Consider the following 56089-nt stretch of genomic DNA (forward strand, 5'->3'; position numbering starts at 1 on the left):
GCGTCTGGCGGCAGGTGGCGGAGGGCGGCGTGCGCGTCGTCGCCGGGGCGCGTTCGGCGCTGTTTTTGCCGTTCAAGGAGCTAGGCCTGATCGTCGTCGACGAGGAGCATGACCCGGCCTACAAGCAGGAAGACCGCGTCTTCTACAATGCGCGCGACATGGCGGTGGTGCGCGGCCATATCGGCGCTTTCCCGGTCGTGCTCGCCTCGGCGACGCCGTCGGTCGAGAGCCGGGTCAACGCCAGCCACGGCCGCTATCACCGCGCGGTGCTGTCGGCGCGTTTTGCCGAGGCGGCGCTCCCCGACCTGAAATCGATCGACATGCGGCGCGTGCCGCCGGCGCGCGGCGGTTTTCTGTCGCCTCTCCTTCTGGAGCAGATGCAGCGCACGCTGGAGAGACAAGAGCAGTCGCTGCTCTTCCTCAACCGGCGCGGCTATGCGCCGCTGACGCTCTGCCGCGTCTGCGGCCATCGCTTCGGCTGCCCGGTCTGCTCGGCCTGGCTGGTCGAGCATCGCTTTCGCGGCCAGCTCGTTTGCCATCATTGCGGCCACAATGAGCGGCGGCCGGAAGCCTGCCCGGAATGCGGCACGCTCGATCATCTGGTCGCCTGCGGGCCGGGCGTCGAGCGCATCGCCGAGGAAGTGGTGGCGCATTTCCCGGAAGCCCGCACGATCGTATTGTCGTCCGATCTCTTGGGCGGCGTGCGCCGGCTGCGGCTCGAGCTCGAGGCCGTCGCCAATGGCGAGGCCGATATCGTGATCGGCACGCAGCTCGTCGCCAAGGGTCACAACTTCCCCGGCATGACGCTGGTCGGCGTGGTCGACGCCGACCTCGGCCTCGCCAATGGCGATCCGCGCGCCGCAGAGCGTACCTTCCAGCTGCTCAGCCAGGTGACCGGGCGCGCCGGCCGCACCGGCAAGAAGAGCCTCGGCCTGCTGCAGACCTACCAGCCCGACCATCCGGTGATGCGGGCGATCGTCTCCGGTGATTCGGAAGCTTTTTACGAGCGCGAAATCGCCGAGCGCGAGCGGGCCGCACTGCCACCGTTCGGCCGGCTCGCCGGCATCATCGTCAGTGCCGCGACGCGAGGGGAGGCCGAAAGCCATGCGCGGGGCTTGCGGCGCGCGGCACCTACAGCCTCCGATCTCTTCGTGCTCGGACCGGCCGAGGCGCCGCTGTCGCTGATCGGCGGCCGCCACCGCTTCCGCTTGCTTGTCCAGGGCGAGCGGCGCGCCGACATGCAAGGGTTTATTCGAGCCATGCTGGCGGAGGGGCCGAAGCTGCGCGGCTCCGTCAGGGTGCAGGTCGACATCGACCCGCAGAGCTTCCTATAAGCGAGAAAGACAGCCCCAACGGAGTGCTCGCTTTATGAAAACCCTCGGCCTTATCGGCGGCATGAGCTGGGAATCGACGGCGATCTACTACCGACTGCTCAACGAGATCGTGCGCGAGCGGCTGGGCGGGCTGCATTCGGCGAAGCTGTTGCTCTGGTCGTTAGATTTCGCCGAGATCGCCGAACGCCAGCATGCCGGCGACTGGGACGGCGCCGGTGTCCTTCTGGTAAAAGCCGCGCGCAAGCTGGAGGCCGGCGGCGCCGAGGGCCTGATGATCTGCACCAACACGATGCACAAACTCGCCGACACGGTGCAGGCGGCCATCTCGATTCCGCTCATCCATATCGCCGACGCAACCGGACACGCTGTTGTCGCCGCAGGCGTGAAGCGCCCGGCGCTGCTGGCGACACGCTTCACCATGGAACAGGATTTCTACAAAGGACGGCTCGCCGACAAATACGGCCTGCAGCCGGTCGTGCCCGGCCAGGCCGGCCGCGGCATGGTGCACCGGATTATCTATGATGAGCTCTGCCAGGGTATCGTCAAAGCCGACTCGAAGTCCGCCTATGTCGAGGAAGTCGGCCGTCTGCGGCGCGACGAAAAGATCGACGGCCTGATCATGGGCTGCACCGAGATCACCATGCTGATCGGCCAGGGCGATTTCGACATGCCGGTGTTCGACACCACGCGCATCCATGCCAAGGCAGCGATCGAGTTCGCATTGTCCTGATCGGTCCCTCCTTTGACGCTTCTTCTCTTGCGTCTTTCCAAATGTGCCGGACGCCATCTGGCGCGCGGATTTTCCTCGGCTAGAATGCCGGCAATTTCAGAACAAGACTTTCCGAGGGGGATCAGATGGAGTTCGCGTTTCCGTGGCCGGCGAGCCAGGGCGAGTGGCTGGCATGGTCGAGCGCCGTCGTGACGCTGCTCATCGGCCTCGTCCTGTTCCTGGCGCCGAACCTCGCCTTCCGCATCCTGCGCCTGCAGGCAAAGCCGGAGAAAGCGGCGGCGATCGCCGAGGGGCGCGGCCGCATGTCGGGCTTCTACCTCGGCGTCAGCCTGTGCTGCATCTTGCTCGCGCAGCCGCTGCTTTACATGGCGCTCGGCTTCTCATGGCTGTTCACCGCTTTCGGCCGGCTTTTGTCGATGATGTCGGACGGCGCCAATACACCTTTCAACTGGGCTTCCATCGTGGTTGAATTGGCCCTGGCGGCGCTGCCGCTTGCCTTCGCCTTCGGCTTCGTGCCGTGAATTCGTGACTAATCCGCCGCTCACGCTCGGCCTTCGCCGCCTGATGCGACAAAAGTGCCTGAAAACCATGCCGGACGATGCATTGCGGTCTCAAAAGGCCTGTGCTAGACGGCAATCGACTTTCGGCCGGGGATAGCGGAAGCCATCCCTCCGTGCTTGGAAAAATCGCAGTAAGGTCAAAGATTTAGCCAGAGTTTTCGCTCGCGCCAACAATCTGCGGCCTGTCAGACAAGAGAAAAGACGGTCCGTGGCCCAATCGTCATCGCCAATCTCAGCTGTCGCAGAGCGCTATGCAAGCTCGCTGTTCGAGCTCGCGCTGCAGGAAAATTCGGTCGCCCAGGTCGAGGCCGACCTCAACGATTTCGAGGCGATGCTCAACGGCAGCGCCGACCTTGCCCGGCTCATCAACAGCCCGGTGTTCTCCAGCGACGATCAGGCCAAGGCGATCGGCGCGATCATCTCTAGAGCCAACATCACCGGCCTCGTCGGCAATTTCCTGCGCGTCGTCGCCCGCAACCGCCGCCTGTTCGCCGTGCCCGGCATGATCAAGGCGTTCCGCCAGATTGCCGCCGACCACCGCGGCGAGGCGTCCGCCGAAGTCACCTCCGCGCATGCGCTGACGGATGCGCAGCAGGCCGAACTCAAGGCGACGCTGACGGGCATCGCCGGCAAGGACGTGGCCATCGCCATGACCGTCGACCCGTCGCTGCTCGGCGGCTTGATCGTCAAGATGGGCTCGCGCCAGATCGATACGTCGCTCAAAACCAAACTCAATTCGCTCAAGCTTGCACTGAAAGAGGTCGGCTGATGGACATCCGCGCCGCGGAAATTTCCGCAATTCTGAAAGACCAGATCAAGAATTTCGGCAAGGAGGCCGAGGTCTCCGAAGTCGGCCAGGTTCTGTCCGTCGGTGACGGCATTGCCCGCGTCTACGGGCTCGACAACGTCCAGGCCGGCGAGATGGTCGAATTCCCGGGCGGCATCCGCGGCATGGCGCTGAACCTCGAAGCCGACAATGTCGGCGTCGTCATCTTCGGCAACGACCGTGACATCAAGGAAGGCGACACCGTCAAGCGCACCGGCGCCATCGTCGATGTTCCGGTCGGTCCCGGCCTGCTCGGCCGCGTGGTCGACGCGCTCGGCAATCCGATCGACGGCAAGGGCCCGATCCAGGCGACCGAACGCCGCCGCGTCGACGTCAAGGCGCCCGGCATCATTCCGCGCAAGTCGGTGCATGAGCCGATGTCGACCGGCCTCAAGGCCATCGACGCGCTGATCCCGGTCGGCCGCGGTCAGCGCGAGCTGGTCATCGGCGACCGTCAGACCGGTAAGACCGCCATCATCCTCGACACGATGCTGAACCAGAAGTCGGTGCACGACAACGGCCCGGAGAAGGAGAAGCTCTACTGCGTCTACGTCGCCGTCGGCCAGAAGCGCTCGACCGTCGCGCAGTTCGTCAAGGTGCTGGAGGAGCGCGGCGCGCTCGACTACTCCATCATCATCGCCGCGACCGCGTCGGATCCGGCGCCGATGCAGTTCCTGGCGCCGTTCGCCGGCTGCACCATGGGCGAATATTTCCGCGACAACGGCATGCATGCCCTCATCAGCTATGACGACCTGTCGAAGCAGGCCGTCGCCTACCGCCAGATGTCGCTGCTGTTGCGCCGCCCGCCGGGCCGCGAAGCCTATCCGGGCGACGTGTTCTATCTGCATTCGCGCCTGCTGGAGCGCGCCGCGAAGCTCAATGACGATAATGGCAACGGCTCGCTGACCGCGCTGCCCATCATCGAGACGCAGGCCAACGACGTGTCGGCCTACATCCCGACCAACGTGATCTCGATCACCGACGGCCAGATCTTCCTCGAGACCAACCTCTTCTTCCAGGGCATCCGCCCGGCGGTGAACGTCGGTCTGTCGGTGTCGCGCGTCGGCTCCTCGGCGCAGGTCAAGGCGATGAAGCAGGTCGCCGGCTCGATCAAGGGCGAGCTCGCGCAGTACCGCGAAATGGCGGCCTTCGCGCAGTTCGGCTCCGACCTCGACGCCGCCACCCAGCGTCTGCTCAATCGCGGTTCGCGCCTGACGGAGCTCCTGAAGCAGCCGCAGTTCTCGCCGCTCAAGACCGAAGAGCAGGTCGCGGTGATCTTCGCCGGCGTCAATGGCTATCTCGACAAGCTGGCGCTGAATCAGGTCGGCAAGTTCGAGCACGGCCTGCTCAGCCACATGCGCTCGGCCGGCAAGGACGTGCTCGACGGCATCCGCAAGGAGAAGGCGCTGTCGGACGACCTGCGCGGCAAGCTCAAGGCCGAGATCGACGCCTTCGCCAAGACCTTCGCTTAACGAGCAGCCGGACGCACGGGATCAGGTTTGAAGCATGCCTTCATTAAAAGACCTTCGTAACCGTATCGCCTCGGTCAAGGCGACGCAGAAGATCACCAAGGCGATGCAGATGGTCGCCGCGGCGAAGCTGCGTCGCGCGCAGGAAGCGGCGGAAGCGGCGCGTCCCTATTCCGAGCGGATGGGGGCGGTGCTGGCCAACATCACCCAGGCGATCGGCGGCGGCGGCGATGCCCCGGCGCTGATGACCGGCACCGGCAGGGACGACGTGCATCTGCTCATCGTCTGCACCGCCGAGCGCGGCCTCTGCGGCGGCTTCAATTCGCAGATCGCGCGCCTGGCCCGCGAGCATATTCGTAAGCTTCTCGCCGACGGCAAGCAGGTCAAGATCATCTGCGTCGGCAAGAAGGGTTTTGACATCCTGCGCCGCGAGTACGGCTCGCTGATCCTCGAGCGCGTCGACCTGCGCGAGGTCAAGACGCTCGGCTTCGTCAATGCCGATGCGATCGCGCGCAAGGTGATCAACCTGTTCAACCAGGGCGGCTTCGACGTCTGCACGCTGTTCTATTCGCAGTTCAAGTCGGTGATCAGCCAGATTCCGACGGCGCAGCAGATCATCCCGGCGGCCCCGGCTTCCGCCGCTGCCGAGACGAGCAACGGCGCCACGGCCGTCTACGAATACGAGCCGGAGCCGGGCGAGATCCTCTCCGACCTCATCCCGCGCAACATCGCGGTGCAGATCTTCCGCGCGCTGCTGGAAAACGCGGCCGGCGAGATGGGCGCCAAGATGAGCGCGATGGACAATGCGACGCGCAACGCCGGCGACATGATCAACAGGCTGTCGATCACCTACAATCGCCAGCGGCAGGCGCAGATCACCAAGGAACTCATCGAAATCATTTCGGGCGCCGAGGCGCTCTAGGCGCGCCCCGCCGCCGAGGCCATCGACCTCGCGGCAGACGGCGTGAGCAACAGACAGACGAAAAGGGCAAAGACGATGGCGAAAGCAGCTACCCCGAAGACCGCCGCCAAGGCGGCACCGGCCCCCAAGGCGGCAAAGGCTCCGGCAGCAGCCGCGAATGCCGCTCCGGCCAAGAAGGCGGCCGCTCCGGCCAAGGCAGCGGCTCCGGCGAAGGCGGCCAGCGTTGCGGCGAAGCGGGTCGGCGCCGCCGGCAAGGTGCGCCAGGTCATCGGCGCCGTCGTCGACGTCCAGTTCGAAGATCATTTGCCGGCCATTCTGAATGCGCTGGAAACCGACAATGTCGGCAACCGCCTGGTCCTCGAAGTCGCCCAGCATCTCGGCGAGAACACCGTGCGCTGCATCGCGATGGACTCGACCGAAGGTCTCGTGCGCGGCCAGGATGTCTATGACACCGGCGGACCGATTTCGGTGCCGGTCGGCCCGGGCATGCTCGGCCGCATCATCAACGTCATCGGCGAGCCGGTCGACGAGGCCGGCCCCGTCGACGCCGTCGAAATGCGCGCCATCCACCAGCCGGCTCCGGCCTATGTCGACCAGTCGACAGAAGCGCAGATCCTGGTCACCGGCATCAAGGTTCTCGACCTGCTGGCGCCTTATGCCCGCGGCGGCAAGATCGGGCTGTTCGGCGGCGCCGGCGTCGGCAAGACCGTGCTGATCCAGGAACTTATCAACAACGTCGCCAAGGCCCACGGCGGCTTCTCGGTGTTCGCCGGCGTCGGCGAGCGCACCCGCGAAGGCAACGACCTCTATCACGAGTTTATCGAATCGGGCGTCAACAAGAAGGGCGGCGGCCAGGGCTCGAAGGCCGCGCTGGTGTACGGCCAGATGAACGAGCCGCCGGGCGCGCGCGCCCGCGTCGGCCTGACCGGCCTCACCGTCGCCGAGTATTTCCGCGACCAGGGCCAGGACGTGCTGTTCTTCGTCGACAACATCTTCCGCTTCACTCAGGCGGGATCGGAAGTGTCGGCGCTGCTCGGCCGCATCCCCTCGGCCGTGGGCTATCAGCCGACGCTCGCCACCGACATGGGCGCGCTGCAGGAGCGCATCACGACCACGACCAAGGGTTCGATCACCTCGGTGCAGGCCATCTACGTTCCGGCCGACGACTTGACCGACCCGGCGCCGGCCACGTCCTTCGCCCACCTCGACGCCACGACCGTGCTCAACCGCGCGATCTCGGAAAAGGGCATCTACCCGGCCGTTGATCCGCTCGATTCGACCTCGCGTATGCTCGACCCGATGGTTGTCGGCGAGGAGCACTACCAGGTCGCCCGCCAGGTGCAGTCGATCCTGCAGCGCTACAAGTCGCTGCAGGACATCATCGCCATCCTTGGCATGGACGAGCTGTCGGAAGAGGACAAGCAGACCGTTGCCCGCGCCCGCAAGATCGAGCGCTTCCTGTCGCAGCCGTTCTTCGTCGCCGAAGTGTTCACGGGCTCGCCCGGCAAGCTGGTCGACCTCGCCGACACCATCAAGGGCTTCAAGGGCCTTTGCGCCGGCGACTACGACCACCTGCCCGAAGCCGCCTTCTACATGGTCGGCGGCATCGAGGAAGCGGTCGAGAAGGCGCAGCGCCTGGCGGGTGAAGCGGCGTAAAGAAGCGAATAGCGAATAGGGAGTAGCGAATAGGGATCAGTGGGCCGGCCGAGTTTTTCACTACTCGCTACCCGCTATTCCCTACTCGCTAGATTGGCATGGCTGAAGCTTTCAAGTTCGAACTGGTCTCGCCGGAGCGGCTGCTCGTTTCCGAGCAGGTCGAGTCCGTCGTCATCCCGGGCGCCGAAGGCGAGATGACCGTGATGGCGCAGCACGCTCCGGTCATGACCACGATCAAGCCCGGCGTCGTCACGGTGAAAACCGCGGCAGGCAAGGAAGAGCGCTACGTCGTGTTCGGCGGCTTCGCCGACATCCTGCCCTCCGGCTGCACGCTGCTGGCCGAATCGGCGGTCGCCGTCGGCGACATCGACCGCGCTGATCTCGCCCGCCGCATCCAGGAAGCCAGGGAAGACGCCGCCGACGCCAAGGACGACGAGGCCCGCAGCAAGGCCGAGCAGTTTCTCAGCCAGCTCACCACGTTGGAAGGCGCGCTGCTGCCGGCCTGACGGCGGCCTCTTACGATGGACTGAAAGAGAGCGGGCTTGCCCCGGGGCTTGCCCCGCTTTTTTGTTTGCCCCGTTTTCTCGTTTTCTCGTTTGGGAGACGGTCCGCCCTGCTTGTCAGGGTGTCGTGCCGTTTCATGCAAACGGCGAGCCGCTCTAATCTCGTCGGCAAGGCAGTGCGCCTGTTCTGAAACTCGAACGGGGGCCGACTATGCCACACGGCAGGTCGTGAACGGTCGGGCCAGTAGTCTCGGTGCAGACGCGCTATTCGGCCAGCTGGGGCGGTTCTTTGCTGATGCCGATCGCCGCGAGAGCCAGCTTCGGACCGCCCTGCTTGAAATGGACGAGATGAGTGGCGACAGACTCGATCAACTTCTGTCGCTCCGGATGAGCTTTGGCAAAGCCGGCGAGGTCGAACACGGCCTCCGTCATCTCCGCCGTCGGCAGAATCCGGGCGAAGATGTCGCTGAGGGCGGTATCGAGTGGATCGGTGAAATGGCCCTCCGGCAAGCTGCCACCGCGCGCGGCGCATGCGGCGATCCAGGCGGCGACCACCAGCGTGAGGTGTACGAACTCGGTCCCGGCTTCGAGGCATTCGATGGCTGACGCAATGATGCGCTGCGGCAGCTTCTGGCTGCCGTCATTGGCGATCTGCGCGGTGCGGTGGGCAAGCGCGGTGTTGGAGAAGCGCTGGGCGAGCTCGGCCGTGTAGGCGGCCGTATCGAGACCTGCATCCTGGGGCAGCGTCGGCACGGCTTCGGCCCACAATGCGTCGACAAACCGTCGGATCGACGGGTCGGCGAAGGCGCGGTCGACGGTGGCGTGGCCGCTGAGCAGGCCAAGATAGGCGATGCCGGAATGCGCGCCGTTGAGCAGCCTCAGCTTCATGTCCTCGAAGGGACCGACATCCTCGACCATGGTGACGCCGAATTTCTCCCAGGCCGGCCGCCCGGTGGGGAAACGATCCTCAATCACCCATTGTCGGAACGGCTCGGTCATCACCGGCCAGGCATCCTCGAGACCAAGCTCGCCGGCGATGCGGGCGCGGTCGGCGTCGGTGGTCGCCGGCACGATGCGGTCGACCATGGAAGACGGGAAGGCCACTTCGCCGGCGACATGGCGGGCGAGTTCGGTATCGCCCTGTCGAGCGAGCCCGGCATCGCCCTGTCGAGCGAGTCGTAAGTCGCGCAGCTTGGCAAACTCGAGCAACAGCTTGTGCAGCGTGGCGCCGTTGGCCGGAAGGTTGTCGCAGCACAGCACCGTGAAGGGCGGCGTGGCGGCGGCGCGGCGGCGCGCAAGCGCCTCGGCCAGGAAACCATGCGCCGTCCTGGGCGATCCGGGGTTTCCCAGATCGTGGACGATATCGGGATGAGTTTCGTCGAGGCTGCCGTCGGCGGCCCTCAGATAGGCCTTTTCGGTGATGGTCAGCGTGACGATGCGGGTGCGCGGATCGGTGAGCGCGGTAAGCACGGCGTCCGGATCTTCGGGCGCCACCAGCAACGACACGATCGAGCCGATGATCTGCAACTGCTTGCCGGCGCTTTCCCTCACCGCCAGCGTGTAGAGACCGTCCTGCGGCGACAGCGCATCGCGTGTATCGGGACTGCGCAGCGAGACGCCAATGATGCCCCAACCTGTATCGCCATCCGCCAGGACGGCGTCGACATAGGCCGCCTGATGAGCGCGATGGAAGGCGCCGAGGCCGAGATGGACGATGCCGGGCGTCACGGCGCCGCGATCGTAGCGGGGTATGGCGATTGCGCCCGGCAGCTGCGCGATCGAGGCGTTCGACAGACGGCTGTTCATTGGTTTGAAGTCTCCGATCGGCGCGTCGAGCCGGGCAGGAATGGCGGCAGCGGCGTAGCACCCGCCGCTGCCCGGTACAATGGCCGGGCTTTATGCGAAAGTCATCATACAACTGGCTGGTTTTTGTATGTTGACAATGTTGTTTGCTAATCCACCAATGGGGCAGCCTGGGAGGAGCGAAGTGGCTGCATTGACTGATCCGGACCTGTTGTTCGCGCCGGAAACGCGAACGCTGGCTCGCGCCCTTCATGCAGGGGTCAAGGACCTGCCGATCGTCAGCCCGCATGGCCACACGGACCCGCGCTGGTATGCGCTCAACGAGCCCTTTCCCGACCCCGCGCAGCTCCTGATCGTGCCGGACCACTACATCTTCCGCATGCTGTTCAGCCAGGGCGTTCGGTTGGAAGAGCTCGGCGTGCCGACGCTCGACGGAGCGCCGGTCGAGACCGACGGCCGAACGATCTGGCGGCGCTTTGCCGAGCATTACTATCTCTTCCGCGGCACGCCGACCCGGCTCTGGCTCGACCATGTGTTCGAGCACCTGTTCGGCATCGACGAACCGCTCAACGCCAGCACCGCTGATCGGTGCTACGACACGATCGCCGCGCTGCTTCAGCGCGCCGACTATCGGCCGCGGGCGCTGTTCGAGCGCTTCAACATCGAGGTGATCGCCACCACCGAAGGGGCGCTCGACGATCTCAAATGGCATCGGATGATCCGTGACAGCGGTTGGCAGGGCCGCGTCGTTACCGCCTACCGGCCGGACGCCGTGGTCGATCCCGACTTCGAAGGTTTCCTGGCCAATCTCGATCGCCTGGGCGAAATCACCGGATGCGACACCGGCACATGGGCCGGCTATCTCGAGGCGCACCGAAAACGCCGCGCCTATTTCAAGGAATTCGGCGCCACCTCGTCCGATCACGGCCATCCGACCGCCGACACCGCCAATCTTTCCGACACGGCGGCGCAGGAGCTGTTCGACAGCATCCGCCGCGGGTCGGAGGACGAGCGCGAGCGAAAACTGTTCCGCGCCCAGATGCTGACCGAGATGGCCAAGATGAGCCGCGACGACGGGCTGGTAATGCAGATCCATCCCGGGTCGTGGCGCAATCATTCGCCGGCTGTTTGCCAGAAATTCGGCCGCGACAAGGGCTTCGATATTCCGACCCGGACCGACTATGTGACGGCGCTGAAGCCGCTGCTCGACTGCGTCGGGCTGGAGCGAGACCTGACGATCATCCTGTTCACGCTCGACGAGACGAGCTATGCGCGCGAGCTGGCGCCGCTCGCCGGCGTCTATCCGGCGCTGAAGCTTGGGCCGGCCTGGTGGTTCCACGACAGCCCGGAAGGCATGCGCCGCTTCCGCGAGATGACCACCGAGACGGCGGGCTTCTACAATACGGTCGGCTTCAACGACGACACGCGCGCCTTTCCATCGATCCCGGCGCGCCACGACGTCGCGCGGCGTGTCGACTGTGCCTTCCTGGCGCGGCTCGTCGCCGAACATCGGCTGCGCGAGGAGGAAGCGCATGAGCTGGCGCGCGAACTTGCCTACACGCTTGCCAAGAAGGCGTACCGGCTCTGAGCCGGGCGCCAGGATTTGAAGGGCATGAAGTTCGGCAAGATCACGGTCTGGGAAGCGATACGCTCGAACTGGCCGTTCTAGGGCGCGGGTATCGTGGTTCTGGCGCTGGTGACGTATATTCCCGCGATCTCGCTGTGGTTGCCAAGTGTCTTCAAGTAGGCGTCCTCAAATAGGGCGTTCAGATAGGGGAGTGCGACGTGGCCGGGCCCACGACGGATTTCAGGGTCGAACGGAAGCCGAAGCTGTCGGAAACGGTGGTCGCGGCGATCCGCAAGCAGCTGTTGGCGGGCGAGATCCCGCCCGGGCACAAGCTGCCGACCGAAGGGCAACTCACGGAAACCTTCGGCGTCAGCCGCACCGTCATTCGCGAGGCGCTGGCAAAGCTTGCCGCCGACGGCCTCGTCGAGGCGCGGCAGGGCGCCGGCGTCTTCGTCACAGAACACATCTCCACCACGCTCGGCGTTTTGGCCGCCGACATGGGCGCCAAGGATTCGATCGCGCTCAACGTGCTCGAGGTGCGACTGGCGATCGAGATCGAATCGGCCGGCCTTGCCGCCATCCGCCGCAACGCGGCGCAAGAGGCGGCGATCCAAGAGGCTTTCTTCGAGTTCGAGCGGCTTCTGCTCGCCAGCCAGCCGACCGGTCCGGCGGATCTCGCCTTCCATAGGGCAATCGCCAGCGCCACCAATAACCCGTTCTATGTCGAGATGCTCGACGTGCTCGGCCGCCGCGCCATTCCCTGCGACGTAACCTCGCCCTGGTCGGCCGAGCTCGTCCAGTCCGACGAGTACCAGCGTGGCCTGCAACGGGAGCATCTGGTGATCCTCAACGCGATTTCGGCGGGCGACGCCGAAGCCGCGCGCGAGGCGATGCGGGCACATCTCACCTCGAGCCAGCAGCGCTACCGCGAGCGCCTGCAGGCGCGGCAGGCCTATTACGCAAAGTCCGTGGCGGCTGCGTCGACCGGATAATCATTCGAGCAAGGTAGAGATGGACCAGACACACACCGGCGCTTTCATCTGGGCCATGGCTGGCGACAATGTCGACTATATCGACGTCGACCAAGTGGCGATGGACCAGCTCAAGTGAGCGATCTTTTCGCCTTCAGCCTTGCGGGAAAACGCATCCTCGTCACCGGCGCCAACACCGGCATCGGCCAAGGCATTGCAGTGTCGGTCGCGCGCGCCGGCGGCGCCGTCATCGGCGTCGGGCGCTCGGCGATGGATGAAACCGCGGAGAAGATCGCGGCCATTGGTGGCCAGTTCGAAACCGTGGCCGCCGATCTCGGCGATCCTGCCGCGGCTGCCGTCATGCTCGATCGGATATGGGACGAGAAGGGACCGCTCGACGGCTTGGTCAACAATGCCGGCATCATACGACGCGCCGACGCGGTCGATCTGACCGAAGCCGACTGGGACGAGGTGATGGACATCAATTTGAAGACGGTCTTCCGGCTTTGCCAGAGTTTTGCCAGACGCTTGCTGGCCGAGCCCGGGCGGCGCGGCAAGATCGTCAACATAGGCTCGGTGCTGAGCTTCCAGGGCGGCATCCGCGTCGCCTCCTACACCGCTTCGAAACATGGCGTGCTTGGCCTCACGAGGCTGCTCGCCTGCGAATGGGCGGCGAAAGGCATAAACGTCAACGGCATCGCGCCGGGCTATATCGAAACCAACAACACCGAAGCCTTGCGCGCCGACCCCGACCGCAGCGCCGCCATCCTCGGACGCATTCCCGCGGGGCGCTGGGGCCGGCCGGGCGACATCGGCGACGCGGCCGTTTTCCTGCTCGCGCCCGCGTCGGACTACATGCATGGCGCGGTGATGCCGGTGGACGGCGGCTGGCTGGCGCGGTGACCATTCTGCCAATTTCGAACGGAAGCTAAGCGATGACGCCTCTCTTTTCACATGCCGGCGAAAAAGCCTGGGAGCCGACGCCCGACGGCAACAGACGGCGCGTGCTGGTGCACACGGCCGAACTGATGATGGTCGAATTCGCCTTCAACAAGGGCGGCCTCGGCGCGCTGCATTCGCATCCGCACGTCCAGGCAAGCTATGTCGCCGAAGGCCGCTTCGAAGTCACCATCGACGACAAGTCAGAGATCCTGGCAGCGGGAAGCAGCTTCATCGTGCCGTCCAACCTGGTGCACGGCGTCAGGGCGCTGGAAGCGGGGCGGCTGGTCGACAGTTTTGCGCCTTATCGGGCCGACTTCCTATAGCGATATTCCTGTTGCCAAAGAAAAACCCGCGCCGTGAGGCGCGGGTTTGTTGCCTGGGCGCAGGTGGCGCCGCCGCGGTACTCAAACATTGCCGCAGGACGACAACGGTGCCGCAACATGGTGAAGATAGGTTTAACGAAGAGGACTGGCACTCTGCCGGCATATCGGCCAAAGAGACGGCGCGCCGCAGCTTTGGCAACGGATGAACTAAGCCGGCGGGAGCGGAAGTCGGAAATGGACGTCGCACGAAAATCAGAAGCCTTTTTGCGCAAGGCCATCAGGCGGCCGATCAGAGAGGTTCGGCGCTTGGCGCTGGATGTGAAGCGGCTGTGGCGGCTTTGGTTTGCTGGGCGCTCGGCGCCTTACAAGAAGATATTCATTGCCGGCTGCGCGCGCAGCGGAACGACGCTGACCCAGCGCCTGATGGGGTGTTTCGAGGACACCTTCGTCCATCGAGCCGAAGCGAAATACACCCAGCTGGATATGTTGGACCGCTCCGAAACCAACCTTGTCGTCAAGCGCACGGATCGGGGTCATATGCATCTGGCGAAATTGCCCGCCGCCATTGGCCTGATCTACTGCGTTCGCCATCCTTTCGACGTGCTCACCAGCTCGCATCCGGAAAGCAGGGCGGAGCGCCGATTCCATGTCACCTCCGAACGCTGGCTGGCCGAGTACGAGGCCTTGCTGCGGCTGAGAAAGGCGCAGCCGGAGCGCGCGATCGTCTATGTCCGTTACGAGGACATGATCGCTCGGCCGGACGAGGTCCAGGAGAGGATCGCGCGAGCATTCGACCTCAGGCCGCATATCCGCTTCAGCGAGGATGCCGGTAACCCGATACGGGCAACATCGCTCAAGAAGTGGGAACGGAACGAGGAATACCTTGCCTATCTCAAAGCCCTGCCCCCCGCCTTCCTCGCCCGGCTGAGAGGGTTCTGTGACGAGTTCGGCTATGACATGCCGGAGTGGGCAAACGCATGACGTCGATGCTCGGTCTTTCAGCCGAACGGCGCGGACCTTTGATTACGCCCGATATGCTGTCGGGCGATGAGGGAGCCAGCATAAACGGCCCATCGCTGGTGAGGATGCCGGCCTGGGCGACCGGCCGGCTCGGAACGTATCACCTCTATTTCGCGCATCACAACGGCACCTACATCCGTCTAGCCTATTCAGATACGCTGCAAGGCCCTTGGCGGGTTCACCCGGGCGGCGTGCTTTCGCTTGGCGAGTGTCCTTTTCTGAGGGATCACATCGCCTCTCCCGACGTGCATGTCGACGAGCAGACCCGACGCATCGTCATGTATTTTCACGGCCCTGAGCGACATGGCCGCGAGCAGACGACCTTTGCGGCGACATCGGTCGACGGCCTTTGCTTCAACCCCAGTCCCCAGGCGCTAGGGCCGTTCTATGCGCGGATATTTCGGCACGACGGCTGGTGGTATGGGCTTTTCGGCACCGGCAGCATCAGGCTTCGCCGTTCGATGGATGGTCTTTCTGGCTTCGAGGAAGGGCCGGTCGTGCTGCCGGGCTCGAGCCGGGTTCGGCCGCGGCATGTGGCGGTGCAGAAGAGCGGGGATTCGCTGATTGTCTATTATACGCGCAAGGGCGACGCGCCGGAGCGCGTGATTTACGGCAGCATCGACCTTTCCAAGGACTGGCGGCGCTGGGTCGTGCGCGGCAGGACCGAATTGCTGAGACCCGGCACCGACTACGAGGGCGCCGGCCTGCCGGTTCGCCGCAGCAAGGCGGGCGTGGCAAGAAGCAAGGAGAACGGGCTGCGCGATCCGGCCATTTTCGAGGAGGATGGCCGGACCTGGCTGCTCTATGCCATTGCGGGCGAGAGCGGCATCGCGCTGGCCGAAATCCGACCGGGGGAACTCCGGGCTGCCGGGCTGCGAAAATCGATTGCGGATCTATGGAGCCGGCTTGAAGTCTAACGCGCCCTGCCTTTGCTAACCTCGGCTCAGTGGACACTGCCGACCGCCTTGCCCTGCCATCTCAGTATCGCCGGGTTGCGGCGCAGGGAGGAGCCGACACCTCCGGCAGAGACGGCGGCGCCGGCAGGCAAAAACGGCGGACAGCACGGGTGGCGATGGCGTTCGGGCGATCCGCGCCTTAAGAACGTGACCTCAGCCGAAACCGGGAATCACTCTCAATGCAAAACGCGATGGCGGAGCGGGAATCGGTGGCGGGCATTGCGGCGGAGGGGCGCGATCCGAAGCGGCGCGTGCTGAAGGACGTGTTCGGCTTCGACGATTTTCGACCCGGTCAGGCCGACGTGATAGAGGCGCTGCTGTGCGGCCGCCACGTGCTGGCGGTCATGCCGACCGGCGCCGGCAAGTCGCTCTGCTACCAGGTTCCGGCGCTGGTCCTTGGCGGGCTCGCCATCGTCGTCTCGCCGCTGGTGGCGCTGATGCAGGACCAAGTCGCAGCGCTGCGGCTCGCCGGCGTCGCCGCCGATACGATCAACTCCTCGCTGGATCGCGATGCCAATGTCGCGGCGTGGCGCCGCGTCGCCTCGGGCCAGACGCATCTGCTCTATCTGGCGCCGGAGCGGCTGATGACCGAGCGGATGCTCGACGCGCTGGCCAGGCTCGACATCCGGCTGATCGCCGTCGACGAGGCGCATTGCATCTCGCAATGGGGGCCATCCTTTCGGCGCGAATATGAGGACCTTGCGCGGCTGCGCGACCTCTTTCCGAAAGTGCCGATCATCGCGCTGACCGCGACCGCGGACGAAACGACGCGCACCGACATTTCGGCGCGGCTGTTTGCCGAGCGTGTCGACACGCTGGTGCTGGGCTTCGACCGGCCGAACATCAAGCTTGCCATCGAGCCGAAGCAGGACAGCAAGCGCCAGCTGCTGCGTTTCGTCGAACGCCATGCGGGGCAGAGCGGCATCGTCTATTGCCTGTCGCGCAGGAAGACAGAGGAGATGGCGGCCTTCCTCGAAAGAAACGGCGTCACCGCGCTCGCTTACCATGCCGGCATGAGCAAGGAGGCGCGGGACGCGAACCAAAACGCTTTCATGACGCTGTCCGGTGTGGTCATGGTGGCGACCATCGCCTTCGGCATGGGCATCGACAAGCCGGACGTTGCCTATGTCTTCCACACCGACCTGCCGGCGAGTCTTGAGGCCTATTACCAGGAGATCGGCCGTGCCGGCCGCGACGGGCGGCCGGCCGAGGCGCATATGCTCTACGGCCTCGGCGACATTCGCACGCGCCGCCTGTTCATCGACGACGAGGATGCCTCGCCGGAGCACAAGCGGCGCTCACATGGCCGACTGGATACGCTGATCGGCTATTGCGAGACGGCGCAATGCCGGCGCCAGGTCCTGCTTGGCTATTTCGGCGAAGGCGCCTCGCCTTGCGGCAATTGTGACAACTGCCTCAGCCAGGCGCCGCGCGCGGACGGCAGCATCGAGGCGCGCATCATCCTTTCGGCCGTCGCGCAAACCGGCGAGCGGTTCGGGGCCTCGCACATCGTCGACATCCTGCTCGGCCACGAGACCGAGAAAGTGCTGGCCCGAGGTCATCAAAGGCTTGCCAGCTTCGGCACCGGCGCGGCGCACAAGCGCCCCGCGTGGCTGTCGCTGATCCGCCAGCTTGTGGCGGGCGGGTACCTGGTGCCGGACCCGGACGGCTATGGCGGCCTTGCCATTTCCGAGAGCGGCCGCGCGCTCGGCCGCGGCGAGATCGCCTTCGAGTATCGCGTCGAGACGCGGCACCGTTCCCTACGCGACAAGGCGCGTTCGGCCCAGGCCGCGGCGGACGCCGAAGACCTGGACACCGCGCTGCTCGCCACGCTCAAGGCGCTGCGGCTGCGCCTGGCGAAGGAACGCCAGGTCCCGGCCTATGTCGTTTTCTCCGACCGCACGCTGATCGACATGGCCGAGCGCTGCCCGCGCGACCTCGCTGCCTTCGCCGAGGTGAACGGTGTCGGCGAAGCCAAGCTCAAGGAATTCGGCGAGGTCTTCTTGAGCGCGATTGCGGAGCATCAATCCGGCGGATCAGGTTGAGGCAAAATCGGCCGGCGCATCACGCTCGTCCGGCCCAACCTACAAACCGGATCACGCATTCAAACGATGATTGCCCGCAGCCGACGCGCAACGCCCGCTCTCAAGTTGCGCCTTGGATGGCCCCGACCATGGTTCTCACAGCGTCCAAGGGCTGCAAGCCGCCTCGCGCACCAGAGTGCACGCTGGCGCTCATGCTCGGCCGGTCATTTTCGGGCGATGGTGCCGCGGCCCTGCGGGCGCTCGTTGCGCATCGCCGAAGGTAAGCCGCTGAAATGTGAACGGCGCCGATCGGTGGTTCCGCGCCGTTCCTGTGGAAACATTCCTGTTGCAATCTTCGAGGCAAACAGCTCGAATAAAGTTCTTTCCGGGGGAACAAGAATTGTGAACAAGGGTGTGGTACGGCTTATTCCAAAGCCGAGGGCCTCAATATTCATCTGTGGTTGCGGTCATACCGGGTCGACCTTGCTCGCCCGGATATTGGCTGCGCATCCGGATGTCTTCAGTGTTCCGCGGGAGACAAGCGCTTTCGTCTCGGACAAAGGCGCCAGATGGACCAAGCTAAGCTTGCTTTTGCTTGAGGCGGCGATTTCGCGCCGGAGCGTCTGGGTCGAGAAAACCCCCGGGCATATTCATTACACCCGTCAGATACGCGAGACGATCCCGGACGCCCGTTTCATTGTGGTGACGCGCGACGGCCGCGATGTCGTGGCATCGCTCGGGCAGCGCTACGAGGGCGATTTCGACAGAGCTTTCCAAAGGTGGGTCGCCGACAGCAGGGCCTCGATGCTCTGCGTCGAGAGGGGCGGGGCCATGCTGTGGCGCTACGAGGACTTTATCGAGTCGCCTGCGCTCTCCATCGAACGGCTATGCCGCTTCATGGGTGTGGCCTTCGATGCTGCCATCCTGGACTATCACCGGCATCCGGTCGTCTGGGGAAGGGCAAGAAGAGTTCGCACGGCGCATTCGGCTCGCCGTTCGGCGCAGGTCAACCAACCGATCACCGACTACAGGGGCGGCTGGCGATCGAAGCTGCCTGCGGAATTCGCCTCGCGTTTCGAGGCAGGTGAGGCCCAGGAGCTGATGACCTTTTTCGGATATTGCTGAGGGCGACTGTCGCGCTCCTTCGCCAAGCGCGCAGCGCCGACGAGCGATCGCCGGCTCTGCGAACGGTAGCGGCAAGCGTTCTTCCACCGAATATGGCGCCAGGCGTCAGTAAAATGGCGCCGCCCGCGACTGATCGAGGCGCAACGCCGGTTTAGCTTACGCTCATCCAGTCTCGCAAAGATGAGAAAACTGGATCTCGCGAACGGTCGACAAACGGGTCGTCCGATCCGTGCCGGCTGCCGGCACCGCCAATCCCACACAAAGGAAAGATAGATGGATCTGAACAATTTCTCCCGCCGCGGCGCCTTGGCCATTTTTGTAGGCGCCACACTTCTGTCCGCTGCGCCTGCGGCTCACGCCCAGCAGGCGTCGTCTGATGCAATCATTGGCACCTGGCAGGCGGACGACGGCAGCGTGAAGCTCGAGACGTTCAAGACCGGCTCCGAATTCCAAGCCCGTCTCCTCTATGGCAACCAACTGGTCGAGCCCGACGGCGTGACGTTCAAGAAGGACACCAAGAACCCCAATCCGGCGCTGCGCTCGCGGTCGATGAAGAATGCCATCTTCATCACCGGCCTCCATTGGGATGACGGCGCATGGACGGGCGGCTCCCTCTATGACGGCTCCTCGGGACGCACCTACAACTGCGAGGTGCGCATCAAGAATGGCAAGATGAACCTCAGGGGCTACATCGGCCTTCCGGCCCTCGGCCAGACGCGCACCTTCCATCGCGTCTGACGGCAGTGGATGGGAGTTGGCTGGCCCCGCAAAATGACGGGCCGCCCAACTCCCGCACTTGTCGGAGCTTGGGTTGTCGCTGCCCGTCGCCGCACCCTCGTGAGCCATGGCGGCTGCCGCCCAGAGGTTGGCGGAAATTGCAAGTACCGTGGCAGCGATCGCCAATGCGTGCCGACCCCTTTTGCCCCAGAATTCAACATCAAAATAGGAAAGGCACAAATCAAATGGCTAAGAAAGCAAACAGAACCGCGCTCGTCACTGGCGCATCCTCTGGCATGGGCAAGGAAATCGCCCGGCGTCTGATCAAGGACGGCTTTAAGGTCTATGTCGCCGCCCGCACCGTCGACAAAATGGCCGATCTTGCCAAGCTTGGCGCGATTCCGGTGCGCATGGACATTTCAGTGAATGCCGACATCGAGGCCGCCGTGGAAACGATACTCGCCCAGTCCGGCGGTGTCGACGTTCTCGTCAACAACGCCGGTTTTGGTCTTTACGGGCCGGTGGAAGACGTGACGATCGATGAGGCTCGCTACCAGTTCGAGGTCAATGTTTTCGGTCCCGCCCGGCTGACCCAGCTCCTGCTGCCGGCCATGCGCAAGAAGGGCGCTGGAACCATCGTCAACATCACCTCGATGGGCGGCAAGATCTATACGCTTCTCGGCGCGTGGTACCATGCCACCAAACATGCGCTTGAGGGCTGGTCGGACAGCCTGAGGCTCGAGCTAGCCCCCTTCGGCATCAAGGTCATCGTCGTCGAGCCGGGCCTGATCGAGACGGGCTTTGGCGATGTCGTCGCCGATGGCCTGGTCAAGCGGTCGGCAAGCAGCGCCTATGCCAAGGTTTCCCAAGCGGTCGCCAAGACAACGCGGGACACCTATGGCCACGGCCGCGGCACCAACCCGGGCGTTATTGCCGATGTGGTTTCGGAGGCCGTCCGGGCGCGCAAGCCTAAGACCCGTTACGCTGCCGGCAAATACGCCAAGCCTATGATCGCTATCCGCAAATGGTTCGGCGACCGCATGTTCGACCGGATCATCATGAGCCAAATGCGATAAACAAGACCGGGATGGGCCGCTTGGCGGCGGCCCATCGACGATGTGGAGTACAGGAGAACAGGTCATGGGCGCAGCTCCTGCTGACAAATGCAAGGTCCCGCAGGCGTTCTGGCGGGCGATCGAAGGCCTCGGGCTTCCGGCCGCTGCCGTGCTGAGGCAGGCGCGGCTGCCGGCGACGCTGCACTTGAACCCATAAAGTCTGGTGACGACGCACCAGTACTTCGCGATTTTCAAGGCCCTGGAAGAACTCACCTCCGACCCCGGCGTCGGCATCAGGTTGGTCAAGAGTGCCGATACCGCCGTCCATCCGCCGTCTACTTTGGCCGCATTCCACGCGCGGGATTACCGCGACGGATTGTCGAGGATCGCCAGGTTCAAGAGACTCTGCACGCCCGAACAACTGCATATCTCCGAAACAAGGGGCGAGGTGGCGATCACGAGCGAGTGGTTCTATGCGACGGAGCCGGAGCCGGCCATTGCCGTCGACATTACGTTCGCGTTTCTGCTCGAACTGGGCCGGCGCGGAACCGGGCAGAACCTGGCGCCTGTCCTGGTCGAACTCACCCGTGCCGATCCCAACAGCGACGTTCTCAGCTCTTACTTTTCCTGTCCCATCCGCTACGGCGCGCCGCGTGACGTGCTGATCTTGAAAAGCAGCGATCTGAACCGTCCGTTTCCGGGACACAATCCAGAGCTTTTGGAAATTCTCACGCCGGCGCTTGCATCCGCCCTGGGTGAACTCCAGGCGCTCAGTTCGATCCGCGAGCAGGTGAAGATGGTCCTGAAAAGGAACCTGGCCAGCGGCCGGCCGGAACTGTCCGGCATTGCAACCGATCTCGGCCTCAGCGAACGAACGCTGCAACGCCGTATCACCGAGGAAGGCACCACCTTTCGTGAACTCCTGGTGGAAGCAAGACACGAGCTGGGCCGCCAGCTTCTGGCCGATGCCTCTGCCGACATCAACGAGGTCGCTTGCCTGCTCGGCTACCAGGACACGAGTTCATTCTATCGTGCCTTCCGCGACTGGGAAGGCACTACCCCTAATAGGTGGCGCGAACTGAATATGGGTCGAGCGTCGGGACCTGGTGGCACCAGCTTGCACTAGCCTGAGATAATTGGCGGTCTACGGCCGGAGGCATTTGTCCCATCTGTGATGTCGACTTGCTTGGATTGGCGCGAGTCACGAGTCGAATGGCGCCTGGCGCTAATCAGCATCCTTTTCGCCAGTGCTAACACCCGCCTAGGGATTCATCGACGTGAGCGAAGCTCCGGCTTCCAAAGGTGTGCAAGATGCGCCACGATTTTTGGATGTTCTTCAGAACCTGGCTGAGCGCTCCGCTCCGCGTGGCAGCAGTCGCGCCTTCTGGCAAGGCGCTTGCGAGGATCATGACGCAGGATATAACCGCGGAGACCGGGCTGGTAGTCGAACTTGGACCCGGCACCGGTGTTTTCACCTCGCGGCTGCTGGAGCGCGGCGTGCGGCCGGAAGACTTGACCTTGGTTGAGTACGGGGCGGAGTTCGCACAGCATCTCCAGTCCCGTTTTCCTCGGGTGCGGGTATTGCAGATGGACGCGGCTGCCATCGGAGACATCTCGCTTCAAAGAGGGGCAGCCGGAGCCGTCATCAGCGGCCTACCGCTTCTGAGCATGCCTGACCACAAGGTCATCGCGATCCTGGGTGGCGCCTTTTCACTGCTGCGGCCCGGAGGCGCTTTCTATCAGTTTACCTATGGTCCACGCTGTCCCGTGCCGCGTCCCATTCTGGAGGGATTGGAATTGCGTGCCACGCGCATAGGCCGGACATTGCAGAACGTGCCGCCAGCCGCAGTCTACAAGATTTCGCGGCTCAGGACTTGGGATCGGCCCCAGGGGCGCAAAGCTACGGAGCAGCCTAAAGGGGTTTCGGCCGTTGCAAGTTGAGTGCTTGTCGCCCATCGGCCCTGAAAAACGGTCAACCGAATCCGTTTGTCCATTTCGTCAAAGATTCGAAAAACGACGCCTTTTGTAGCCGACCCGGAAAGCCTCCCGAGCTGCCCGGCGGGGCAGGCCCGGGGGAGGGGTCGGTCTACGCGTCCAGGCTGCATCGGGAGAGCCCGCGCGGCCTTAGTGCCCTTCCGCATCGTGTTCAGTTTAACCGGGGCAGAAGTCGCTAAGGGCCGCAATGCCGCCGTTCTGAGTTTCAGATAGTTGTTGGAGGTCGTGGCGGAGAGGGAGGGATTCGAACCCCCGATACCCTTGCGAGTATGCCGCATTTCGAGTGCGGTGCATTCGACCACTCTGCCACCTCTCCGCGAGGTCATGGTCGGCCGTTTGCCGGCGCGGCGCACTAGATAACGGCTGACCGCCGCAGTTACAAGGCCCTGGTCGACCGATTTCCCGCTTGTTGAAAAAAGCGTCGGCGAGGCGACGGACCGGCGCGCGCCCCGCGGCATGCTCCAGGAGCAGGGGCCGCTTGCCTTGACTTCCTTGCGACCTTCGGTTAGGGACAGCCCGCATTCGGCGTGGGGCTTCTCCGCGCCGCTTGTTTTTTGAACCCGCAGACTGACAAAAAGACGGCCGAACCGCCTGAAGCGGTTCATCGAGGCCGACCGAACAGCGAAAGGCAAAAAATGTTCGCAGTCATCAAAACGGGCGGCAAGCAGTATCGCGTCGCCGCCAACGATCTGCTCAAGATCGAGAAAGTCGAAGCCAAGGTCGGCGAGATCGTCGAGATCGGCACTGTTCTCGCGCATGGCGAGGGTGAGAATGTCACCTTCGGCGCGCCGTTCGTCGATGGCGCTCTGGTCACGGCGGAAGTCGTCGAGCAGGGCAAGAACCGCACCGTCATCGCTTTCAAGAAGCGCCGCCGCCAGAATTCGCGCCGCAAGATCGGCCACCGCCAGCTTCTGACCACCGTCCGGATCTCCGAGATCCTGCTGGGCGGCGCCAAGCCGTCGAAGAAGGCCACCGCCAAGGCTGAGGCCAAGGCGCCCGAAGCCAAGGCAGACGTCGCCGCCGAGGCGAAGGCCGAAGCCGCTCCGAAGGAGGCCAAGGCCAAGAAGGAAGCCAAGGCAGAGGCCGCCCCCAAGGAAGCTCCCGCCAGCGAAGAGGCCAAGGCCGCGCCACTGTTCAAGGCACCGAAGGGCGAGCCGGACGATTTGACCGTGATCAAGGGCATCGGTCCCGTCGCGGCGAAGGACCTCGCCGAGCAGGGCATCGTCACCTTCGCACAGCTGGCCAAGCTGACCGAGAAGGATGTCGCCAAGATCGACGAGCACATGCCGTTCAGCGCCGACCAGATCAAGGACTGGCGCGAGCAGGCCAAGGAGCTGGCGAAAAAGAAGTAAGGACGGCCGGCGACAATCGTCGCCGGTACGGACTTGAAACGGAACGCGAACGCGTTCATAAGACCATTCAAGCGCCTCAGGGCGCATCGGAGTTAGTTAGATGGCACACAAGAAAGCTGGCGGTTCGTCGCGCAACGGTCGCGATTCGCACTCCAAGCGTCTCGGCGTGAAGAAGTTCGGTGGCGAAGCCGTCGTCGCCGGCAACATCATCATTCGTCAGCGCGGCACGCAATGGCATCCGGGCACCAACGTTGGCATGGGCACCGACCACACCCTTTTTGCGCTCGAAGCCGGCGCAGTCACCTTCAACAAAAAAGCCAACGGCCGAACCTACGTCTCGGTAAACCCGATCACCAAAGCAGCGGAGTAGCCGGTTCCGCACCATAACACCGGCGCCCATCTCGGGAACCGGTGTCTGGCCAGGCCAGGAAAAGGATCAGGAGAGATGGGCTTCCATCTCTCCTTTTTCATTTTTCTTTGCCCTGGAGGACTAAAATGGTTGCCGAAGCGGAAGACACCGAAGACGAAAGTTACGCGATCGATTGCCCGGTGCTCGCCACCGAGCGCCTGGTCATGCGCGCTCCGCGCGAGAGCGATCTCGCGCAACTCGTCGCTCTGGCCGACAACCGTCACGTCGCCGAAATGCTGGCCCGCATGCCGCATCCTTACGGCGAAGCCGAGGCCCGCGCCTTCCTCGCCATGGCCTCGTCGCGCCGCGCCGGCATCGCCTATGCGCTGACGCTCGCCGGAACCGGCACTTTCGTCGGCTGCGCGGGGTTGAATACCACCGATCGCGGGCTGGAGCTGGGCTACTGGATCGGCGAGCCTTACTGGAAGCGCGGCTATGCGACCGAGGCGGCGCACGCGCTGGTCGACCTTGCCTTCCAGAAGACCTCGATCCAGGTGCTGCATGCCTCGACCAGGGTCATCAATCCGGCATCGCGCCGCGTCATCCACAAGTGCGGCTTTCAGTATGCCGGCCAGGGCATGCTGAACTCGATCGTCGCCGGCCAGGTGCCGGTCGAGCGCTACCGGCTGGACCGCAAGACCTGGACGAGCCTGCGCAACTGGGTGCACTTCTAGGCATGTTGAAATTCAGGTGAGGCCGGCCCGCAAATGACGGTTTCCTGCGCTTCCGGTGCTCGCGTACTTTCAGTACGCTCCGCTCCGGTTCTCGGAAGCCGTCATTTTCGGCTCAGCCTGACCTGAATAGCAACACGCCTAGGCGTCGGCGCTCAAAGACGACTCAGCCCAATTCGACCCAGACCGGCAGGTGGTCCGATCCGCGCGCCTGCCGGTCGGCCCACAGGCGCTTCAGCGAGCCGGCGAGCGAAGCGCTGGTGAAGACGTAGTCGATGCATTTGTGGCGGCCCGCATCGTTGGGTCGATTGGGGTCGATCCAGGTGAAGAGGCCGGAAACGTCCAGGCGCTGGGCGACATCGACGGCGAGATCGGCGGTGAGCGGCATGCCGAATTCATGGTCCGGGCGTCCGGCGAGTTCGACATATTCGGGCGATCCAGGCAGCATGTTGAAGTCGCCCATGACGATGAAGGCTTCCGGATAGGGCAGGTCCGGCAGGCCGATTTCGGGAATGCCGGAAAGGCCGCCGCCTTCCAGCGCGTAGTTGAGCAGGCGCTGGCGCAGGAAACGGATCTGGCTCTGACGCTCGACGGGGCTGCGGTGGTCGAGATGGGTGGAGTAGAAGCGGATGAAACCGAGCGGCGTCTCGATCAGCGCCTCCAGCGCGCCGCGCTGGAAGTTCATCCGCTCCAGGCTGCGGCTGCGCGGCAGAAGGAGATTACGCGACAGATGAATGGGCGTCTTCGACAGCACCATGTTGCCGAGCTGGAAGGTGCGGGTGACGGCGCGGCCGGCATCCAGGCGCGAGCCGATATTGACCTCGAAATTGCTGGCATAGGCGACAAAATAGTCCGGCAGCGCCTCGCCGATCTCGGCCACCATGTCGCGGTCGCCGTTGCGCGGGTTGTTGCGGGTGACTTCCTGCAGGGCGATGACATCGGCGCCGCGCACCGCGTCGGCGATGCGGCCGACATCGTATTTGCCGTCGAGGCCGATGCCATACTGGATGTTGTAGGTGACAAGCTTCATTCGCGCCTCCCGGTCTCGCCCGCGAACAGTGCTACCGCGCCCCTGGCTAAAGTGCATCCGGCGCTTTAGTTGCAAACGGGCCTCGCCCTTGGCTCCACCTTGGTTTAGAGCAATCCCGCAAGCGCAATAGCAGAAACCTGAAAATCCGATGAAATTCCTCGACCAAGCCCGAGTTTACATCCGGTCCGGCGACGGTGGTGCCGGATCGATGTCGTTCCGCCGCGAGAAATTCATCGAGTTCGGCGGTCCGGACGGCGGCGACGGTGGCCGCGGCGGCGATGTCTGGGTCGAAGCCGTCGATGGCTTGAACACACTGATCGACTACCGCTACCAGCAGCATTTCAAGGCCAAGACCGGCATGCACGGCATGGGCCGCAACATGACGGGCGCCAAGGGCGCCGACGCGACGCTGAAAGTGCCGGCCGGCACCCAGGTATTCGCCGAGGACAATGAGACGCTGATCTGCGATTTGACCGAGGTCGGCCAACGCTTTCTGCTCGCCAAGGGCGGCAATGGCGGCTTCGGCAACCAGCATTTCAAGACCTCGACCAACCAGGCGCCGCGCCGCGCCAATCCCGGCCAGCCGGGCGAGGAGTTGAGCATCTGGCTGCGGCTCAAGCTGATCGCCGATGCCGGCCTTGTCGGCCTGCCCAACGCCGGCAAGTCGACCTTCCTTGCGGCCGTCACCGCCGCCAAGCCGAAGATCGCCGACTATCCCTTCACCACGCTCTATCCGGGCCTCGGCGTCGCCCGCATTGACGGCCGCGAGTTCGTGCTGGCCGACATCCCCGGCCTGATCGAGGGCGCGCATGAGGGCGTCGGCATCGGCGACCGCTTCCTCGGCCATGTCGAGCGCACGCGCGTCCTGCTCCATCTCGTCTCGGCGCAGGAGGAAAATCCCGGCAAGGCCTACAAGACCGTGCGCGCCGAGCTCGAAGCCTATGGCCATGGGCTGGCCGACAAGCCTGAGATCATCGCCCTCAGCCAGGTCGACATCCTCGACGCGGACGCGCGCAAGAAGAAGGCTGCCTCGCTGAAACGCGCCGCCGGCCGCGCGCCGATGCTGTTGTCAGCCGTCACCGGCGAAGGCGTCGAGGCTGTGCAGCGCGCGCTGATGGCGGTGGTCGCCGAGGCACGCGATGCCGTTCCCGCTCCAGTCGATACGCGCTGGCGGCAAAACCCATGAAATCGCTGAAAGCATACCGGCGCATAACCGTGAAGATCGGCTCGGCGCTGCTCGTCGACCGCGCGACCGGCCTGAAGCGCGATTGGCTGACCTCTTTAGCCGCAGACATCGCGGTGCTCGCCAATGCCGGCGCGGAGGTGCTCGTCGTCTCCTCGGGCGCCATCGCGCTCGGCCGCACCATTCTCGGGCTCGGCAAACGCGCGCTGAAGCTCGAGGAAAGCCAGGCAGCGGCCGCCGTCGGCCAGATCGCGCTTGCGGGCGCCTGGTCGGATGCGCTGGGCAGGGACGGGCTCAAATCCGGGCAGATTCTGTTGACCCTTGGCGATACCGAGGAGCGCCGCCGCTACCTTAACGCCCGCGCCACGATCTCGACCTTGCTCAAGATGAAGGCGGTGCCGGTCATCAACGAGAATGACACGGTCGCGACCTCCGAAATCCGTTATGGCGACAACGACCGGCTGGCGGCGCGGGTGGCGACGATGATGGGCGCCGATCTTCTGGTGCTGCTTTCCGACATCGACGGGCTCTATACGGCGCCGCCGGCCAAGGACCCGCAAGCCAAGTTCATTCCGGTGGTCGAGCGCATCACGCCGGACATCGAGGCGATGGCGGGCGCCGCCGCTTCGGAACTCTCGCGCGGCGGCATGCGGACGAAACTCGACGCGGGCAAGATCGCCAACGCCGCCGGCACGGCGATGATCATCACCGCCGGCACGCGCCTGTCGCCGCTGATGGCGATCGAGCGCGGCGAACGCGCCACTTTCTTCAAGCCCAGCGCCAACCCGGTGAAGGGCTACAAGACCTGGATCGCGGGACAGTTGGAGCCGGCCGGGAGGCTCACCGTCGATGCCGGCGCTGTCGGCGCGCTGAAATCGGGCAAGTCGCTGCTGCCGGCCGGCGTCAAGCTCGTCAGCGGCAATTTCTCGCGCGGCGACACGGTGGCGATCCTGTCGCCCGAGGGCCGCGAGATCGCGCGCGGGCTGGTTGCCTATGATGCCGCCGATGCCGTAAGGATCGCGGGTTTGAAGACGGCCGAGATCGAAAATGTGCTCGGCTACGAGGCGCGCTCGGCGATGATCCATCGCGACGACCTTGTGGTAAGTCGATCCAGTGATCAAGTATTGGCCGACGACCAAGTTTTGGCCGACGAATGACCCAGCGGAGGATGAACCATGCTGAAGCTGCATGACAAATCCGGGGAAGATACGGTGACGCTGATGGCCGATATCGGCCCCCGCGCCCGCGCCGCTGCCCGACCGTTGGCCGTCGCATCGACCAAGGCCAAGAACGACGCCTTGGCCGCGATGGCCGACGCCATCCTGCGCAACGAGCAGGCGATCCTAGAGGCCAACGCCATCGATATGTCGAACGGCGAGGAAGCCGGGCTGTCCGGTTCCTTCATGGACCGGCTGAAACTCAACCCCTCACGTATCAAGGCGATGGCCGACGGCATTCGCGAGATCGCGGCGCTCAAGGATCCGGTCGGCGAGGTGATTGCCGAATGGGACCGGCCGAACGGCCTCCATATCGAGCGCGTGCGCACGCCGCTCGGCGTCATCGGCGTCATCTATGAAAGCCGACCGAACGTGACGGCCGATGCGGGCGCGCTCTGCCTGAAAGCCGGCAATCCCGTGATCCTGCGCGGCGGCTCGGATTCGATCAATTCGTCGTCGGCTATCCATGCCTGCATGGTCGAAGGGCTGAAGGCAGCCGGCCTGCCGCAAGACGCCATCCAATTGGTGCCGACCACCGACCGCGCCGCGGTCGGCGAGATGCTCAAGGGCCTAGCCGGCAATCTCGACGTCATCATCCCCCGCGGCGGCAAGAGCCTGGTCGGGCGCGTGCAGACCGAGGCGCGCGTGCCGGTCTTTGCCCATCTCGAAGGCATCTGCCATCTCTATGTCGATCGCTCGGCGAAGCTCGACATTGCGGTCCAGATCGCCGTCAACGCCAAGATGCGGCGCACCGGCGTGTGCGGCGCCGCCGAGACGCTGCTCGTCGACCGTGCGGTCGCGTCCACGCATCTGGTGCCGATCCTGGAGGCCCTGCGCGCCGCCGGCTGTGAGGTCCATGCCGACGCCGAGGTGATGAAAGCCTTTGCCGACGCCAGCCCGGCGACCGACGCCGACTGGGTGACGGAATATCTCGACGCGATCATCGCGGTGAAGCTGGTCGATGGCGTGGCCGGCGCGATCGAGCATATCGAGACCTTCTCCTCGCATCACACCGAGGCGATCGTCGCCGAGGATGCGCAATCGGTCGAAACATTCTTCAGCGAGATCGACTCGGCGATTTTGTTGCACAATGCCTCGACACAGTTCGCCGACGGCGGCGAGTTCGGCATGGGCGCCGAGATCGGCATCGCCACCGGCAAGATGCATGCGCGCGGACCGGTCGGCGTCGAGCAGCTGACCTCGTTCAAGTACCGCGTGCGCGGGTCGGGGCAAGTGAGGCCTTGATGTCGCTTGCCCCAAGAGGCTGAAGCTTGCGCCTAGGCACCTCCCTCCGGCCTGCCGGCCATCTCCCCCGCAAGGGGGGAGATCAGCTGATTTTCCCGGTTTCGCCAGTCGCCAACACTGCAAGATTTGCGGCTGCGAAGGAGCTGCCAATCTTCCCCGTTGCGGGGGAGATGCCCGGCAGGGCAGAGGGGGGTGCCTAGCGTCATGCTTTCCCAGCCCGAGCAGCCCGTCCCCGCGCCCTATCTCCACATGCCGCATGCCGGCAAAGGGCTGGCCGTCGGCCTGTTCGGCGGCTCGTTCAACCCGCCGCATGCGGGCCACGCGCTGGTCGCCGAGATTGCGCTGAGAAGGCTGGCCCTCGACCAGCTCTGGTGGATCGTGACGCCCGGCAATCCGCTGAAAAGCGCGCGCGAGCTGGCGCCGCTCGCCGAGCGCATCGTGCTGTCCGAAAGGATCGCCAGGAATCCGAAGATCAAGGTCACCGCCTTCGAGGCGGCGCAGCATGTCCGCTACACCGCCGACACGCTGGCGCTGGTCAAGGCGCGCAATCCGGGCGTCGACTTCGTCTGGATCATGGGTGCGGATTCCTTACGCGACTTCCATCGCTGGCAGCGCTGGCGCGAGATCGTGCTGACCTTCCCGATCGCCGTCATCGACCGACCGGGCGCCACGCTCTCCTTCCTGTCCTCGGTCGTCGCCAAGACCTTCGACTATGCCCGCGTCGACGAAGGCGACGCCCCGCTGCTTGCCCGCATGCGAGCGCCGGCCTGGACCTTCATCCACGGCCCGCGCTCTTCGCTTTCCTCCACCGCAATCCGCAAGGCGGCGAAGGGCTGAGGCCACCCTTCTTCCACAAGGGGCCGAGCGATGTCGCTTTTACGGCGGCCTTTCGCATTCCGATCAGCCAAGCTGCGAGGGCATGCTGAAGCAGACCCAAACCGATCCCGGACAATCGGCGCCGCTGATTGCCATTGCCAGCGTCATCGTGTCGATGGCGCTGATCGCGATCGGCAACGGGCTGATGTTCGCCTTCATTCCGGTGCGGCTCGGCGCCGATGGTTTCGATCCGACCTGGGCCGGACTGATCGTCACCGGCCTTTCGGCCGGCGGGCTCGCCGGCTGCATCCTGACCGGACCCTTGGTGCGCCGGGTCGGCCATGCCCGCGCGTTCATGGTGCTTTCGGCGCTGATCGCGCTCTCCAACGTGGCGATCGGCGCCGGACCGATGCCGCTGCTGTGGATCGCGGCGCGGGCGCTCTACGGCTTCGCCATATGCGGCCTCTTCATCGTCGCGCAGAGCTGGCTCAACGACGCCCTGCCGAACGCCATACGTGGCCGGGTGATGGCGGTGTTCTACGTCGCCTATATCGCCGGATTGGGCGTCGGTTATGCGACTCTCGCCGCGATCGACATCCAGACGGCGGCGGCGCCGCTGATCGGCATCGCCTTCACCGCGTTGTCCATCCTGCCGGTGGGCATGACGCGGCTTGCCCAGCCGCCCGCGCCGCAGGCCGCTTCGGTGGCGCTCGGCCAAGCGTGGAGGATCTCGCCAGTCGGCGTCGTCGGCATGCTGGCGGTGGGCGGCCTGTCGATGATCATTTCCGGTTTTGCGCCGATCCACGCCACCGCCAAGGGTTACAGCCAGGCAGAGGTGGCGCTGCTCTTGTCGGCGATGCCGGTCGGCACGCTGATCCTGCAGATACCGCTCGGCTGGCTCTCCGACCGTACCGACCGCCGCTATGTGCTGGCGGGCACGGCAGCGCTGGCGGTGGCGGCGAGCCTGCTCGCCATCGCCTTCGACGGCGGGGCGCTGATGGCCCTGGTGGCGATCTACCTGATCTGGGACGGTGCATCGGAATCGATCTATTCGCTGTCCAGCGCCCACGCCGCCGACCGCGCCAGGAAGGAAGAGCTGCTGGCGCTGTCGAGTTCGCTGCTCTTTGCCTGGTCGCTGTCCGGCTTCATCGTACCCGGCATCGTGACGGCGCTTTCCGCCGTCTTCGGCACCGGGACCTTCATCTATGTCGGCATCGCCATCGCTTCCGCGTTCTGCCTGTTCGTGCTGTGGCGGGTGTTTGCGGCGCGACCTATGCCTGCTGCCGCAACCGGCAGCTTCGCGCCGATGTCGGCGCAGACGCCCCTGCCGGTGGAGCTCGCCTTCGCGCCGGAGGAGCCGGCAAAGCCGGCCAAGGACTGACGAGATTATTGCTTGCGGACTTCCTGGGACGGTATCTCGGGCGGCGGCAGGGGGATCGAAATGCCCTCGTTGTCGAAGGCCAGCTTGGCGCGTTTGGTCAAGTCGATCTGGGTGGCGAAATAGTCGGCCGCTGAAGTCCAGTAGCGCAGGGTCAGTGAAACCGTGCTCTCGCCAAGCCCTGCGATGAAGGCGATCGGCGCCGGCTCGCGCCGGATGCGCTTCTCGGCATTGGCGATGGCAAGCAGCGTCTTCTGCCCGCGGTCGATGTCGTTCCATGAACCGATGCTCAAGCTGATATCGGTGCGTCTGACGCCGTTGCGGGTGAAATTACGCACCGGCTGGTTCCACAGCGTTTGGTTGGGCGCCAGGATGTAGATACCTTCGACAGTGCGCAGCTTGGTCGCGAACAGGCCGATCTCCTCGATTATGCCGGCGATCGCACCGACCTCCACATATTCGCCGATGCGGAAGGGCCTCAGCGCAAGCAGCATGATGCCGGCGGCGATGTTCTGCAGCGTACCTTGCAGTGCAAGGCCGATCGCCAGACCGGCAGCGCCGATCGCGGCGATGATCGAAGCCGTCTGCACGCCAAACTGGCCGAGCACCATGATAACGACCAGGATCAGGATGCCGTAGCGGACGACCTGGGAGAAGAAGTGGCGCAGCGTCTCGTCAAAGCCGTGAATATGACCGAGCCCGGCATAGATCGATCGCTCGGCAAGGCCGGCAACGAGGTAGCCGACAACCAGAAGGATCACAGCACCGATTGCCGAGAAGGAATAGGAGACTATCAGCGAGCTGAGCTGCGCAAGCCCGGCTTGAATCGTGATGAGGGCGCTCTGCGGGTCGATTGGCATGGTTGGGAATCCCCTTTGTCCGGTGTGCCGATAACCCATGCGGCGCGCAGGGGTTCCGCTCTTTTCAGCCTTCCGAGGGCCTGTCCGGCCTGCCGAGGCCGCCCTGAGAGCGCGCCCGTCTTGAAACTGCAATGGAACTCTGCCTATCTAAGCAGGGTCACCTGATTTGCCGGGTGATTTGGTTGTTCTTATTGGGAAAGGAAACACACTGAGAACAGCACTGCGGAAGAAGGCCGATATCGTGCCTTCGCCGGCCGGGATCAGCGGAAGCGATGCTGCCTCCCTCGCCATCAAGACAGTCCTTGCCAGTCTGGAAGACTCCAAGGCCGAAAACATCGTCTCAATCGACATCCAGGGTAAATCGAGCCTCGGCGACTATATGGTCGTCGCATCGGGCCGATCGCACCGCCATGTCTCGGCGGTCGCCGACCATCTCCTCAAGGCGCTCAAGGATGCCGGTCTCGGCATGGCGCGCGTCGAAGGGCTGGCCAGCGCCGACTGGGTCCTGATCGATTCCGGCGACATCATCGTCCATGTCTTCCGTCCCGAAGTCCGCGAATTCTACAATCTCGAAAAGATGTGGCAGGCGCCGGATCTCGAGGAAGAAACCTTGCACTGAGCCGTATCGCGGGCCGTGACCGTTCCGGTCCGGCGCCGATCGAGAGCTCGCCGAGGCGAGGATGAAGATCACCGTTCATGCCGTGGGCCGGATGAAGACCGGCCCCGAGAGAGAGCTCGCCGACCGCTATTTCGAGCGCTTCGCCAAGAGCGGGCCCGCGGTCGGGCTGGAATTTGCCGGCATTGTCGAGACATCCGAGAGCCGCGGCCAGAGCGCCGACGAACGTCGCCGCGAGGAGGGCCAGAAGCTGCAGGGTCAGCTGCAGCAAGGCAACGTGCTGTTCCTGCTCGACGAACGCGGCAAGGCGCTGTCCTCGGAGGACCTGGCGGCCCGCATCGGCCAGTTGCGCGACAGCGGCCGCAAGGCGCTGGTCATCGCGATCGGCGGCGCGGACGGCCATCACAAATCCTTGCGCGAAGAGGCCGATCTGGTGTTGTCGTTCGGAGCGCTGACCTGGCCGCATCAGCTGGTGCGCGTCATGCTCGGCGAACAGCTCTATCGCATCGCCACCATCCTTGCCGGGCATCCCTATCACCGCTCGTGAGTCATCGTTCGCGCTGTGACCCCGAAAGCTGGGGATCACGTCCGCTTGCACCGATTTCCGCCTCAATGAACCGACATCACGGTTGTTGCGGGTGCTCCAACATGGTTGATGGTTCGTTAACGAAGCGGCGGATAGAGTCGAGGCCTGATGTCTGAAGGCTGGAATTCGAGAACGCGCGCCTGGCGCAGCCGCTGCGGCTTGACACTTGTCGCCGCGCTGATCGCGCTCGGGCCGGCTATGGCCGCGGAAAATTCGCTCGATGTCCCGCCGGACCCCGACAAGAGCCGGGTCGAATACGAGCAGGTCTCCAAGGAAATCTCCTTGTCCTCCGAGCGGCTGGCCAAGCTTGCCGCCGACGTCGCGACGGTCAAGAAAGACCATGCCTCGATCAGTGCGGCGCTGATCCAGTCGGCGATGACCGAGCAGAAGCTCGGCCAGGACATCGAGGACATCGGCGCCAAACTGGAAGGACTGAAGGCCGAGCAAGAGAAGCTGCACGCTTCGCTGGTGGCGCGGCGCGACGTGCTCGCCGAGGTGCTCGGCGCGCTGCAGCGCATGGGGCTCAATCCGCCACCGGCGATCCTGGTCAAGCCGGAGGACGCGTTGTCGTCGGTGCGCAGCGCCATCCTGCTCGGCGCCGTGGTGCCGGAATTGCGCCAGCAGACCGACAGGCTGCTCGCCGATCTCAAGGAACAGACCCGGGTGACGGCCTCGATCGAGGCCGAACGCGGGCGGCTTACCGCTGCCGTCACCGAGCAGACGGCGGAAAAGAAACGACTGACCATGCTGCTCGAGGCCAAGCAGAAGCTGCAGGCCGATACCGAAGCGGCCCTGGCAGCAGAGCGGCAGCGCTCGCAGCAGCTGGCGGACAAGGCCAGCAGCCTCAAGGACCTCATCGCCTCGCTCGAGGCCGACAAGGCGCGCAAGGCGGCCGACCAGGCCAAGGCGGCCGATCGGAAATCGGCGGACGCCGACACGACCGCATCGACGGCGGAACCCGCCGCGTCGCCGGTGCCGGAGGGCAATCGTTTAACCGCTTCCGCCCCGTTCGCGGCGCTCCAGGGCCAGATCGCGCTGCCGGTCATCGGCAAGATCAAACGGCGCTTCGGCACCGACGACGGCAATGGCGCAATGATGCAGGGAGACATGGTTGCGACACAATCGGGGGCCATCGTCACCGCGCCGGCGGATGGAAACGTTCTTTATGCGGGGCCGTTTCGCTCCTATGGTCAACTCTTGATCCTCAATGCGGGCGACGGGTATCATGTCGTCCTGGCGGGGATGAGCAGAATCAGCGTCGCGACCGGACAGTCGGTGCTCGCAGGAGAGCCGATCGGCGCGATGGGAGAGGCCCGGGTGGCAAGCACCTCGGCCTCGCAGAATGGAAATGCGACGCCGGAACTCTATGTTGAGTTCCGCAAGGATGGAAAACCCGTCGATCCGAACCCCTGGTGGGCGGACCGATTTTCTGGAAGGACGTGAAATGATGCGGAAATTGTCGCTTCTGTTTGCCGGCGCGCTGATGGGCGCATCGGCAATGAGCCTGGTCTACGGCGCACCCGGCTCGGCGGCGAATGCTGCGGGTTCCGAGACCTACAAGCAGCTGGCGATCTTCGGCGACATCTTCGAGCGCGTGCGCGCGCAATATGTGACGCCTCCGGACGACAAGTCGCTGGTCGAGAACGCCATCAACGGCATGCTCGCTTCGCTCGACCCGCATTCCTCCTACATGGATGCCGAGCAGGCGCAGGATATGCGCGTGCAGACCAAGGGCGAGTTCGGCGGCCTCGGCATCGAGGTCACGATGGAGAACGACCTGGTCAAGGTGATCACGCCGATCGACGACACGCCGGCCGCAAAGGCGGGCGTGCTTGCCGGCGACTATATCGCCAAGATCGACGGCGAGGAGGTGCGCGGCCTCACCCTCAACGACGCGGTCGAGAAGATGCGCGGACCGGTCAACACGCCGATCAAGCTCACCATCCTGCGCCAGGGCGCCGACAAGCCGATCGAGCTGACGGTCGTGCGCGACATCATCAAGGTCAAGGCGGTGAAGTACCGGGTCGAGAACGACATCGGCTACATGAAGATCACCTCCTTCACCGAGAAGACCTATGACGATCTCGAGAACGCCATCGAGAACATCAAGAAGCAGGTGCCCAACGACAAGCTGAAGGGCTATGTGCTCGACCTGCGCCTCAATCCGGGCGGCCTGCTCGACCAAGCGGTGAGCGTGTCGGACGCCTTCCTGAAGCGCGGCGAGATCGTCTCGACCCGCGGCCGCGATCCGAAGGACGTTACCCGCTTCGACGCCAAGCCGAAGCAGAACGACGACATCGGCGGCAAGCCGCTGATCGTGCTGGTCAATGGCGGCTCGGCAAGCGCGTCCGAGATCGTCGCCGGTGCGCTGCAGGATCTGCGCCGCGCCACCGTCGTCGGCACGCAGTCCTTCGGCAAGGGCTCGGTGCAGACCATCATCCCGCTCGGCGAGAACGGCGCGCTCAGGCTCACCACGGCGCTCTATTACACGCCGTCGGGCAAGTCGATCCAGGGCAAGGGCATCACGCCCGACATCAAGGTCGAGCAGCCGCTGCCGCCGGACCTGCAGGGCAGGGACCTGACCCGCGGCGAATCGGACCTCAAGGGCCACATCAAGGGGGCCGACGAGAGCTCGACCGGCTCGGGCTCGGCCGCCTATGTGCCGCCGGAGCCGAAGGACGACCTGCAGCTGATCTATGCCGAACAGCTGCTGCGCGGCCAAAAGACCGATCCGGCCTTCCCGCCGAACCCGGACAAGGCTGTGCTGAACCAGTAAAGACGGGGAGGGCCGGGGCAGATCGCTCTGGCCGGCCGACCGAAGCGATGCAATGCTGCCGGGACCGCGAGGTTCCGGCAGTTTGATTCGGGGACAGGGTGGTTCGGCAACGGGCGCTGCGTCGCCTAAGGTTTTGAATTTGCGCGTGAGCGCTGACGATTCGATCAGCTGCGCTGATCCGATCAGCCGCGTCACGGGCCTGGGGATGCGGCTTGGCTGACATCGGCAAGGACATCGAACGCCCGCTCGGACAGACGCTCCGGCCAGAGCGCCCTGCCTCGCGCACCTTCGGCGCCGGCTCGCTTGGCGCGGCGGTCGCCGTCCTCACTGTAGTGGGCATTTCCGGTGCGATCGCGTTGCGTGAAAAACCTTTCCGCAAACCGCAAGAGACGGCCGTTTGGACGCCGAAGGTAATCGTGGCGCCGGCTCCCGCGCCGGCACCGGCGCCGACGCCGGCACCGGCCGAGGTGGCGGCGGCGAAGCCCAATGCGAGCACGCCGATGAAGAGCGACGGCCCGCAAATCATCCATGTCGAGTCTGAAGAGGGCGATGGTCCGCCGAAGGCCGGTATCGTCATCCGCGATCCTTCCACACTCAGCCAGAATCTCAAGGTCGCGCATATTCCCGACAGGGCGCTGATCGAGGCGAGCGACAGCGGCCCGCTGCCGGTGCGCTCCGCCGATGGCCGGCGACCGTTCGACGTCTATGCGCGGCCCTGGTCCGGAGCGCGCGGCGCGCGCGTGGCTATCGTCATCGGCGGGCTCGCCGTCTCCCAGACCGGCACGCAGGCCGCGATCGCCAAATTGCCCGCCGAGGTGACGCTGGCTTTCGCGCCGCAGGGCAACAGCATCGACCGCTGGATGAAGGCGGCGCGCCAGAGCGGACATGAGATCGTCATGCAGATACCGCTCGAGCCGTTCGATTATCCGGGCGTCAATCCGGGACGCAACACGCTGACGGTCGATGCGAGTCCGGACGAGAACCTGAAGAGCCTGCACTGGGCGCTGTCGAGGACTACCAACTATACCGGCGTCATGAACTATATGGGCGCGCGTTTCTCGGCTGATGCAAACGCGATGGGACCGTTCATGGCCGAGCTCGGCAAGCGCGGCCTTGCCTATGTCGACGACGGCTCCTCCGCGCGAAGCCTGGCGCCCGACCTCGCGCTGAAGGATGGCGTTCCTTTCGTCGCCGGCGACATGGTGATCGATGCTGTGCAGGACCGCGGCGAAATCCTCAAGAAGCTGGACAGCCTCGAGGCGACGGCACGCGCCAAGGGCAGCGCCGTCGGCATCGGTTCGGCCTTCGACATTACCGTGGACACGGTGGCCTCCTGGGTCGCCGAGGCGAAGAAGCGCGGCATCGAGATCGTGCCGATTTCGGCGGTGGCGATCGATCCGCAAAAAGGCTAACGCCGATCCCTTAGCCTGAGTGAATCTCTAAAACGGCTGGAAATCTGAACGATGGCCAAAAAGATCGATCCTGAAACGCTGCCCTATCGCCCCTGCGTCGGGCTGATGGTCCTCAACCCGGCCGGGCTGGTCTGGGTTGGGCATCGCATCGCCGAGCCGGACAGCGAATTCTCCGGCACCACGAAACTCTGGCAGATGCCGCAGGGCGGCATCGACGAGGGCGAGGAGCCGCTCCCGGCGGCGGAGCGGGAGCTTTACGAGGAGACCGGTATGCGCAGCGTGTCGCTGCTTGCCGAAGCGCCGCACTGGATCAATTACGACCTGCCGCCGCATCTGGTCGGCGTCGCCTTCAAGGGCCGCTATCGCGGCCAAACGCAGAAATGGTTCGCCTACCGCTTCGAGGGCGAGGAGAGCGAGATTGAGATCAATCCGCCGCCGGGCGGCCACAAGGCCGAATTCGACCAATGGGCATGGCGGCCGATGCGGGAGCTGCCCGACCTGATCGTGCCGTTCAAGCGCAAGGTCTACGAGCAGGTGGCGGCCGCGTTCCAGCATCTTGCTCGCTAGGCGTTGGCAGGCGCGCTTCGAACTAAGTTCGGTTAGCGAAGAGGTTGGCACCGTAGTCGAGATCATGCTTTGTTGATGCAGATGCGCCGCAGGCAAAGAGGCAAACATGAACGACGCGCGACAAGCGCACTTTGGCGGCGTCGAGAAGCACGCAGCTCCGCAACAAGTGTGACCCGACTTTGTCCGACGCAATTGCCCCGATGACCGGCACCAAAACGTCTTTGCCGCAAACGACCGCCACCAGCGGCTTTATGCCCGGCGAAACTTCAGCCGGCGCGATCCTGACCATCGATCTTGGCGCCATCCGCGAGAACTACCGGCGGCTGAAGGCGCGGCTGGCGGGCGTGCGCTGCGCCGGCGTGCTCAAGGCCGACGGCTATGGCCTCGGCGCGGCGCGCGTGGCATCGGCGCTGATGAAGGAAGGCTGCGAGATCTTCTTCGTCGCGCTGCTCGGCGAGGGCATCGCGCTGCGCAAGGCGCTTGGACCCGGACATGAGATCTTTGTGCTCAACGGCCTGCCGCCGGGCTCCGAGCCGGAAGCGATCGCGACTGGGCTTCATCCTGTCATCAACAGCACCGCTCAGTTGAGAGCGTGGCGTGAAGCGGCGCTTGCCGCCGGCCGAAAGCTGCCGGCCGCTGTTCAGGTCGACAGCGGCATGTCACGGCTCGGCATGCCGCCGGCTGACGTCGAGGCGCTCGCGGCGGATGCTTTCGGCGGCATCGACATCCGCCTGGTGATGAGCCATCTCGCCTGCGCCGACGAGCCGCTCAATCCTGCCAACGAAGCGCAGCGGCTCGCGTTTGAGCGGCTGCGCGGGATGCTGCCCAAGGCGCCGGCCTCGCTTGCCAATTCGTCCGGCATCTTTCTCGGATCGGCCTACCACCACGACCTCGCGCGGCCGGGCGCGGCGCTCTACGGCATCAATCCGACGCCGGGCGAGGCGAACCCGATGCTGCCGGTGGTGCGGCTGCAGGCGAAGGTGGCTCAGACGCGCAACGTCGATGACGGCGCCGGCATCGGCTACGGCCATACCCATCAGGCGCGCGGACCGCTCAGGCTGGCGACAATCTCGCTCGGCTATGCTGATGGCTGGCACCGGCGCGCCGCCTCGGCCGCCTGGCTCGAGGGCGTGCGGCTGCCTTTCGTCGGGCGGGTATCGATGGATTCCATTGTCCTCGACATTTCAGCGCTTCCGGTCGATCAACTGGGCGAGGGCGACCTCGTCGAGCTCATCGGGCCGTCGCAAAGCCTCGACGACGCGGCCGCGCATGCCGGAACCATCGGCTACGAGGTGCTGGCCAGCCTGGGTGCGCGCTTTCACCGCCGGTACATCGGCGGGTGAAAGGGGCGGCTTGCTTGACAAGCCGGTGTATCTCGGCAAGGGTCGAGGCATGAGCAACCTCGCCCATAGCAGAACCTTTTTCAGGGTTTGCCCCATCGCGGGAGCGTAGCCCCGGCGCGGTCGTGTTGGCGACCGCCGAGCCGGGGCATTTGAATTCCTGACATCGTCATCGAGCCAGCCAGCCTTTCGCGGCTGTCGGCTCTTCGTCGCCGCCTTTGAGCGGGCTGCAGCGCGCGTCGGTTCGTCGACGTGCAAATCCAGGAGGTTTGCCATGAATGCCACAACCCAATCGCGTTCCCGAAACACGATCCTCGTCAGCGACGCGGACCACGACCGGCTCAGCGGCCTTGCCAGAGCCTTTCTCGAGCGGACGCCCGAGATGGCCGAGGACCTGCTCGCCGAGATGGACCGCGCGCGGATCGCCGCCGAAGCGGCGATGCCAGCGGATGTCGTGCGGATGGGCACGACGGTGACGCTTCACGACGGGGAAGGAAGCGTTCAGCGCGTCACGCTGGTCTATCCCGCCGAGGCCGACATCGCCGAAAAACGCATCTCGGTGCTGACGCCGCTCGGAACCGCGCTGATCGGCGCGCGTGCCGGCCGCACAGTCTCCTGGCGAAGCCGCGACGGCCGGGTGCTTTCGGCGACCATCCACGCGGTCGAGCAATCCGTGTCGCGGAGAGCGCCATGACCAGGATCATCTATCGCCTCACGCCGAAGGATCTCGCGGTTCTCGAAGCGATGCTGATGCGCCGGCGCGCCTCTGCCGACGCGATCGTGCCGATGCTCGAACGCAAGCTCGCCGAGAGCAACATCATCCCGGTCGGCATGGTCGAGCCCGACCTCGCCACGCTGAACAGCCGGGTAGTCTTCCGGATCAACGACGGAGCCCCGGAGACGAGGACGTTGATGCTGGGCGACGCCTCCGCTCCTGTCGGATTCGGCCTGCCGCTCGGCACCTGGCGCGGCCTCTGCCTGCTCGGCATGAGGGCGGGCCAGTCGGTAGTGGCCGAGCGCCCCGACGGCAGCCGCGAGCGCATCCTTCTCGAGGATGTGGCCTACCAGCCGGAGGCCGAGCATCGGGCGGCTCGGACTGCCGCACAGCGACCCCTTGGCCCGAGGCTGGTGTACAGCGCCGCAGGCGATCGTTGGCCCCTTGGCGGGGGCGGCAAAATCCGGCAGACAGAAGGCGACGATCCCGGCCCTTCGGCGGCATGATCGGTTTGAGGGAGCATAGAATGAAAGTCCTGGTGCTGGGCGGCGGCGTGATCGGGATCACCACCGCCTACTTCCTTGCCGAGGCTGGCCATGAAGTCACGGTGATCGACCGGCAGCAGGGACCGGCGCTGGAGACCAGCTTCGCCAATGCCGGCGAAGTGTCGCCGGGCTATGCCTCGCCATGGGCCGGGCCCGGCATCCCCGTGAAAGCCGTCAAATGGCTGTTGATGAAATACGGACCGCTGGTGGTGCGGCCGGCCTTCGATCCGCATATGTGGACATGGCTCTTGAAGATGCTGCGCAACTGCACGGCCGAGCGCTATGCGCTGAACAAGTCGCGCATGGTGCCCTTGGCCGAGTACAGCCGCGACACGCTGAAGGCGCTACGCGCTACGATCGGCATCAGCTATGACGAGCGAGCCAAGGGCACGCTGCAGCTCTTCCGCAAGCAGAAGCAGCTCGACGGCACCGGCGGCGATGTCGAGGTGCTGAAAAAATACGGCGTTCCCTACGAGCTCCTCGACCGGGACGGCTGCATCGCGGCCGAGCCGGCGCTGGCCGGTGTGCTGGAAAAATTCGTCGGTGGGCTGAGGTTGCCCGGCGACGAGACCGGCGACTGCAAGATGTTCACCGACAAGCTGGCCGAGCTTTGCGTGGCGCGCGGCGTCGCCTTCGAATATGGCACGAGCATCCGGCGCGTCGTCAGGAACCGGAACCGCGTCGTCCAGGTCGGCACCGACAAGGGCTGGCGAACGGCGGAGGCTTATGTGATGGCGCTTGGCAGCTATTCGGCTCCCTTCATGCGCAAGATGAAACGGCCGATCCCCGTCTATCCGGTCAAGGGCTATTCCATCACGGTGCCGATCACGGACGCGGCGGCGGCGCCGGTATCGACCATCATGGACGAGACTTACAAGGTGGCGATCACCAGGCTCGGCGACCGCATCCGCGTCGGCGGCACCGCGGAGATTTCGGGCTTCGACCTTCGCCTGCATGAATCGCGCCGCCGCACGCTCGAGCACTCCGTCGGCGACCTGTTTCCGGGCGGCGGCGATCTCAAGGCGGCGAGTTTCTGGTGCGGCTTGCGGCCGATGACGCCGGACGGGCCGCCGCTGGTCGGGCGCAGCGAATTGTCCAATCTCTATCTCAACACCGGCCACGGCACGCTGGGCTGGACCATGGCCTGCGGCTCGGCGAAAGTGCTTGCCGATATCATTTCCAACCGGGTGCCGGAGATCAACGCGCTCGACCTCAGCCCGGACCGCTACATCAAGGCTTGATTTAAAAGGCCTGTTTCACCCACCCATTGCTGAACAGCAGCCGGTAAGCCCAGCCGATCGTGACATTGGTGGCGACCGGCTGCGAATGGGCGAGATAGTCGTCATAGACCGACTTCATGCGGCGGTAGAAGGCCGGATCGAGCACCATCATGCCGTTTTCCGAGTCGTGGACGAAGCTGCGATTGTTGAGGTTGACCGAGGAGATCGTCACCAGGCGCTGATCGATCATCATGATCTTGGAATGCAGCACCACGTCGGGCGCCTTGAATTCGCGGATGTTGATGCGGTCGCCATATTTCTCCACGAACAGCTTGTTGAGCGCGGTGAGGAAGCGGCCGCCTATGTCGCCCTTGAGATCGATGCGCCCAACGACGTCGATCCTGACGCCGCGGGCCAGCGCCCGATCGAACGCTCTGGCGAGACTGGGCGTCAGGTTCAGATAGGGATTGACGATCTCGATGCGATGCTCGGCGGTGTCGATCAGTTCGACGAAGTAGTTTTCCAGTGCATGCCCGTCCGCGTAAGGCACGGAAATGAAGTGCCGCACCAGGCCTTGCGGATGGCCACCGGAACGGACCGGAATGGAAAACGGCCGTGACAGATTGGTGTCGGCATCGCGCAGCCAGACGGTCGAGAAATGCGCGGCCAGCGTTTCGACCGTCGCCGGGTCGGCGATCTTGATGTCGAAGTCGCTCCAGTTGGAATAGTAGTTGAGCGAGAAGCCGTCGGTCTTGCCGTATTGCTGCAGCTGAGGGTAGCGCGACAGGTCGATCGGCTTATGAAACAGGAACCCGTCATGGATGTTGCGGCCGCCGATGATGACGCGCGAGCGGCCGGGTTCCTCGGCCAGGGTCGCCAGCATCTTGATGTGATGGGTCTTGTGCAGCTGTGAGAGCTGCTCGTCGATCGGCGCGCCGTGATCGGCCTGCCAGCGATATTCCTGCAATTGGACATTGGGAAACTCCGCCGCCAGCCGATGCAGCAGGGCGTCGTCCTTGTCGCGCTCCAGCACGTCGGTGACCAGGATGCGTACCTTGGTGCCGAGCGCCGCGTGATGGCGGATCAGCCGCTCCATGATGCGGCCGGAGAAGTCCGCCTTGAACTCCAGCGACGACAGGTAGATCAGCTTGAGTCTCGGCGCGTTGGAGAAATCGAGCGGCAGTTCGGGATCGGCCTTGTCGAAGGCGCTGTCGGGCAGTTTCTTGCCGAGCAGCGCCTCGACCTTGGCGTTGAAGCCGTCGCGCGATTTGCGCAGCAGGGTCGGCGACCCGAGCGGCAGCGCGCAGGTCTGCGACAGCCAGCGACCGACATAAAAGGCGCGGTCGAGCGCTTCGAGCCCGGCCGGATCTGGCACCGGACAACGATCATAGCGGCTGTCGAGTGCCGTGATCCATGGGTCGGCGGCCTCCTCGCGCAGGATGGTCAGCTTCGCGCCGGACGGCGCGAGGCTGGAGCTGACGGTGAGGTCGCAACGGGTGAGCGCTTCGCTTGGAAACAGGCTGGCAGATGTCTCGGTCGCCGGCAGGCTGAGATGGAACGCGGCACCTTTGGCAATTGTCCGCGACCGGCCCGAGATGCGCATCGCCAGCGATCCGTCGCAGCTGCCGCCGATCACGACCGTTTGCCGGCCGACCTGGCGGAGCACGATCTCGACCGAGCGCGCCTGCAGGCCGGAGAAGCCGAAGGTCTTGGGTGCGGACGGCCTGGCGGCAGCGTCGAGATAGAGCGTCTGGCGCGACATGCGCCAGCGACCGGTGAAATGGCCTTCGCCCGGTTTGCCTGGTGCCAGCGGCTGCTCAGTGCTGTCGAGCGGCTTCGCCAACCGTTGCAGCGCCGGATAAGTTGCCTGGAAACGATCATTGTGGACGTCGCGCCAGTCACGGCCGAAGCGGCCGGTGCCGTTGGTGCGGTCGAGCGCATCGATTCGGCTTTGGGCCAGCAACGCCTCGAATCGCTTTTCATAGGCGGCATTGCCATTGTCCGCGAAGTAACCGGCGCTGGCGATCTCGGCGCCGCTTCGATCCGCCGAGATGGGCTGGCGCGCGCAGGCTTCGTCTCCCGGAAAGAAGGCGCAGGCGGAACGGCCCGGCATGCCGGCGCATCCGGCGAGCGCGGTCAGCGCCAGGCCAAGCAGCAGCCTTGTCACGACGGCTCCCGGTCTCACCCGGTCGCCTCGTTCATGACCTTGAGCTGGGCGGGATCGCGCGGCGGCATGAAGCCCTGCGGAAAGACCTTGCAGACGGGAAGCGCGAAGGTGGCTATCAAGAGCTCGGCCTGGCCGCGCATCTTCCTTGGCGCCGTCTTGTCGTTGCGGATCGTCCTTGCCGAAGCGATCAGCGCGCCGTCGCAATCGCAATGATTGTGGCGGGCGATATAGCAGGCATCGTGGATCCGGCAGGCGGCATCGAGCCGGTCGACCGGGGTGGCCGAGAGATCGCCGGTGCGGGTTCCGGGACCGCAATAATTGCCGAAGACGAAAGGCGAGGGGCGGGCCATCGCATAGCGGATCGGCTTCGGCAGTTCAGCTTCGGGAACCCTGGCCCACGGATTGGCGCAGCCGGAGAGGTAAAGCAGCGGCAGGATGGCAAGAATGGCTCGCATGTCTGCGCCGGCTTCCAAGATTCCCCTCGCCTGCCATGGCATGGCGAAGCACTGGTGCCACACTGGCCGATTTTGTGGCAAGCGCAAGGCGGGTCGGCTCCGCCTTCGGTTCGGCCAGTTTCAGCAACGACAGGCTGGCGCGATTCCCGGACGGCTATCCCGTGCGGATGGCCGGCATGGATTTTCCACCTCGGCCAACGGCGATGTCAGCTTCTACGGCCACGCCAGGATCGCGATTTCGATACGCGAGGGCCACTATGGTTTCGTCACCTGCGGGCTGATGGGCAACAGCGCCGAGGAAGCCGGCCGGGATGTGGGCGGCGTTCGCGGCTGAGGCCGACAAGGTTGTGAATTCTTTCGTCCTCGATGCGCCTCAATGGCGGTTCCAAAGCGGGTCGGCCTTTTTGGACGGCATCAGACGAACAACCCTTTTTCCCGCTCCACCGCCTTGGTGATGAAATTGGCGACGAGCTGGACCCGGCGCAGCGGCCTCACCGATTCGTGATAGACCAACCAGTAGGCGCGGCGGATGGGCGCGACGATGTCTACCGGCACCAGTTCCGGCATCGAGCGGGCGACGAAGGTGTGGAGGATGCCGATGCCGGCGCCCGAGCGCACCGCCTCCGCCTGGCCAAGTGCTGACGAGATGGCGAAGCTGGTGCGCCAGTCCGGGCTGAACTCCGCGGCATAGTCGAGCGAAGGGCTGACGATGAGGTCGGGCACATAGCCGATCAGCGTGTGCCGATCGAGCTCGGCTGCTGTCTTCGGCAGGCCGTTGGCTTCCGCATAGGTGCGGGAGGCGAACAGGCCGAGCGTATAGTCGACCAGCTTTCCCGCCACCAATCGCCCTTCGGTCGGCCGCTCGACGGTAATCGCGATGTCGGCCTCGCGCCGCGACAGGGAGAATGAGCGCGGCACCGGCACCAGCTGGATGGTGAGCTCGCGGTGGAGCGCCGTCAGCTCGCCCAAACGCTTGGCGAGGAAGGCGACACCAAAACCGTCGGGAGCGCCGATGCGCACCGTGCCGGAGACGTCGTCGCCCTCGCCGGCGATGGTCGACCGCGCGGCAATCATGTCGCTCTCCATGCGCTCGGCGATGTCGAGGAAGCGCTCGCCGGCCGGCGTCAGCTCGCTGCCGGTGGTCAGGCGACGGAAGAGTTTCGTCCGCAGCGCTTCCTCGAGCGCCGCGAGCCGTCGCGAGACGGTGGCGTGGTTAAGCTCCAGACGTTTTGCCGCGCCGAGGATCTGGCCGGCGCGCGCCACGGCGAGGAAGATGCGGACATCATCCCAGTTCATGGGGATGGTCCAGGTTAGTCGCCAGCGCTGCGTTCCCGCCCACCTCCCTCTGTCCTGCCGGACATCTCCCCCGCAAGGGGGGAGATCGGATGTCGCGTTCGCTTTCGCCAATCGCCAACGTTGCAGGAAGAGCCCCGGCGATGAAACTGCCGATCTCCCCCCATGCGGGGGAGATGTCCGGCAGGACAGAGGGGGGTGTGAAGGAACTCAATCTTCGATCCTTTCAATGACCGATCATCATCACCTTTTGCGGCAATTAATGCACGTCCGGCTGCCGCTGTCTATTTCGTGCACAACGGTTGCGTTCTTGCTCGCGTTGCCATTGCCGCCGCAAAGGCGGACAATGCCTCATCACCAAAACAGGGAGAGAACCCATGATCGAGTACGGTCATTTCATTGGCGGCAAGCGTGTCGCCGGCACCAGCGGCCGCAAGCAGGACGTCATGCAGCCGATGGACGGCTCGGTGCGCGCTACGGTGGCGCTGGCCTCGGCGCAGGAACTGCGCGCCGCGGTCGAGAACGCCAAGGCCGCGCAGATCAAGTGGGGCGCCACCAACCCGCAGCGCCGCGTGCGCGTGCTGATGAAGTTTCTCGAACTGGTCCAGCGCGACTATGACGAGCTGGCCGACATCCTGGCGCGCGAGCATGGCAAGACCATCGCCGACGCGCGCGGCGACATCCAGCGTGGCCTCGAAGTGGTCGAGGTCTGCATCGGCGCGCCGCATATGATGAAGGGCGAGTTCACCGACGGCGCCGGTCCGGGCATCGACACCTATTCGATGCGCCAGCCGCTCGGCGTCGTCGCCGGCATCACGCCGTTCAACTTCCCGGCGATGATCCCGCTGTGGAAGATCGCGCCGGCGATCGCCTGCGGCAACGCCTTCATCCTGAAGCCTTCGGAGCGCGACCCGGGCGTGCCGATCCGCATCGCCGAGCTGTTCATCGAGGCCGGCCTGCCTGAAGGCGTGCTGAACGTGGTCAACGGCGACAAGGAAGTGGTCGACGCAATCCTCGACGATCCGGACATCAAAGCCGTCGGCTTCGTCGGGTCAACGCCGATTGCGCAGTACATCTATGCGCGCGGCTGCGCGGCGGGAAAACGCGTGCAATGCTTCGGCGGCGCCAAGAACCACATGATCATCATGCCCGACGCCGACATGGACCAGACGGTGGACGCGCTGGTCGGTGCCGGCTACGGCTCGGCCGGCGAGCGCTGCATGGCGATCTCGGTGGCTGTGCCGGTCGGCAACGACACCGCGAACCGGCTGATGGAAAAGCTGGTGCCGCGCGTCGAAAGCCTGAAGGTCGGTCCGTCGACCGACTCCTCGGCCGATTTCGGCCCGCTGGTGACACGCCAAGCCCTGGAACGCGTCAAGGGCTATGTCGACATCGGCGTCAAGGAAGGCGCCAAGCTGGTCGTCGATGGCCGCGGCTTCAAGATGCAGGGCTACGAGAACGGCTACTACATGGGCGGCTGCCTGTTCGACAACGTGACGCCGGAGATGCGCATCTACAAGGAAGAGATCTTCGGGCCGGTGCTGTCGGTGGTGCGCGCGCCGACCTATGAGAACGCCATCAATCTCGCCAACGACCACGAGATGGGCAACGGCGTTGCCATCTTCACCCGCGACGGCGACGCCGCGCGTGACTTTGCTTCCAGGGTCCAGGTCGGCATGGTCGGCGTCAACGTGCCGATCCCGGTGCCGATCGCCTACTACACCTTCGGCGGCTGGAAGGCGTCGTCCTTCGGCGATCTCAACCAGCACGGCCCGGACGCGTTCCGCTTCTACACCAAGACCAAGACGGTCACCTCGCGCTGGCCGTCCGGCATCAAGGACGGCGCCGAGTTCGTCATCCCGACGATGAACTGACCGGACGGTTTTTTGGTTGCGCGTCCTCGCCGCGTTGCGGCTGCGGGCGCGCGGCAGGCATCAAGGACGGCGCCGAATTCGTCATCCCGACGATGAACTGACCGGACGGTTTTTCGGTCGCGCGTCCTTGCCGCGTCGGCTGCGGGCGCGCGGCAGGCATCAAGGACGGCGCCGAGTTCGTCATCCCGACGATGAACTGACCGGACGGTTTTTCGAGAGCCTCGTGAGAAAGCGCGGTTTGCACCCGCGCTTTCTGTTTGGGGCCTTGCAGAGGAGGCCGGTTGTCCTTCACCTCATCGATATTTGGCGTAGCTTGTCGTCTCGCCCGGTCGTCGCTTGCAACTTCAGATGCATGATTTGCGACGAGATACGTCGAGGCTGCATCCACACCTCCTAATGATTCCATCGCCGTGTGATGGAACCAACAGGCCGCCATTCGCCTTAGGCTGTATTCCTGCCATGCGTGCAGGCCAATCAAACAGCGCCGGTGGCAGCCGGGGTTCTCGTCTGGCGCGAGGAGGTGTCGGATGACACGATTTCTTATGGCGACGATGTGCCTTGCGGCGGCAGCGCTGTCGGTCGGCCAGGCCAATGCGGCAGCACAATGCGCACCACGCGCCGACATCATCAAAGCGCTCGGCGACAAGTTCCACGAAAGCGAGGCAGGGCGCGGGCTGATCAATCCGAACGTCGTGCTCGAGATCTTTGTCTCCGACCAAGGCAGTTGGACCGTTCTTGCCTCCGATACCAAGGGGCAGAGCTGCATCCTGTCCGTTGGCGAAGGCTGGGACAGCCCGACGATCACGGCAGCCGTGCCGGGAGCCTAACACTCACTGGCGCCACGGCTCGTTCAGTGAAAGCCGCGCCGGCGCCCGCATCAACGCCCGCTTGTCTACCGGGCGCAGCTTCACCATATCGAATGCAGGGAGTGATAAATCTCCCTGCGACAGACCGGAAACCAGAAGGAGTGACGTGATGGCGACGTCGAGTCCGGCCTGGAGCGTTCCGGCACACTGAGGCGGCCGAATGTGCCTCTTTTGCCGGAATGCCACGGCGAAGGAGGTGCCCATGGCACGCAGATTTTCGTTCCGAGTGGTGAAGGCGGCAGTCGCCGGCGCCGTCATGGCTTTGCCGGCAGTCCCGGTGCAGGCGCAAGTCCTCTGCGGGGGTCATGACGATCTGGTCGCGGGGCTGGCAGAGACGTTCGAAGAGAAGCGGCTGGGCTATGGCCTGGGTGGAGACATCGCCATCTTCGAGGTGTTTGTGTCGGCGAGCGGAACCTGGACCATCCTGATGACCGACGTTAAGGGCCAGAGTTGCATCCTGGCGGCGGGCGAGGGATGGGAGGACACGCTGGCCACCGCGGTCCGGCACCCGGGCGGGTGAACTGCGTAACCGGACAGTTCAGTTAAGCCGGAACCGCTCTGGTCAGCGCGTCGCGGCCGCCTCGGCGTGGTGGCGCAGCAGCGCCATCAATTTCTTGGCGTCCTTGGCGGCGGCTTCCTCGTCGCCGTCGAGGATAGAGCGGATCAGCGCGACGTGGTGCTCGGCCGATTCGGCGAGCCCGGTATCCGCCTTGTAGCGGAACCAGAAGCGCCGGCTGTGCGTCTGCAAGGGCGCCGCCACGCGCGCCGCGAATGGATTGTCGGCGGCGATCGCCAGCGCCTCGTCAAGTAGCTTGTCGGCCTGAATGAAGGAAAGCACGTTGCCGGAGATCACTGCCTTCTGCATGGCGAGGGCTGCCTCGTGAAACAGGTCGGCCGCCTCGCGGGTGACGTAGCGGGCGGCCGAGCGGGCAAGCACCACCTCGATGCCGCGCCTGGCATCGATGACGCGCAGCCAGTCGCCGGGGTGGAGCGGCGCCACCGCGATGCCGGCGCGTGGTCTGACGTCGAGCAAGCCCTCCCAGGCCAGCCTTTGGATCGCTTCGCGCACCGGGGTACGGCCGAAGCCGAGCCGCTCGATCAGTGCACCTTCGGTGACGAAGCTTGAAGGCGCCAGTTCGAGGGTGACGATCATGTGCTCCAGCACACGATAGGCCCTGGTCGCAACCGGCTCGAAGGCCGCGCTCGTTTCGTTGGATATCAATGCGGATATCAATGGGCAGCTCCTGATATATTTTTCATATATCATAGCGAATTCAGCATTGACAGACCGCGTCTTAATAAATATACCGCTGATATATCAGACGGAGAGATAGCCATGTGGGCCGGAGTTTTCCCTGCAGTCACGACCAAGTTCACCACCGACGACCTCCTCGATCATGCCGAGATGGAGCGTTGTTTTTCCCTGCAGATGGAGGCCGGCTGCGACGGCATCATCGTCTGCGGTTCGCTCGGCGAAGGGCCAATGCTGTCGCATGACGAGAAGATCGAAGTGCTGAAGACGGCGCAGAAGGTCGCCGGGACAAAGCCGGTGCTTCTGACCGTCAACGAACCCGGCACCCGCGAGGCGGCAAGCATCGCACGCCGCGCAGCCAAGGAAGGCGCCAACGGCCTGATGGTGGTGCCGAGCCCGATCTACCACACTAATGCCGAAGAGACGGTCGCCGCACTTCGCGCCGTCGCGGAGGCCGGCGACCTGCCTGTCATGATCTACTCCAACCGGCTCGCCTATCGCGTCGACGTCACTGTCGACCTGATGGAGGAGTTGGCGTCCGACAAGCGCTTCGTCGCAATCAAGGAATCGTCGGACGACATCCGCCGCTCGACCGAGATCATCAATCGCCTCGGCGACCGCTACGACCTCTTCACCGGCGTCGACAACCTCGCCTTCGAGGCGCTGTCGGTCGGCGCCATCGGCTGGGTGGCGGGCCTTGTCACGGCCTTCCCGCGTGAGACCGTCGCCATCTACCAGTTGATGAGAAAAGGTCGCCGCGAGGAAGCGCTGAAGATTTACCGCTGGTTCAGGCCACTGCTCGACCTCGATGTCTCGACCTACCTGGTCCAAAACATCAAGCTTGCCGAAGTGCTGGCGATCGGTACCAATGACCGCGTTCGCATGCCGCGCCAGCCGCTGTCGGGCGAGCGCCGGAAGGCGGTGGAAAAGATTGTCAGGGAGACGCTGGCCGCGCGGCCGGAACTGCCGGCGTTCTGATGGCTTTCTGCTCCCGTTCACGCGGAGCAGATGGCGGCAGACAGACGAGGGACAGCGCCAGCGTGCAAGGAAATGCCAAGCCGACCGAAGAGGGGCGCCGCCCTTCATCCGCCCGTCGGGCGCCTTCTCCCCGTGACCGGGGAGAAGGGGAAGATATCGCCATCATCGGCGGCGGCATCATCGGCATTTGCGCCGCCACCTTGCTCGCGGAGGCGGGACGCAGCGTCACCATTTTCGATCGGACGGGCATTTGCGAGGAGACGAGCTCCGGCAACGCTGCCGCCTTCGCCTTCTCCGACGTGCTGCCGCTGGCGCATAAGGGGATGATCAGGCAGTTGCCGAAATGGCTTGCCGATCCGCTGGGGCCTCTTGCCATCCCGCCGGCCTATCTGCCTAAGCTTCTTCCCTGGCTGTTCCGCTTCTGGCGCGCGGGCGCCGCCCGGCACTTCGAGGCGAGCCTTGCGGCGCAGGCCGGCATGATGAAGCTCGCCGAAGCCGAATGGATGGGTTTGCTCGACCGCTCCGGCATGCGGCCGATGCTGCGTGAGGACGGCTCGCTCGAACTCTACGAAAGCGAGGCCGAGTTCCGCGCCTCGCTGTCCGGCTGGAGGGCGCGCGAACGTTTCGGCATAGGCTTCCGCCATGTCGAGGGTGAGGGGATGGCGGCGCTGCAGCCGGGTCTTTCGCCGCGCTTCGTCAAGGGCACCTTCGTGCCGGGCTGGAAGACAGTCGCCGATCCGAAACTGCTCGGCAAGGCGATCTGGGCATATGCGGAGGGGCTCGGCGCCCGCTTTGAGCACGCGCGCATCGAGCGTATCGGGACCGGAACAAACGGCGTCACGCTTATGCTTGCGGACGGCACAGCCCGAAAGGCGAAGCAGCTCGTGATCGCCGCCGGCGCCTGGTCGCATCTGCTGGCTAAAGATCTCGGCGACCGCATCCCGCTGGAGACCGAGCGCGGCTACAACACCACGCTGCCGGTGTCGGCCTTCGACGTGAAGCGGCAGCTGATCTTTTCCGGGCACGGCTTCGTCATCACGCCGCTGGAAACCGGCTTGCGCGTCGGCGGCGCCGTCGAGCTCGGAGGCATCGAACGAGCGCCTAATTTCGCGCGCTCGAAGGCGATGCTGGAAAAAGCCAAGCGTTTCCTGCCCGGGCTCGATCCGTCGGGCGGCCGCGAGTGGATGGGCTTTCGGCCATCGCTGCCGGATTCGCTGCCGGTTATCGGCCGGGCGCGGGCGCCGAACATCGTCTACGCTTTCGGCCACGGCCATCTCGGCCTGACCCAGGCGGCAGCGACCGGCCGCTTGATCCGAGATCTCCTTCTCGGGCAGGCGCCGCCGCTCGATCTCACTCCTTTCCGCCCGCAACGGTTCTGACAATTCGCCAGAATTCTGATATTTCAGGGAGCCATCATGGCCAAGACATCCTTCTTCTGCATCGACGGCCACACCTGCGGCAATCCGGTGAGGCTGGTTGCCGGCGGCGGCCCACTGCTGGAAGGCGCGACGATGATGGAACGGCGGGCGCATTTCCTCGCCGAATATGACTGGATCCGGACCGGGCTGATGTTCGAGCCGCGCGGTCATGACGTGATGTCCGGCTCGATCCTCTATCCGCCGACGCGCGAGGACTGCGATATCGCGATCCTCTTCATCGAAACCTCGGGCTGCCTGCCGATGTGCGGCCACGGCACCATCGGCACCGTGACGATGGCGATCGAGCATGGGCTGGTGAGGCCGAAGACGCCGGGCGTGCTCAGGCTCGACACGCCGGCCGGCCTTGTCGTCGCCGAATACAAGCAGATCGGCGAATATGTCGAGGAGGTGCGGATCACCAACGTGCCGTCCTTCCTCTACGCCCAAGGGCTGTCGGTGGAGTGCCCGGTGCTTGGCGAGATCAGCGTCGACGTCGCTTATGGCGGCAATTTCTATGCCATCGTCGAGCCGCAGGAGAACTACCGCGACATGGCCGACCATTCGGCCGCCGACCTTATCGCCTGGAGCCCGCTTGTGCGCCAGCGCCTCAACGAGAAATACTCGTTCATTCATCCGGAAAATCCGGGCATCAACCGGCTGTCGCACATGCTGTGGACCGGCAAGCCGAGAGATGCCGAGGCCGATGCCCGCAATGCCGTATTCTATGGCGACAAGGCGATCGACCGCTCGCCTTGCGGCACCGGCACCTCGGCGCGCATGGCGCAGCTCCACGCCAAGGGCGGGCTCAAGGTTGGCGACAGTTTTGTCCATGAGTCGATCATCGGCTCGCTGTTCAAGGGCAGGGTCGAAAAGGAGGTCAGCGTTGCCGGCAAACCAGCCATCATCCCCTCGATCGGCGGCTGGGCGCGTATGACCGGACTGAACACCATCTTCATCGACGACCGCGATCCGTTCGCGCACGGGTTCATCGTCACCTGATCGCTCCCGGTCGGCGCGTCAGGCCGCCTCGTCGTTCGTCGAAACCTGACTACCGAACCAATCCGGCAAAGGTGATTTCGGCCGCCGTTCGCCTCGCCGTCACATGACCGTCATACCGAGCAGAATTCCTTGCTTGGCGGAATGCGCGGGACGGCAAAATCGAGCGCTGCCGCTGACGCAAGGAATCTTCTCATCAATTTATTTTGACGACGATTTCTTCGAAACGACGCGCATGATACGGCTGAATCATCAAAGACATTGCGTTGTGCCAATGATAGGGTCCGCGATAGTCCAGGGGCCGGGTGCGAAAAAGCGGGCAATCGGGCAGCGTGCTTCCAAACCACGCGCGGCGATTGAAAAATCACGTTGCAATCCGGGCTTGAAACTTTACGACTAGGGGCAATACGAAAAGGAATGCGTCCTCGAAGGCGACATTCCAGGGGAGCCGCTTAAATATGCAGTATTTCGTCCAGCAGCTTATCAACGGGCTGACGCTGGGATCTATCTATGGGCTGATCGCGATCGGCTACACGATGGTCTACGGCATCATCGGCATGATCAATTTCGCCCATGGCGATATCTTCATGGTGGGCGCCTTCACGGCCCTCATCGTCTTCCTGATCCTCGGCGCGATGTTCTATTCGGTGCCGGTGGTGGTGGCGCTCCTGATCATGATGATCGTGGGCATGCTGCTCACCAGCCTCTACAACTGGACGATCGAGAAGGTGGCCTACAGGCCGCTGCGCGGATCGTTCCGGCTGGCGCCGCTGATCACCGCCATCGGCATGTCGATCGCCCTGTCCAACTTCGTGCAGGTCACGCAAGGGCCGCGCAACAAGCCGATCCCGCCGCTGGTCAGCCAGGTCTATACGATCGACGGCATCAGCGTCTCGCTCAAGCAGATCATCATCGTGCTGGTCACCGCCGTGCTGCTGGCGATCTTCTGGTATCTCGTCAACAGGACGGCATTGGGGCGGGCGCAGCGCGCCTGCGAGCAGGACCGCAAGATGGCGGCGCTGCTTGGGGTCGACGTCGACCGCACAATCTCCATCACCTTCATCATGGGCGCAGCGCTTGCTGCGGTCGCCGGGACGCTTTTCTTGATGTATTATGGCGTGGTGGTCTTCTCAGACGGTTTCGTGCCGGGCGTGAAGGCCTTCACGGCGGCGGTGCTTGGCGGCATCGGCTCGCTGCCGGGCGCAGTGCTCGGCGGGCTTTTGATCGGCTTCATCGAGAGCATGTGGTCGGCCTATTTCTCGATCGACTACAAGGACGTCGCGGCCTTCTCGATCCTGGCGATCGTGCTCATCTTCCTGCCCTCCGGCATCCTGGGCCGGCCTGAAGTCGAAAAGGTCTGATCCTCATGGCCGTTACCGTTTCTCCGGAGCGCGACGTCGTCGCTACTCCCATCCAGCGCGCGTTCCGCGAAGCGCTCTACGCCGGCGCCATCGCGCTCGGCCTGTTCGTGCTGTTCATCGGTCTCAGGACCGATCAGAACATCAACAACGAGCTGATCCTGGTGCAGCGCTGGGGCCTGCTCGCCCTGGTGGTCCTCGCCGTTGTCGTCGGGCGCTTCCTCTATGTTGCCTATGCGGTTCCGGCGCTCGAACGATCAAGGGCTGAAAGGGCCAAGGCGCCTGCGATCGCTGTGGAGCCCGGCTTCGTACGGCGAAATTTCAACAAGATCGGCGCCACGGTGCTGATCCTCTATCCAGTGGCGATGGTGCTTCTGTTCGGCTTCCAGGGCTCGCTGAAATGGGTCGACAATTTCGGCATCCAGATCCTGATCTATGTGATGCTGGCCTGGGGCCTCAACATCGTCATCGGGCTAGCCGGCCTGCTCGACCTCGGCTATGTCGCCTTTTACGCCGTCGGCGCCTATGCCTATGCGCTGCTCGGCACGCATTTTGGCCTGTCGTTCTGGATCCTGCTGCCTGCCGCCGGCGCCATGGCCGCCTTCTGGGGCGTCATGCTCGGCTTCCCGGTGTTGCGGCTGCGCGGCGACTACCTTGCGATCGTCACGCTCGCCTTCGGCGAGATCATCCGTCTGGTGCTGATCAACTGGCGTGAGGTGACCAATGGCTCGGCCGGCATTTCCGGCATCCCGAAGGTCTCCTTCTTCGGGCTCATGTCGTTCAACGTCTCGGACCCGAACTACATCGCCAAGGTGCTGGGGATCGCCCAGTCGGGCGCCTACTACAAGATCTTCCTCTATTATCTCATCCTGGCGCTCTGCTTCCTCACCGCCTTCGTCACCATCAGGCTGCGCCGCCTGCCGGTGGGCCGCGCCTGGGAAGCGCTGCGCGAGGACGAGATCGCCTGCCGCTCGCTCGGCATCAACACCACCACCA

General features: G+C 64.6%; 56 protein-coding genes and 1 tRNA gene (2 of these 57 running past the window's edge). 48 read left to right on the plus strand and 9 right to left on the minus strand.

The window, feature by feature from the left end; genetic code table 11:
* The 8 genes from CK218_RS09385 to CK218_RS09420 form a co-directional block, all read left to right on the plus strand.
* Positions 1–1334, plus strand: the 3' portion of a protein-coding gene (locus tag CK218_RS09385; protein WP_095827497.1) for a primosomal protein N'. It extends 850 nt beyond the left edge of the window; only the last 1334 of its 2184 coding nucleotides appear in the window; its start codon lies beyond the left edge, outside the window; it ends in the stop codon at positions 1332–1334.
* A gap of 34 nt (positions 1335–1368) precedes the next feature.
* Entirely contained in the window at positions 1369–2064 is a 696-nt protein-coding gene (locus CK218_RS09390; protein WP_095827498.1) for an aspartate/glutamate racemase family protein, read from the plus strand.
* Positions 2065–2189: 125 nt separating this feature from the next.
* On the plus strand, positions 2190–2585 hold the full coding sequence (locus tag CK218_RS09395) for a DUF4345 family protein (protein ID WP_067324963.1): 396 nt from the start codon (positions 2190–2192) through the stop codon (positions 2583–2585).
* A gap of 247 nt (positions 2586–2832) precedes the next feature.
* The gene (locus CK218_RS09400) at positions 2833–3393 is read left to right on the plus strand and encodes a F0F1 ATP synthase subunit delta (protein WP_067324965.1); all 561 of its coding nucleotides are present in this window, start codon (positions 2833–2835) and stop codon (positions 3391–3393) included.
* Positions 3393–4922, plus strand: a complete 1530-nt coding sequence (gene atpA / locus CK218_RS09405; RefSeq protein WP_067001528.1) for a F0F1 ATP synthase subunit alpha — start codon at positions 3393–3395, stop codon at positions 4920–4922. Before CK218_RS09400 ends, atpA begins: the two co-directional genes overlap by 1 nt.
* A 34-nt stretch (positions 4923–4956) precedes the next feature.
* Positions 4957–5841 (plus strand): F0F1 ATP synthase subunit gamma, encoded by an 885-nt coding sequence (locus CK218_RS09410; protein ID WP_067001531.1) that lies wholly within the window; start codon positions 4957–4959, stop codon positions 5839–5841.
* 75 nt (positions 5842–5916) lie between these two features.
* Complete coding sequence (gene atpD / locus CK218_RS09415; RefSeq protein ID WP_179294455.1) at positions 5917–7497, plus strand: F0F1 ATP synthase subunit beta; 1581 nt, start codon at positions 5917–5919, stop codon at positions 7495–7497.
* A 98-nt stretch (positions 7498–7595) separates the two neighbouring features.
* The gene (locus tag CK218_RS09420; protein ID WP_067001534.1) at positions 7596–8003 is read left to right on the plus strand and encodes a F0F1 ATP synthase subunit epsilon; all 408 of its coding nucleotides are present in this window, start codon (positions 7596–7598) and stop codon (positions 8001–8003) included.
* Between the two features lie 261 nt (positions 8004–8264).
* Here the strand turns inward: CK218_RS09420 and CK218_RS09425 are convergent, their stop codons facing one another.
* Positions 8265–9806, minus strand: coding sequence for a mannitol dehydrogenase family protein (locus CK218_RS09425; protein WP_095827499.1), 1542 nt, complete (start codon positions 9804–9806; stop codon positions 8265–8267).
* 181 nt (positions 9807–9987) lie between these two features.
* On the opposite strand from CK218_RS09425, the gene uxaC reads away from it, so the two are divergent.
* The 13 genes from uxaC (at position 9988) to CK218_RS09485 (ending at position 22444) form a co-directional block, all read left to right on the plus strand.
* The gene (gene uxaC / locus CK218_RS09430; RefSeq protein ID WP_095827500.1) at positions 9988–11391 is read left to right on the plus strand and encodes a glucuronate isomerase; all 1404 of its coding nucleotides are present in this window, start codon (positions 9988–9990) and stop codon (positions 11389–11391) included.
* Between the two features lie 197 nt (positions 11392–11588).
* Positions 11589–12362 (plus strand): FadR/GntR family transcriptional regulator, encoded by a 774-nt coding sequence (locus CK218_RS09435; protein WP_067001542.1) that lies wholly within the window; start codon positions 11589–11591, stop codon positions 12360–12362.
* 114 nt (positions 12363–12476) lie between these two features.
* A complete protein-coding gene (kduD, locus tag CK218_RS09440) occupies positions 12477–13244 on the plus strand; it encodes a 2-dehydro-3-deoxy-D-gluconate 5-dehydrogenase KduD (RefSeq protein WP_095827501.1) in 768 nt (255 codons plus the stop codon).
* Between the two features lie 32 nt (positions 13245–13276).
* Positions 13277–13606 carry a cupin domain-containing protein gene (locus CK218_RS09445; protein WP_067001548.1) on the plus strand — a complete coding sequence of 110 codons (330 nt, stop codon included), beginning with the start codon at positions 13277–13279 and terminating at the stop codon, positions 13604–13606.
* A 33-nt stretch (positions 13607–13639) separates the two neighbouring features.
* Positions 13640–14587: a sulfotransferase gene (locus CK218_RS09450; protein ID WP_245418661.1), complete on the plus strand. Its 948-nt coding sequence runs from the start codon at positions 13640–13642 to the stop codon at positions 14585–14587.
* Positions 14584–15543 carry a hypothetical protein gene (locus tag CK218_RS09455; RefSeq protein WP_095827503.1) on the plus strand — a complete coding sequence of 320 codons (960 nt, stop codon included), beginning with the start codon at positions 14584–14586 and terminating at the stop codon, positions 15541–15543. The genes CK218_RS09450 and CK218_RS09455 overlap by 4 nt, the downstream gene beginning before the upstream one ends.
* 218 nt (positions 15544–15761) lie before the next feature.
* A complete protein-coding gene (gene recQ, locus CK218_RS09460) occupies positions 15762–17627 on the plus strand; it encodes a DNA helicase RecQ (RefSeq protein ID WP_245434955.1) in 1866 nt (621 codons plus the stop codon).
* Positions 17628–17870: 243 nt separating this feature from the next.
* A complete protein-coding gene (locus CK218_RS09465) occupies positions 17871–18731 on the plus strand; it encodes a sulfotransferase (RefSeq protein ID WP_179294456.1) in 861 nt (286 codons plus the stop codon).
* Positions 18732–19004: 273 nt separating this feature from the next.
* Entirely contained in the window at positions 19005–19469 is a 465-nt protein-coding gene (locus CK218_RS09470) for a DUF2147 domain-containing protein (protein ID WP_095782620.1), read from the plus strand.
* Positions 19470–19693: 224 nt separating this feature from the next.
* Positions 19694–20524 (plus strand): oxidoreductase, encoded by an 831-nt coding sequence (locus CK218_RS09475; protein ID WP_095827506.1) that lies wholly within the window; start codon positions 19694–19696, stop codon positions 20522–20524.
* A 64-nt stretch (positions 20525–20588) separates the two neighbouring features.
* Positions 20589–20720, plus strand: a complete 132-nt coding sequence (locus tag CK218_RS31460) for a hypothetical protein (RefSeq protein WP_348628715.1) — start codon at positions 20589–20591, stop codon at positions 20718–20720.
* Positions 20721–20726: 6 nt separating this feature from the next.
* Complete coding sequence (locus CK218_RS09480) at positions 20727–21629, plus strand: AraC family transcriptional regulator ligand-binding domain-containing protein (protein ID WP_348628716.1); 903 nt, start codon at positions 20727–20729, stop codon at positions 21627–21629.
* A gap of 185 nt (positions 21630–21814) precedes the next feature.
* A complete protein-coding gene (locus CK218_RS09485) occupies positions 21815–22444 on the plus strand; it encodes a methyltransferase domain-containing protein (protein WP_095778056.1) in 630 nt (209 codons plus the stop codon).
* A gap of 280 nt (positions 22445–22724) precedes the next feature.
* On the opposite strand, the gene CK218_RS09490 is transcribed toward CK218_RS09485, so the two are convergent.
* Positions 22725–22814, minus strand: a tRNA-Ser gene (locus CK218_RS09490).
* 319 nt (positions 22815–23133) lie between these two features.
* On the opposite strand from CK218_RS09490, the gene rplU reads away from it, so the two are divergent.
* From rplU to CK218_RS09505, 3 genes are all read left to right on the plus strand, one after another.
* The gene (gene rplU, locus CK218_RS09495; RefSeq protein WP_067001574.1) at positions 23134–23850 is read left to right on the plus strand and encodes a 50S ribosomal protein L21; all 717 of its coding nucleotides are present in this window, start codon (positions 23134–23136) and stop codon (positions 23848–23850) included.
* Between the two features lie 100 nt (positions 23851–23950).
* Positions 23951–24220, plus strand: coding sequence for a 50S ribosomal protein L27 (gene rpmA, locus CK218_RS09500; protein ID WP_040991608.1), 270 nt, complete (start codon positions 23951–23953; stop codon positions 24218–24220).
* Positions 24221–24345: 125 nt separating this feature from the next.
* On the plus strand, positions 24346–24933 hold the full coding sequence (locus CK218_RS09505; protein WP_067001577.1) for a GNAT family protein: 588 nt from the start codon (positions 24346–24348) through the stop codon (positions 24931–24933).
* A gap of 163 nt (positions 24934–25096) precedes the next feature.
* On the opposite strand, the gene CK218_RS09510 is transcribed toward CK218_RS09505, so the two are convergent.
* Positions 25097–25960, minus strand: coding sequence for an endonuclease/exonuclease/phosphatase family protein (locus CK218_RS09510; protein WP_067319561.1), 864 nt, complete (start codon positions 25958–25960; stop codon positions 25097–25099).
* A 148-nt stretch (positions 25961–26108) separates the two neighbouring features.
* Between CK218_RS09510 and obgE the strand changes: the two genes are divergently transcribed.
* The 5 genes from obgE to CK218_RS09540 all read left to right on the plus strand — a co-directional run bounded on the left by obgE (position 26109) and on the right by CK218_RS09540 (position 31802).
* The gene (gene obgE, locus CK218_RS09515) at positions 26109–27146 is read left to right on the plus strand and encodes a GTPase ObgE (RefSeq protein WP_067001582.1); all 1038 of its coding nucleotides are present in this window, start codon (positions 26109–26111) and stop codon (positions 27144–27146) included.
* Complete coding sequence (gene proB, locus CK218_RS09520) at positions 27143–28300, plus strand: glutamate 5-kinase (protein WP_095778058.1); 1158 nt, start codon at positions 27143–27145, stop codon at positions 28298–28300. The genes obgE and proB overlap by 4 nt, the downstream gene beginning before the upstream one ends.
* Before the next feature lie 18 nt (positions 28301–28318).
* The gene (locus CK218_RS09525) at positions 28319–29605 is read left to right on the plus strand and encodes a glutamate-5-semialdehyde dehydrogenase (protein ID WP_095827507.1); all 1287 of its coding nucleotides are present in this window, start codon (positions 28319–28321) and stop codon (positions 29603–29605) included.
* Positions 29606–29854: 249 nt separating this feature from the next.
* Positions 29855–30442 (plus strand): nicotinate-nucleotide adenylyltransferase, encoded by a 588-nt coding sequence (locus CK218_RS09535; RefSeq protein ID WP_095827509.1) that lies wholly within the window; start codon positions 29855–29857, stop codon positions 30440–30442.
* Between the two features lie 82 nt (positions 30443–30524).
* Positions 30525–31802: an MFS transporter gene (locus tag CK218_RS09540; RefSeq protein ID WP_067001597.1), complete on the plus strand. Its 1278-nt coding sequence runs from the start codon at positions 30525–30527 to the stop codon at positions 31800–31802.
* A gap of 5 nt (positions 31803–31807) precedes the next feature.
* On the opposite strand, the gene CK218_RS09545 is transcribed toward CK218_RS09540, so the two are convergent.
* Positions 31808–32659, minus strand: a complete 852-nt coding sequence (locus tag CK218_RS09545) for a mechanosensitive ion channel domain-containing protein (protein ID WP_095827510.1) — start codon at positions 32657–32659, stop codon at positions 31808–31810.
* A gap of 241 nt (positions 32660–32900) precedes the next feature.
* On the opposite strand from CK218_RS09545, the gene rsfS reads away from it, so the two are divergent.
* The 10 genes from rsfS to CK218_RS09595 all read left to right on the plus strand — a co-directional run bounded on the left by rsfS (position 32901) and on the right by CK218_RS09595 (position 42457).
* On the plus strand, positions 32901–33278 hold the full coding sequence (gene rsfS / locus CK218_RS09550; RefSeq protein WP_059189846.1) for a ribosome silencing factor: 378 nt from the start codon (positions 32901–32903) through the stop codon (positions 33276–33278).
* A gap of 61 nt (positions 33279–33339) precedes the next feature.
* Positions 33340–33822, plus strand: a complete 483-nt coding sequence (gene rlmH, locus CK218_RS09555; protein WP_067001603.1) for a 23S rRNA (pseudouridine(1915)-N(3))-methyltransferase RlmH — start codon at positions 33340–33342, stop codon at positions 33820–33822.
* A gap of 147 nt (positions 33823–33969) precedes the next feature.
* Complete coding sequence (locus CK218_RS09560; RefSeq protein ID WP_095827511.1) at positions 33970–35304, plus strand: murein hydrolase activator EnvC; 1335 nt, start codon at positions 33970–33972, stop codon at positions 35302–35304.
* 1 nt (position 35305) lies between these two features.
* Complete coding sequence (locus CK218_RS09565) at positions 35306–36637, plus strand: S41 family peptidase (RefSeq protein ID WP_179294457.1); 1332 nt, start codon at positions 35306–35308, stop codon at positions 36635–36637.
* 212 nt (positions 36638–36849) lie between these two features.
* Positions 36850–38049, plus strand: coding sequence for a divergent polysaccharide deacetylase family protein (locus CK218_RS09570; protein WP_095827512.1), 1200 nt, complete (start codon positions 36850–36852; stop codon positions 38047–38049).
* Between the two features lie 51 nt (positions 38050–38100).
* Positions 38101–38616 carry an RNA pyrophosphohydrolase gene (locus CK218_RS09575; protein WP_095827513.1) on the plus strand — a complete coding sequence of 172 codons (516 nt, stop codon included), beginning with the start codon at positions 38101–38103 and terminating at the stop codon, positions 38614–38616.
* Between the two features lie 251 nt (positions 38617–38867).
* A complete protein-coding gene (alr, locus tag CK218_RS09580) occupies positions 38868–39959 on the plus strand; it encodes an alanine racemase (protein ID WP_095827579.1) in 1092 nt (363 codons plus the stop codon).
* 271 nt (positions 39960–40230) lie between these two features.
* Positions 40231–40650: a nucleoside diphosphate kinase regulator gene (gene rnk, locus CK218_RS09585; RefSeq protein ID WP_095827514.1), complete on the plus strand. Its 420-nt coding sequence runs from the start codon at positions 40231–40233 to the stop codon at positions 40648–40650.
* On the plus strand, positions 40647–41177 hold the full coding sequence (locus CK218_RS09590) for a nucleoside-diphosphate kinase (RefSeq protein ID WP_095827515.1): 531 nt from the start codon (positions 40647–40649) through the stop codon (positions 41175–41177). Before rnk ends, CK218_RS09590 begins: the two co-directional genes overlap by 4 nt.
* A gap of 20 nt (positions 41178–41197) precedes the next feature.
* Positions 41198–42457 (plus strand): D-amino acid dehydrogenase, encoded by a 1260-nt coding sequence (locus CK218_RS09595; RefSeq protein WP_095827516.1) that lies wholly within the window; start codon positions 41198–41200, stop codon positions 42455–42457.
* Between the two features lies 1 nt (position 42458).
* Here CK218_RS09595 and CK218_RS09600 read toward each other — a convergent pair whose 3' ends face one another.
* Both CK218_RS09600 and CK218_RS09605 read right to left on the minus strand, forming a co-directional pair.
* Entirely contained in the window at positions 42459–44549 is a 2091-nt protein-coding gene (locus CK218_RS09600; protein WP_095827580.1) for a phosphatidylserine/phosphatidylglycerophosphate/cardiolipin synthase family protein, read from the minus strand.
* Between the two features lie 68 nt (positions 44550–44617).
* Positions 44618–45058: a hypothetical protein gene (locus tag CK218_RS09605; RefSeq protein WP_095827581.1), complete on the minus strand. Its 441-nt coding sequence runs from the start codon at positions 45056–45058 to the stop codon at positions 44618–44620.
* Here CK218_RS09605 and CK218_RS09610 point away from each other — a divergent pair.
* Positions 45048–45392: a hypothetical protein gene (locus CK218_RS09610; protein ID WP_143749612.1), complete on the plus strand. Its 345-nt coding sequence runs from the start codon at positions 45048–45050 to the stop codon at positions 45390–45392. The two genes, CK218_RS09605 and CK218_RS09610, sit on opposite strands and share 11 nt — an antisense overlap.
* Before the next feature lie 80 nt (positions 45393–45472).
* Here the strand turns inward: CK218_RS09610 and CK218_RS09615 are convergent, their stop codons facing one another.
* Complete coding sequence (locus CK218_RS09615) at positions 45473–46354, minus strand: LysR family transcriptional regulator (protein WP_095827518.1); 882 nt, start codon at positions 46352–46354, stop codon at positions 45473–45475.
* A 374-nt stretch (positions 46355–46728) separates the two neighbouring features.
* On the opposite strand from CK218_RS09615, the gene CK218_RS09625 reads away from it, so the two are divergent.
* Positions 46729–48225 (plus strand): CoA-acylating methylmalonate-semialdehyde dehydrogenase, encoded by a 1497-nt coding sequence (locus CK218_RS09625; RefSeq protein WP_067319526.1) that lies wholly within the window; start codon positions 46729–46731, stop codon positions 48223–48225.
* Here the strand turns inward: CK218_RS09625 and CK218_RS30010 are convergent.
* On the minus strand, positions 48206–48613 hold the full coding sequence (locus tag CK218_RS30010; RefSeq protein WP_143749613.1) for a hypothetical protein: 408 nt from the start codon (positions 48611–48613) through the stop codon (positions 48206–48208). The two genes, CK218_RS09625 and CK218_RS30010, sit on opposite strands and share 20 nt — an antisense overlap.
* Positions 48614–48752: 139 nt before the next feature.
* Here CK218_RS30010 and CK218_RS09630 point away from each other — a divergent pair, with 139 nt between their 5' ends.
* Entirely contained in the window at positions 48753–49052 is a 300-nt protein-coding gene (locus CK218_RS09630; RefSeq protein ID WP_067001648.1) for a hypothetical protein, read from the plus strand.
* A 241-nt stretch (positions 49053–49293) separates the two neighbouring features.
* Positions 49294–49611, plus strand: coding sequence for a hypothetical protein (locus tag CK218_RS09640; protein WP_095827519.1), 318 nt, complete (start codon positions 49294–49296; stop codon positions 49609–49611).
* Positions 49612–49653: 42 nt separating this feature from the next.
* Here CK218_RS09640 and CK218_RS09645 read toward each other — a convergent pair whose 3' ends face one another.
* A complete protein-coding gene (locus CK218_RS09645) occupies positions 49654–50358 on the minus strand; it encodes a GntR family transcriptional regulator (RefSeq protein ID WP_179294459.1) in 705 nt (234 codons plus the stop codon).
* A gap of 69 nt (positions 50359–50427) precedes the next feature.
* Here CK218_RS09645 and CK218_RS09650 point away from each other — a divergent pair, with 69 nt between their 5' ends.
* The 5 genes from CK218_RS09650 to livM all read left to right on the plus strand — a co-directional run.
* Positions 50428–51321 carry a dihydrodipicolinate synthase family protein gene (locus CK218_RS09650; RefSeq protein ID WP_095827521.1) on the plus strand — a complete coding sequence of 298 codons (894 nt, stop codon included), beginning with the start codon at positions 50428–50430 and terminating at the stop codon, positions 51319–51321.
* A gap of 62 nt (positions 51322–51383) precedes the next feature.
* Positions 51384–52700: an FAD-dependent oxidoreductase gene (locus tag CK218_RS09655; RefSeq protein WP_245434956.1), complete on the plus strand. Its 1317-nt coding sequence runs from the start codon at positions 51384–51386 to the stop codon at positions 52698–52700.
* 36 nt (positions 52701–52736) lie between these two features.
* A complete protein-coding gene (locus CK218_RS09660) occupies positions 52737–53738 on the plus strand; it encodes a 4-hydroxyproline epimerase (protein ID WP_095827523.1) in 1002 nt (333 codons plus the stop codon).
* Between the two features lie 455 nt (positions 53739–54193).
* Complete coding sequence (locus CK218_RS09665) at positions 54194–55096, plus strand: branched-chain amino acid ABC transporter permease LivH (RefSeq protein ID WP_067001669.1); 903 nt, start codon at positions 54194–54196, stop codon at positions 55094–55096.
* A 5-nt stretch (positions 55097–55101) separates the two neighbouring features.
* Positions 55102–56089, plus strand: the 5' portion of a protein-coding gene (gene livM, locus CK218_RS09670; RefSeq protein WP_067001672.1) for a high-affinity branched-chain amino acid ABC transporter permease LivM. 404 nt of this gene lie beyond the right edge of the window; the window shows 988 of its 1392 coding nt (coding positions 1–988); its start codon is at positions 55102–55104; its stop codon lies off the right edge, out of view.

It is taken from the genome of Mesorhizobium sp. WSM3879 (genome assembly GCF_002294915.1).
In the GTDB taxonomy this organism is placed as follows: Bacteria; Pseudomonadota; Alphaproteobacteria; order Rhizobiales; family Rhizobiaceae; genus Mesorhizobium.

Excerpts from the sequence above, each read along its gene's own strand:
- CK218_RS09390 (WP_095827498.1), top strand. The coding sequence starts at position 1,369 with ATGAAAACCCTCGGCCTTATCGGCGGCATGAGCTGGGAATCGACGGCG.
- CK218_RS09395 (WP_067324963.1), top strand. The coding sequence starts at position 2,190 with ATGGAGTTCGCGTTTCCGTGGCCGGCGAGCCAGGGCGAGTGGCTGGCA.
- atpA (WP_067001528.1), top strand. The coding sequence starts at position 3,393 with ATGGACATCCGCGCCGCGGAAATTTCCGCAATTCTGAAAGACCAGATC.
- CK218_RS09410 (WP_067001531.1), top strand. The coding sequence starts at position 4,957 with ATGCCTTCATTAAAAGACCTTCGTAACCGTATCGCCTCGGTCAAGGCG.
- atpD (WP_179294455.1), top strand. The coding sequence starts at position 5,917 with ATGGCGAAAGCAGCTACCCCGAAGACCGCCGCCAAGGCGGCACCGGCC.
- CK218_RS09420 (WP_067001534.1), top strand. The coding sequence starts at position 7,596 with ATGGCTGAAGCTTTCAAGTTCGAACTGGTCTCGCCGGAGCGGCTGCTC.
- CK218_RS09425 (WP_095827499.1), bottom strand. The coding sequence starts at position 9,806 with ATGAACAGCCGTCTGTCGAACGCCTCGATCGCGCAGCTGCCGGGCGCA.
- CK218_RS09445 (WP_067001548.1), top strand. The coding sequence starts at position 13,277 with ATGACGCCTCTCTTTTCACATGCCGGCGAAAAAGCCTGGGAGCCGACG.
- CK218_RS09455 (WP_095827503.1), top strand. The coding sequence starts at position 14,584 with ATGACGTCGATGCTCGGTCTTTCAGCCGAACGGCGCGGACCTTTGATT.
- recQ (WP_245434955.1), top strand. The coding sequence starts at position 15,762 with ATGCAAAACGCGATGGCGGAGCGGGAATCGGTGGCGGGCATTGCGGCG.
- CK218_RS09470 (WP_095782620.1), top strand. The coding sequence starts at position 19,005 with ATGGATCTGAACAATTTCTCCCGCCGCGGCGCCTTGGCCATTTTTGTA.
- CK218_RS09475 (WP_095827506.1), top strand. The coding sequence starts at position 19,694 with ATGGCTAAGAAAGCAAACAGAACCGCGCTCGTCACTGGCGCATCCTCT.
- CK218_RS31460 (WP_348628715.1), top strand. The coding sequence starts at position 20,589 with ATGGGCGCAGCTCCTGCTGACAAATGCAAGGTCCCGCAGGCGTTCTGG.
- CK218_RS09485 (WP_095778056.1), top strand. The coding sequence starts at position 21,815 with ATGCGCCACGATTTTTGGATGTTCTTCAGAACCTGGCTGAGCGCTCCG.
- rplU (WP_067001574.1), top strand. The coding sequence starts at position 23,134 with ATGTTCGCAGTCATCAAAACGGGCGGCAAGCAGTATCGCGTCGCCGCC.
- rpmA (WP_040991608.1), top strand. The coding sequence starts at position 23,951 with ATGGCACACAAGAAAGCTGGCGGTTCGTCGCGCAACGGTCGCGATTCG.
- CK218_RS09505 (WP_067001577.1), top strand. The coding sequence starts at position 24,346 with ATGGTTGCCGAAGCGGAAGACACCGAAGACGAAAGTTACGCGATCGAT.
- CK218_RS09510 (WP_067319561.1), bottom strand. The coding sequence starts at position 25,960 with ATGAAGCTTGTCACCTACAACATCCAGTATGGCATCGGCCTCGACGGC.
- obgE (WP_067001582.1), top strand. The coding sequence starts at position 26,109 with ATGAAATTCCTCGACCAAGCCCGAGTTTACATCCGGTCCGGCGACGGT.
- proB (WP_095778058.1), top strand. The coding sequence starts at position 27,143 with ATGAAATCGCTGAAAGCATACCGGCGCATAACCGTGAAGATCGGCTCG.
- CK218_RS09525 (WP_095827507.1), top strand. The coding sequence starts at position 28,319 with ATGCTGAAGCTGCATGACAAATCCGGGGAAGATACGGTGACGCTGATG.
- CK218_RS09535 (WP_095827509.1), top strand. The coding sequence starts at position 29,855 with ATGCCGCATGCCGGCAAAGGGCTGGCCGTCGGCCTGTTCGGCGGCTCG.
- CK218_RS09540 (WP_067001597.1), top strand. The coding sequence starts at position 30,525 with ATGCTGAAGCAGACCCAAACCGATCCCGGACAATCGGCGCCGCTGATT.
- CK218_RS09545 (WP_095827510.1), bottom strand. The coding sequence starts at position 32,659 with ATGCCAATCGACCCGCAGAGCGCCCTCATCACGATTCAAGCCGGGCTT.
- rlmH (WP_067001603.1), top strand. The coding sequence starts at position 33,340 with ATGAAGATCACCGTTCATGCCGTGGGCCGGATGAAGACCGGCCCCGAG.
- CK218_RS09560 (WP_095827511.1), top strand. The coding sequence starts at position 33,970 with ATGTCTGAAGGCTGGAATTCGAGAACGCGCGCCTGGCGCAGCCGCTGC.
- CK218_RS09565 (WP_179294457.1), top strand. The coding sequence starts at position 35,306 with ATGATGCGGAAATTGTCGCTTCTGTTTGCCGGCGCGCTGATGGGCGCA.
- CK218_RS09575 (WP_095827513.1), top strand. The coding sequence starts at position 38,101 with ATGGCCAAAAAGATCGATCCTGAAACGCTGCCCTATCGCCCCTGCGTC.
- alr (WP_095827579.1), top strand. The coding sequence starts at position 38,868 with ATGCCCGGCGAAACTTCAGCCGGCGCGATCCTGACCATCGATCTTGGC.
- rnk (WP_095827514.1), top strand. The coding sequence starts at position 40,231 with ATGAATGCCACAACCCAATCGCGTTCCCGAAACACGATCCTCGTCAGC.
- CK218_RS09590 (WP_095827515.1), top strand. The coding sequence starts at position 40,647 with ATGACCAGGATCATCTATCGCCTCACGCCGAAGGATCTCGCGGTTCTC.
- CK218_RS09595 (WP_095827516.1), top strand. The coding sequence starts at position 41,198 with ATGAAAGTCCTGGTGCTGGGCGGCGGCGTGATCGGGATCACCACCGCC.
- CK218_RS09600 (WP_095827580.1), bottom strand. The coding sequence starts at position 44,549 with ATGCCGGGCCGTTCCGCCTGCGCCTTCTTTCCGGGAGACGAAGCCTGC.
- CK218_RS09610 (WP_143749612.1), top strand. The coding sequence starts at position 45,048 with ATGGCTCGCATGTCTGCGCCGGCTTCCAAGATTCCCCTCGCCTGCCAT.
- CK218_RS09605 (WP_095827581.1), bottom strand. The coding sequence starts at position 45,058 with ATGCGAGCCATTCTTGCCATCCTGCCGCTGCTTTACCTCTCCGGCTGC.
- CK218_RS09615 (WP_095827518.1), bottom strand. The coding sequence starts at position 46,354 with ATGAACTGGGATGATGTCCGCATCTTCCTCGCCGTGGCGCGCGCCGGC.
- CK218_RS09625 (WP_067319526.1), top strand. The coding sequence starts at position 46,729 with ATGATCGAGTACGGTCATTTCATTGGCGGCAAGCGTGTCGCCGGCACC.
- CK218_RS09630 (WP_067001648.1), top strand. The coding sequence starts at position 48,753 with ATGACACGATTTCTTATGGCGACGATGTGCCTTGCGGCGGCAGCGCTG.
- CK218_RS09640 (WP_095827519.1), top strand. The coding sequence starts at position 49,294 with ATGGCACGCAGATTTTCGTTCCGAGTGGTGAAGGCGGCAGTCGCCGGC.
- CK218_RS09645 (WP_179294459.1), bottom strand. The coding sequence starts at position 50,358 with ATGATATATGAAAAATATATCAGGAGCTGCCCATTGATATCCGCATTG.
- CK218_RS09650 (WP_095827521.1), top strand. The coding sequence starts at position 50,428 with ATGTGGGCCGGAGTTTTCCCTGCAGTCACGACCAAGTTCACCACCGAC.
- CK218_RS09660 (WP_095827523.1), top strand. The coding sequence starts at position 52,737 with ATGGCCAAGACATCCTTCTTCTGCATCGACGGCCACACCTGCGGCAAT.
- CK218_RS09665 (WP_067001669.1), top strand. The coding sequence starts at position 54,194 with ATGCAGTATTTCGTCCAGCAGCTTATCAACGGGCTGACGCTGGGATCT.